Consider the following 57,671-nt stretch of genomic DNA (forward strand, 5'->3'; position numbering starts at 1 on the left):
TTTTATTAGTCACATTATAAACATAGGTTTGTGAATAACTTTCATGAGTGCTTACAGGATTGCTCCCTGTGCCGGTATAGCTTCCACTGCTTGGACTAATATTTGTTTTATTGCCGACAAAAATTACCTTTAGGAAATTTTCAGATTCTATATTTCTCCATACAGGTGTATTTCCGTTTCCATTCGACATTAAAAATTCTCCTTTATTTCCAGAATTTCCTTTCGTTCTTGAATCACCTCCTAAATTCAAATCTTTTACAACCTGTAAGGTACCGTTAACGTGCAGTGTATTTTGTGGAGTAGGAGTTTGAATACCAACTTGGGTATAGTGAATTGCGGACACAAGGAATAATGCCATGCAGAATAGCTTTTTTTTCATCAAATGTTTTTTATTTATTGCAAATATATTTTTTTTAATTAAATTGATATTTTTAATTAATTTTAAACATATTAGGCTATGAGTGCGTATTGTATATGTTGTTGATATTATTTACTTATTTTGCTATTTATATTTATTTTATGCATTTGTATTCATTAAATAAATGCTATAAAAAAATATTTTTTTTAAATGCAAAAAATTTTTATTTGGTGTTATTTAAATCGAAAAAAGCTTCAGAAATTTTTTCTGAAGCTTTTAACTTTATTTAGGATAAATTCTTTTTAGAAAGTCATTCCCACACCACCGGAAATTCTACCACCATCAGAGCCGTAGAAATAATTCAGTCTTGCGGAGAACATTTCTACAACGCTGATCCAGAATCCAACTCCGGCAGATTGATGCCATTTGTTAGAATATTCATTGTCATTCCAAACTCTTCCAATATCGTAACCAACCAAAACTCCCATGTTGGCAGGAACAATAGTATTTCTAATTCTTCCAAAATCCCAACGGATCTCTGAGTTATTGGTAAAATAGGATCTTCCTGAGAACCTGTCGTTTCTGAAAGCTCTCATTCCATTATTTCCTCCGATGGCTGCAGCCTGATAAAATTCAAAATTATTATTGTTGATCCACATTACATTACTTGAATTAGCAAAAATAAAATTTCCTCTTTTATCAAGTCTGTGATCAATGGCTAAAGTTCCTGTTAAGGTTAAAAAGTTTTTATCGAAATTTGAAAGATTGGTTTTCCAGTCAGCATTCACAAAGAATTCTAATCCTAAAGTAGGGAAAGCTTTGTTATCTAAATTTTTAAAACTAAAAGTATAGTTTACTCCTGCAAATTGTTGATTGTTAAAAACTTCGGGTCTTACGTCAGAGGATTGGTCTACAAATCGGTCGCCATTTCTCTGTACTTTATTATTCTCAAAAGTAAGCTGAAATTTATTTTCAAGATTCATCCAGCTTTTCTTAGAAATAGAAGGTGCAAAATTAATTTTTGAAATTCTGGCTCTGTTGTATTCTCTTTCTACATTTTCTTTATCATATTCGTTTTCATTAGACAAACCAAAGAAATTTTCTGAGAATCTTGGAGTCGTAAAAGATGCATCTAAATTAAAATCCCAATCAGAAATTGCCTTCTTGAAAATTCCTTTATATACTAAATTAAATCCACCCGTTGCAGTATAGAAATTAGCCTTTAAACTATGTTTTTGGGTATAAGGATCGCGAATGAAATTATTTACCGTATAATTCGCCAAAATACCGATAATCAAACCGTCATCAGGATTGTAATCAGCATTTGGATACCCTGCTACAAAATTATATTTCGGGTGTTTATAATTGTAGGTATTGACATCATAATCGTCGGAAATATGTTTCGCTCCGGAGCCAGTATAGGTGTTTTTCTGAGATTTAAAATCATAGATTTTCACCTTACTTCCACTGGAAACATTATAGATATCGTGGTTGTAACCTCCAATAAGACGGATATTCATTTTGGGTCTTCCGTCTCCCGAAACTTCGTAAATATCATCATCTTCCAAACCGTAAATCCAAAGTTCTTTTGTTTTAGAATCACTGTAAGTTTTTTCGAATACCAACTCGGGATTTTCTTTGTTTTTGTCTAATTTATATTGTTTTACTTCAACAGAATTTCCGGTTTTGGTAATCACGAATTTATCGGGATTTACAGTTCCTGCTAACGGAACTTTTTCCTGTAGAACATCATAATATCTTGTTGCGTAATCCTGCAGTTTCGTTTTTCTTAATTTTAATTTTCTTTGAATATCAGCAATCGTTTCATCTTTTACTTCCTTTGGAATATTGTTGAAAGCTTCATCAATATCTTTATCAGTAAGATGCTCTTGGATGTATTTTGCCTGTGCGATCCAGTCTTCTTCGGTAGAACCTTTTAAAAATACTAGATCTAATGGATAAGGTTCCATATTGATCCATTTTACATTTTTAATGTCATCTTTAAATGTTTTCATGTGACGAATTGCAGGAACATTCATAATGATTTTGAAAGCTGCGCCATCATATTTACTGAAAGCCTGATCTCTGTCTCTTGGGATTGGTTTATAAATTGTTTTGTCGCCATCCTGATATTCTGCCCATTTCCATTGGTCGGAATGCCTGTCCCAATCGCCAATCAACATATCAAAAATTCTTGCTCGGATGTAAGATTCCTGATCTACAGAATATTTGTAATTTTTAGTGAAACTTTTCAAAACATCATCCGTTGAAAGAATGTCTTTTGCATTATCAAGAGACTGTAAAGTTTTTGGATCTGATGAAAAACGTTCTTCAATCATGTACATTTCGTCGCCATAACTTGTATTATATTCGCCCAGACCTTGTTGTTTTGGTATATAAAACAACCTCGGATTGCTGTGGAAAATATTAAGCTTATCTGCCATATTTCCAACTGAAAATGAAGTAAATGGATGATTAGTAGTATAAAAATCCAACAAGAATTTCTCTGGAAAGGTATTGTTTAGCTCATTTCCGAAGGTACTTTTCTTGAAGGCCATATTATTCAGGAAACGAACGGCGCTTTTCTTAACACCTCTCATTACGAATTCCTGTCCGTCTTTAGATTTTAGTCTCAAACTGTTGGATTGATTTCCACCGCCTTCTCTAAAAGGAGTGTAGCCACCATCCAGCTCAGAAATATTTGCCGTTGAAGCTTCAATAGGCATTCCGTAATAATTTCTGTAATGCTTACCCCAAAGCCAAGTGTAAAATTTTCCTTTTTCGGTTAATTTTTTAGGATAAATTGTAGATGATACTGTTGCCGGAAAAGAGTTAGGATAATTGTTTACAAATACATCAGGCTTTGAAACAACTGAAATATGAGTAAGTTTTTGGAACTTATTATCTTTTGTTGAAAAAAATTCTACATCAGAACTTTGATCTTTTCTCATATTTAAAACAGCAAAACCATTTCCTCCATATGAAAAATCACTTTTTTCAGCGATCGTTGCAGGATCGGTCTTTGAACCGGCTCCGCTAATGATTTGTCTGATATTTCTTTCTTCGTGATACTGTAAATTATGATCATGCCCTGAAACAAAGATCACATTTTCTTTTTCCTGAACAATACTTTTCAATCTGTTGGCAAGGTCTGCATAATGTTGATTATTAATATCTTCTAAACTTGCGCCCGATGAACTTCTCAACACATTGATCAAACTTGCTACCCCCGGAACCGGAACTTTACTTTTTAATGGAAAAAGATGAGATTTTGGAGAAGTATAGCCCGCATGAGTTCCGCTGCTGATGATTGGATGATGAAGCGCAACAATGATTCTCTTGTCCTGATTTTTATTAACTAAATCTTTAAATTCAATGAAAAGATCTTCACGGGTTTTGATATTGCAGTTTTTATTGATCCCTGGATATTGATCCCAGTTTATCAAAGCCCATTCTGTATCAATTACAATTAATTTAATGTCTTTGGTAAGGTTAATATCATCAATCGGACATGAGTTTTTGGGTAAAAAAGATTTTTTATCGTTTAAATAAGATTTAACAAAATCTTCCTGAGCTTTTAATCCGTCCAAACCATGATACCAATCGTGATTTCCCGGGATAACTAATGTTTTTCCTTTGAAATTTTTCGTGATCGAAAGTTGATTTTCCAGTTTTTGTTTGGCCAGAGCATAATCTTTATCCGATTCTTGCGGCATTCCTGAAGGGTAAATATTATCTCCCAAGAAGATTAACATTGATTTTTCGTCTGCAGAATCTAGTTTGTTTTTAAGCAGATTCAACGTATTCTGAGCCTGAATTTCGTCTGCATTGCCTGCGTCTCCGACTAAGAAAATTTTAAAGTCATTTTCAGATTTTATATCAGAATTTTTAACTTCAAATAAGTTTTTACCCTTTTTTACGTTATATGTTGCGCAGGAATAGACAAGTCCTGCGAACAATAATAGTCTAAGGAGATACGAAATTTTTTTTAGATGATTTTTCAAGGATAAATTCATAAATTTACAATAACAAAAATTCAGGAATGAGCATTTTACACAAAGCCAAAGATTATGTTGAAATCTTATTCAAAGATAAGTTATCTTCGGTATATTTTTATCATAATTTTATTCATACCACTTATACGGTAAATAAAGCTGAAGAAATCATGAAAAATACACCTGTATCTGCTGAGGATCAGGAAAAAGTATTATTGGCACTTTGGTTTCATGATACGGGTTACATAGAATGTGCTCAGAATCACGAAGAAAAAGGCGTAGAGATTCTGAAAAATTTTCTACAAAATGAAAATTATACGGAAAATTATATTGAAGATGTTTCTAAACTGATCTTAGCTACCAAAATTAACTATGAACCTCAGAATCTTTTAGAAAAAATAGCTAAAGATGCAGATTGCAGTCATTTTGCAAGTCACGATTATAATGATATTTCTGATGCTCTGAGAAAAGAGTGGGAGCTTACCAATGTAAGATGTTTCTCTAATGACGAATGGAATGCGGGAAATCTGGATATGCTTAAAAACAAGCACCAATATTACACCGATTATGCCAAAGAAAACTGGAATCCTTTGAAAAAGAAAAATATCAAAAAGATCGAGAAAAAATTAGAAAAAGAAGAGGATAAAAAAGATAATTCCGAAAGCAAAAAAGAATCGAAAGAGCCAAAAGAACAAAAACCGGACAGAAGTGTTGATACTTTGTTCAGAGTAACATTGAATAATCACACAAGATTAAGCGATATTGCAGACAGCAAAGCGAATATTTTACTTTCTGTAAATGCAATCATTATCTCGGTTTGTCTTTCTGTTTTGGTTCCGAAATTGGATACTCCAAAAAACTCACATCTTATTATTCCGAGTTTTGTGTTGTTGTTATCTAGCGTTTTGACGATCATTTTTGCCATCTTATCCACAAAACCGAACGTTACCAAGACCAATTTTACCAATCAGGATATTGCCGACAGAAAAGTAAACCTTTTATTCTTCGGAAATTTCCATCAGATGCTGTTTGGAGATTTTCACAATGCAATGAAAGACCTGATCCAGGACAGAGAATATATCTATGATTCTATGGTAAAGGATTTGTATTATTTGGGGAAAGTTTTAGATAGAAAATATAAGCTTTTGTCGATCACATATAAGATTTTTATGGCAGGAATTATTATTTCTGTTCTGTCTTTTGCGTATGCTTTTCTTTCGTTATAATTTTAAATTTAATCTCAAAAAATGATTGTAAGACAGCGTACGAATTGGTTGAAAATGTTGTTCATATGGAAAGGTTCTGTATTGAAGAAAATTATTGTTCAGCTTGTTCTTATTACGTTGTTTTCTTTAGCTGTTTATCTTTTTAAGGGAAAAATTTACGATTATAAAGTTCATCTTAATCCTACGATTTTTACGTTAATTGGGTTGGCTTTAGCCATTTTTATGGGTTTCTGTAATTCCGCAAGCTACGATCGTTATTGGGAGGGCAGAAAACTGTGGGGACTTTTAGTTATTGAAACAAGGTCGCTGACAAGACAGATCTTTTCATTAATCAATGATAATTTGCCCAAAGCTAAAGAGGAAAAACAAAAAATTGTAAAAATGATCTCAGCGTTTTGCTGGTCATTAAATTATCAATTAAGAGATAAATCTGGAACAGAGCATCTTTCGAGATTGCTTTCTCCTGAGCAGGTTAAACAATTGGTAGGCAAAAAATTTATTCCAAGTATTATTTTAGGGTTTATTGCTGATTGGCTGAACGAGCAAAATAAAAAAGGAAATATCGACACGATCGTTTTGACTTCATTAGATCATCAGCTGAATCAGTTTTCCAGTATTTCTGGTGGCTGCGAGAGAATTTATAATACGCCTTTGCCTTTTGCTTACAGCGTTTTACTGCACAGAACTGTTTATTTGTACTGCTTTTGGCTGCCTTTTGGATTGGTCGACAGTCTGGGCTGGATGATGCCTTTGATAGTATTGCTGATCAGTTATACCTTCATTGCTTTAGATGCTATTATTCAGGAAATTGCGGAACCTTTTGGTGAGGAAGAAAATGATCTTGCTTTGAACAGTATCTGCCGAACGATTGAGTTTTCTATTTTCGAACAGGCGGAAATTCCGCAAGGTGAATTGAAGAAACCGGATTCTTATTTTGTAGATTAATTTTCGTGAGTTAATGAGACTCTCAACGCAAGAAGTCCTGTGATCCCTTGTAGATCTTCCACTTTTAAAAATTCTATATCTGACTCAAGAATTCCTTTTTTCTGAAGTTTAGAAATATAATCCAGATATTCTTTCTGATTTTCCATTCCGAAATACACGATCGTTATTTTTCCGGGACAGGTAATTCTTTCCGTTGAATCTTTTACATGAGCTTTATCAAGACGTTTTTTGATGATCTCATAGTAAGAATTGTAGGCTCCATCTACATCAAAACGCTTTTCATCCATTCTGAAACGGATGTCAATTTTTTCGTTATAAACAAAGATCAATGAAGCAATATCTAAAGAAATTGGCAGGTCTTTTTTAAAATTTTGAAAATTCTGTTCCATTTTACAGATGGTTTTCAGTTGCCAATATCTCAGTTGATGAACAACTTTCGACGAATATTGAAGATCGGGAGCTATATTATGGCCTGTAAAAAGATTATGTTCAACACCGTCAGATTTAAATCTTTCATAATAATGCGGGAAAATTTGTTGAGCTTTTACCTGATTTTCATCTAAAACATCCGCTAGTTTTCTGTTGACCAAAGTGATAGAATCATCCAAACTTTTTCTGTTGGCATAAAATAGATCATTTTGAGTAAAAACCTGCATAAAATAATCTTTGATCTTCGTTTTGATTTCTCCGCTTGACTGTACTTCCAGTTTTCCCTGCAAATAAGGATGAATTTCTTCTCTCAATAACCTTTGGAGACGTTGTTCTGTGTCTGCTTTGATTTCGTTGTTTAATTCATTCTCAAAAATATCTAAAGCCAATAAATATTTCTCTGAATCAGAATTAATTAATGAAAAAATATCATGTAGACCATCGATTTGCTGATTAAGATCTTCAAGCATTAAATTAAAACGTTTTTCCGAAGACGAACGAATATCCGAAAAACCAAAAAGTGGTGTAAGATTTTTAAATGAAATCTGTTTTAGAGTGTATATTTTTTTACCCAAAGAAGCGTTAAAATATTTTTCAGCTTCATTTCTGAATTTCCATACAACACTATCGTGGATGGAAGTGTATTCTCGCTGAATGATAGCTTCGATCTGATAATTTTTCTCAAAACTGAATCGGTTGATTGAGAAAAGAATCATATCAGTAAAAAATTCCAATTTTTTGAGCTTTAATCCGTTGAAACTATTAGCATGGGGAGAAGTAAATTCCATAATTGCTAATAATTCGTTATCTTTCATGATAGGAATTACCATGAAACTGTTGATATTATTATCTTTTAGAATGCTAAAAGAAGCTATTCTTTTTACTTCCTCATCCAGCTTATCAACATTTGAAACAACGATTGCTTTAGAATTATGATTTAAATTATCGAACGTATTTTTCCTGGTTTCTTCATCAAATGAATTGATCCAGAAATCTAAAATATGATTGGTGAAAAAGTTTTCATAGATTGGAAGTTTTTCAAGACTCTTATCTTTTTTATTGAAAAGCATTAACCCAAAATTCAGTTCCGGAACATCAAAGTAAGACTTAAAGATTTCAGTTAAATTTTCATCCGGATTCAAATTTTCAGGGTCGATCTGTATCATGCTTGATTTCAGATCTGATAGTGCTACTTCCGATGTACAATCTACAAGTGAAATAATAGTAAAACCTTTTAATAACCAAGATTGCGACGGAAAGTGTTTTTTCCAAAGTTTAAAGTCATCAATATTCTCTAAAAGCATATCAATAACTTCATCTGTCGGGATCGTCGCGTTCTCCGTAGGAAAAAGTTCGGTAAAATCAGAATTCACTGTAATTTTATAATGCTTCATGATTCCCAGTTTATTGGGAATGTCATAATAAAACGGAAAAGTACTTTTTATATCTTTTTTGAAATAACTCTGTAAAATTAGACAGCAGCAGAATACATAAAACTCATCGTCATCGATATTTCTAAGCTCTATTTCAAAATCTTTTCCAGCATCTTTAAGTATATTTTTAAACCTTTCGGTATAATTAAACGTGATATTTGAGAGTGGAATACTTGCGGCTTTTATCTCATTATTCGTTAAACCTGTCGGGAATAAATCTGCCAATAAAAGTCTGATTAGATCTTCATTCTTGTCTAATAATGAAATGTCCTGAAAACCTTCTCTTAGCTCTTGGAAGTTCTTGGTTTTTTCAATTAAAGATTCAGCATAATTGACACGGTATTCTAATCTGTCGTTATATCGGATATGCTCAAGAACATCCAAATATTTTTTGAATGATATAAAAACCTGAAAGGGAGCATCTTTTTTGTAAAGATTTGACAAAGCTGAAATTTAAAGTAAAGTTATGAAAAAAGCACAACTTGAAGGTTGTGCTTTTTATTTTTTATGTTGATTCTTATAATCCGAACTGTCTTGCAAACAGATCCGGGAAGATTCCTAACATAATAATTGAAGCGATAATGAAAACTGCAACGATATTATAAGTTAGGGTAACTTTTTCTGATGTTTTAAATGTTGTTTCTTTAAAGAAGAACATGGCAACAATTAATCTAAGGTAAAAAGCAATTGAAATAGCAGAACCTAAAACGGCTACCAATACTAAGAAAGCTGCTCCGTTCATTGCTTGAGAGAATAATGCAAATTTACCCATGAAACCTGCTGTTAAAGGAACTCCCGCCATTGAAAGCAAAGAGATTGCTGCAACCGTTGCCAATAAAGGTTCAGATTTTGCCAATCCTTTGAAAGCTCCGAAAGAAGTTTCTCTCTTCAATTTTTCTACCCAGATCAAGCACATAAATACTCCTACAGTAGATAATGAATAAGCAAATAAATAGAATGCTAAATTATATGTAGAAAGGCTCGTCATTCCGAAGAACACCAAACCGATGTATCCTGCGTGAGAAACTGATGAATACGCCAGCATTCTCTTTGCATTGGTCTGTGCAAGACCCATTGCGTTCGCTAAGAATAAGGTGATGATTAAGAATACTCCAAATACATTGATCCAGTCATGAGTAACACCTGCAAAACCAATCGTCATCAATCTGAATAATGCGTAGAATCCTGAGATTTTAACAACACTTGCCATGAAAGCAGTAATTAATGATGGTGAACCTGAATAAACATCAGGACTCCACATGTGGAAAGGAGCTAATGCAACTTTAAATGCCATTGCACAAAGCATCAATAGAACTCCTAAAATGAACATTACATTTTTAGGATTCTGTGTTCCGAAATCATGAATTTTATATAAATCGAAAGTTCCTGTACTTCCATAAATAAACGCAATACCAAACAAGAGGAATCCTGTTGCAAATGCACCCATTAGGAAATATTTGATAGAAGCTTCGTTTGATCTTAGATCAGTTTTGTTGGCACCTGCCATTACATATAAAGGAATGGAAAGAATCTCTACTCCTAAGAATAATGTCACCAAGTTTTGGAAACCGAAAAGGGTAATTCCTCCACAAAGAGCAAATAACATCAATGCATACAATTCTGACTGGTGGCTTCTGTGATTGCTGAATGCAAAACCTCCCAGAAAGAATAATAATAAAGTAGTTACAATTGATATTTTGGTGAATAAAGCCGTATTTGCAGTATAGTCATACATGTGTCTGTACTTTTCGAAAAAAGCAAGTTCTGGCATGAAGCTTACATACAATGCGATGATTAATCCAAAAATCCCAATGTATCTTGCGAATTTTCCCTGTTCGAAAACTCCTGAAAATAACGCAACAATTGCCGTTAGGAAAACAATAATTAAAACACTCATAATATAGATTTGAGATTTGAGAACTGAGCATTAGAATAAAAATAGCTTCTAAATTTCATACTCTCTCTTAATTTTTTAATTTTTAAATCTTTAATTTCTTAATTAGCCATAGCTGTGTAGATAAACTTCACTGAGCTACTTACCATTGTAATTACCGGTTGTGGGAACACTCCTAGTAAGATCACAAACACTGCGATACTTGCCAATACAGAAAATTCTACTGCAGATAGATCTTTTGCTGTGCTTAATACGGCATCATTTCCTTCTCCGAACATTGCTTTTCCGTAGAATCTCAATAAGTAAACAGCACAAAGAATTACCGTAAGACCAGCGATCACTGCTGCTAATCCGTTAAAATCATATACCGATTTCAACAAGATAAATTCTCCGATGAATCCGTTCGTTAATGGAACTCCCATTGAACCTAATACAATGATCAAGAATAATACAGCAAACTTAGGAGCCACTTTCGCTAAACCTCCCATTTGTCTGATATCTCTTGATTTAAATCTTTTATATAAAATATCACAACAGTAGAATAAACCAACCACGTTGATACCGTGGGCAAAAGTTTGTACCAAAGCTCCTTCAGCACCTTCGATTGTGAATGATCCTCTTAAAGTAACTACTGCAGAAGCAAAAATACCTGCTACCATCAATCCAACGTGAGAGAAAGAAGAATACGCAATGATTCTCTTCATATCCGTCTGGATGATTGCAATTAATGCTCCGTGAACAATTCCTACGATCGCCAAAATGATTACAATTTGTCCTGAAATTCCGGCAATCGGAATTGGAGTAATTGGTAATAAATAACGAAGAACTCCATACACCGCCATCTTTAGCATAATACCAGATAACAACATCGATCCCTGAGTAGGAGAGTAGGTATAGGTATCAGGCTGCCAAGTATGGAAAGGGAATACCGGTAATTTCACCGCAAAAGCAAAGAAAATAAACCAGAATACCACAGTCTGCTGCGTTTCGTTAAGTGAAGCGTTGTATAGATCTGTTAATGCAAATGATGCAGAATGATTGTAAACATAAATCAATCCTACCAACATGAATAAAGATCCAACGAATGTATAGACAAAGAATTTCGTAGTGAATTCCAATCTTTTATTTTCCTGTCCCCAAAGTCCGGCAATAAACCATATTGGGATCAAAGTAACTTCCCAGAAAATGTAGAATAGTAAACCATCCAACGAGGTGAAAACTCCTACCAATCCGAACTGCATAAGCAAGATCAAACCATAGAAAGAGTTTCTGTAACTCACATTTTCATTAAATGAAGATAAAATGATAATCGGCGTTAAGATGTTGGTCAATAATAAAAGCAACAAGCTCATCCCGTCAATTCCGAAATGAAGAGAGCTTTTAATAAATTGTGACCAAGGATAATTGATCTCGTGCTGTAATACGCTGTCTACCGTAGGATTAAAATCGAAATCCGCTGCGATGTAAAACGTAATAAGCATTTGCACCAATGCAATTCCTAATGCTAAATATTTGCTGGATTTGTCTTTCCAGGCAAAAACCAGTCCCGAACCTACTAGAGGTAATAGTAATAATGTTAATAATAAACCAGACATTATTGTAATATAAAGTTAACAATCAGTATAATTCCCACAGCTAAAGACATGATAAGGATGTATGTCTCAACGTTTCCGTTTTGGATACGTTTCATAGATCTACCGCTGTCTTCAGCGCCTTCGCCCACAAAGTCAACGAAACGATCCAGTATTCCCTTATCAAACATCTTTCCTCCACGTCCTAATCCTTCAACAGTTTTTACAATCAATGCATTGTAAAGTTCGTCTACATATAGTTTTTTAGCAGAAAGCTTTTCCCATCCGGTGTAGTTCTCTTCAGCAAGAGCCATTTTCTTCTTATTTACATAAGTATTTTTCACGATGAACCAAACAGCGAAGAACATTAATATTGTTGCTCCAAGAAGGATCATTTCAGTATTAAATGGAACTCCTGAAAGGGTATTTTCCATTTGTTTGAAACTTTCCTCGGTAAGAACAGGTTTAAGCCATTCCATTAGTTTAGCATAATGACCGTGTCCGATGAAGTGAGGAAGGTTAATTAATCCACCCAATACAGAAAGAATAGCCAATACGATCAATGGTAATGTCATACTTGTCGGGCTTTCGTGTAAATGATGTTTTTGATCTTCTGTACCTCTGAATTCTCCGTGGAAAGTCAGATAATACAGTCTGAACATATAGGTTGCAGTGATTGCTGCTAAAATGAATAACATTACCCAGTAAATAGGGTTTTTAGCATAAGCAGCCACTAAAATTTCGTCTTTAGAAATCATCCCCGATAATAAAGGGAATCCTGAAATTGCCAATGTTCCGATAAGGAATGTAGCGTGAGTAATAGGAATATACTTTTTAAGACCTCCCATGAAACGCATATCCTGCTCGTTGCTCATCGCGTGAATTACAGAACCTGCTCCTAAGAATAACAATGCTTTGAAGAAAGCGTGCGTCATTACGTGGAACATTGCTGTTGTATAAGCTCCTAAACCTAAAGCGATGAACATGAAACCAAGTTGTGAAACTGTAGAATAGGCCAATACTTTTTTGATGTCGTTTTGACGAAGAGCATAGAAACCCGCTAAAGCAGCGGTTAAGAATCCAATTAATAAGATTCCGTCCTGAACGGTTGGTGCTAACGTAAATAAGAAGTTTGATCTTACTACTAAATAAATACCTGCCGTAACCATTGTTGCTGCGTGAATCAATGCTGATACAGGCGTTGGACCTGCCATTGCGTCCGGTAACCAAGTATATAAAGGAACCTGAGCCGACTTACCGGTTGCACCAATAAATAAACTCGCCGTAATAAAGATAATTACAGATCCGTCTAATTCAAATTTTCCAGCGTTTTGAGCTACAGTAAGGTAATCTACTGCATTCGTTTGAGCAGCGATCATAAAGATACCGATCAATAATGCCAAGTCACCAATTCTGTTCATGATGAAAGCTTTTCTTGCCGCTTTACCATATTCTTCGTTGGTATACCAGAATCCGATCAATAAATAAGAACACAATCCTACACCTTCCCATCCGATGAATAAGATCAGGTAGTTGCTTCCCATTACTAATAATAACATTGAGAAGATAAATAGATTTAAATAAGTAAAAAACTTATAGAAACCTTTATCATGACTCATATATCCGATAGAGTACAGGTGAATCAAAGAACCAATTCCTGTGATAACCATAATCATCATTAATGATAATTGATCGATCTGGAAACCGAAATTGATCTGAACTCCATTTACTCTAAACCATTCAAAAGCTTTTACAATTACAGGCTGGCTTTCAGAATCGAAATTCATGAAAAGGCTTACCGCAATACAGAAAGATCCGAAAACGGCAATCGTAGCCAAGCTTCCAACAACTATTTTTGGAAGATTTTTCCCGAATAAACCGTTAATAAGAAAACCTAAAAGTGGTAAAAGTACTATTGCATACACTAAATTTTCCATTCTTATCCTCTTAATTTATTAAATATACTTACATCTACAGAACGGGTATTTCTATATAGCATAGCAATAATTGCCAAACCTACTGCTACTTCCGCAGCAGCCACCACCATAATGAAGAAAACTAAAAGTTGCCCGTCTCCATTCCCTTTGTAGGCTGAAAATGCAGCCAGTAAAAGGTTTGTAGAATTCAGCATAAGCTCAACACAACCCAAAATAACAATAGCGTTTTTTCTCAACAATACTCCTAAAACTCCCAAACAGAACAATACTGAAGAAAGAATTATGAAATACTCTAAAGGGACGCTTTGTATAAATGTATTTACTTCTCCCATAATTTTATAAATCTTTTTTACCGATTAATACCGCACCTACAATACCTGCTAAAATAAGGATCGAAGCAAGCTCAAACGGCAAAACATATTCATTGAACAAAAGTCTACCCAGATTTTTAGTAAGACCAACACCTTTGTCTACATTTTCAACAACGATGTGGTTGTCCTGTACTCCTCTGAATACGCCTAAAACCCCAATTAATAAAAGACCGGCCGTAAAAACTCCAACAAACTTTAAACTATTGCTCTTCTTACTTTCGTCTTCTTTATTAAGGTTAAGCATCATCAGTATATAAAGGAATAACACCATGATCGCTCCGGCATATACTATGATCTGAATAATTGCTAAGAACTGTGCATTCAAAAGAATGTACATTCCGGCAATTGAAAACATTGTGACAATTAATGACAAAATAGCATATAAAGGATTTCTTGCAAACACAAAATAAACTGCACTAGCCACTGCTAAAAACGCCACCAAGAAAAATAAAAACTGATCCATTATTTTACCGCATTTTTTTGTTTCTCGGATTGTCTTGTAGTGATGTCAATCCTTTCATTTATTTTTTCAACCAACTTATCTTTTCCGTAGATGAAAGAGCCTCTGTTGGTTTCCACATCAACCAATCTGTCTGTAAGATAGATCGCAGATTTCGGACAAGCTTCCTCGCACATACCACAAAAGATACATCTTAGCATATTGATTTCATATACTGAAGCATATTTTTCTTCTCTGTAAAGGCCTTTTTCCTCTTTAGTTCTTTCAGCGGAAGTCATGGTAATTGCTTCTGCAGGGCATGCCACGGCACAAAGCCCACAAGCTGTACATCTTTCTCTGCCTTCCTCGTCTCTTTTCAAAACGTGCTGACCTCTCCAGATGGTAGTTCTAGGTTTTTGTACTTCCGGATACGAATAAACTGCGGGTGCACCTTTTACAACGGTTCTTACAGCATGCTTAAATGTAATCCCCATACCTTTGAAAATCGCCGGTAGGTAGATTTTCTCAGCTAGGGTCATTTCTTTGTTAGAAACAACTTTTGATCTGTTAGTAAGTTTCATTTATTTTATTTTTTTTAGGCTGAATTTTTATTCAGCGTTAAAAATATATTCTTATCTATTTCTTAGTTTGCAAATGCTAAAATTACAGCACCCGTAATAATTAAGTTCACTAATGCCATCGGAATTAAAGTTTTCCAACCCAAGTGCATTAATTGGTCATATCTAAATCTTGGAAGCGTCCATCTGATCCACATAAAGATCAAGATTCCGATTACCGTTTTAGTTAAGAATGCTACAACACTCAAGATTCCTGCAGTGTTTTCACCCCAATGCTGAGTTACCCATTCGATTCCCGGATAGTTGTAACCACCGAAGAAAAGAACAACCATGAAAGCATTTGAAATAAACATGTTTACATATTCACCGAACATGTACAATCCTAACTTCATTGATGAATATTCTGTAGAATATCCTGTTACCAATTCAGATTCACATTCAGGTAAATCGAAAGGGTGTCTGTTTGTTTCTGCCAAAGCAGCTACGAAGAAGACAAGGAAGGCAATCGGCTGATAGAAAATATTCCAGTTCATACCGGAAACCCAAGGAATTACTCCCCAAAGTTTTCCTGTAGTCTGACTTTCTGTAATTTCTTTTAAGTCTAAACTTCCTGTCATCATAATGATAGAAAGTAAAGCTAATCCCATCGCTAATTCATAAGAAATCATCTGAGAAGAAGCACGGATAGCACCTAATAATGAATATTTGTTATTCGAAGCCCAACCTCCGATCATAATTCCGTAAACACCAATAGAAGCCATTCCGATGATAAAAAGTACCCCAACATCAATGTTGGCAACCTGTAGATCAAAAGAAGTACCTCCAATATTTAAACTTTTACCCCAAGGAATAACCGCTCCTGTGATCAATGAAATAAACATTACCAAAGCAGGTCCTAATACAAATAGGAATCTTTCTGCATTGGCAGGCGTAAAGTCTTCTTTAAAGAAAAACTTTCCACCATCTGCAAGAGGCTGTAGTAATCCGAAAGGTCCGGCTCTGTTGGGACCTATTCTGTCTTGCATAATAGAGGCAACTTTTCTTTCTGCCCAAGTAGAGTAGGCTGCTATCGTTAATGATAACAAGAAAAGTGCTAGTACAAGTATAAGTTTAAATGTAAGTAAATCCATTTTTATTTTTATAGATGTTAGATAGTAGAAGTTAGAAATTAGATTAAATCTGTTCCTGAAATCTGTAATCTTATTAAAATTTATTTTTCGTCTTTTTCACTGATTTCCTTAGCCATCGGATTGTCTAAAACTCTTAGCTCATCTTTAGGCTTTTCATAATGATTCAGTGAAATAACAGAATGTCTGTCGATATGTCTAGGTCCTTCAATATTCCAGTCGCTTAGGCTTTTTCTTTCGAAACGACATGTATCGCAGATGAATTCTTCAACTTCTCCCCACTGATCTTTTCTTGCAGTAACTCTTAAAACTTCGTCACCTTTCATCCAAACAGTAGCTTTTCCTGAACATTTATCACATTTACAAGTTGCATTCATTGGTTTTGTGAACCAAACTCTGCTTGCAAAACGAGATGTTCTGTCTGTTAATGCTCCAACCGGGCAAACATCAATAATGTTTCCGATGAAGTCGTTATCTAAAGCTTTATTTAAATAAGTAGAAATTTCTGCGTGATCTCCTCTGAAAAGAATTCCATGCTCTCTTGTTTCTGTTAATTGATTTGCTGTCAATACACATCTTGCACAAAGAATACAACGGTTCATATTCAACTTAATATTCGGACCAAGATCGTCTGCTTCGTAAGTATTTCTTTCAAATTCAGTTCTCGTACTTTCAACACCGTGCTCATAGCCAAGATCCTGAAGACTACATTCTCCTGCCTGATCACAAACAGGGCAATCCAACGGGTGATTGACCAATAAAAATTCGGTAACTGCTTTTCTACCTTCCTGAGCTTTATCAGAAGAAAGATTTTTCACTTCCATACCGTCCATTACGTTAGTTCTGCAACTAGCAACTAATTTTGGCATAGGGCGGGGATCTGCTTCCGATCCTTTCGAAACTTCTACTAAGCAAGTTCTACATCTTCCTCCACTGGTTTCCAATTTGCTGTAGTAGCACATTGCAGGAGGTACAGATTTTCCACCGATCTGTCTTGCGGCTTCCAGAATAGAAGTACCAGGCAAAACTTCAGTAGTTTGTCCGTCTATAGTTATTTTGAATTTTTTAACTTCTTCGCTCATATCATATGCTTTAAGCTTTCTGCATTAAGCAATAGGCTTTGTTATTTATTTTTCTTTGTATTAAATGTATATCCGATTCCTGCCAGAACCTGTCCGAAAACAAAATCCTGTTGTGCTTTATCAGGCTTATTATTTAATGTAGTTTTGATATCCCACATATTAACATAACCGGCTTTTCCTTCTACTCTGATCATCCAGTTTTTCCAGAAAACTAAGTTTAAACTGGATCTGATATCAGTTCCCATACCTGCAACGTGAAAACGGTCACTTCTTTCATTTCCGAAAAGCTTTACATTACTTTTAGGAAACATTACTCCGATTCCGGCTCCATAAGACCATACTAAATCTATATTTTTTTTATGAATAAGATTTTTGTATTTCTCAAGACCTAAATTTTCATAATTAAGTCCATCCGTATGTTCAAAAGTAAGAAACTGTGAATCAGATAAATCTACCTGTCCGTTCTGTACCATTCCTGCATACTGAGGATCTGAAATATGTCCTTTAAAATCTACTGTCTGGTTCTGATCCATCACATATTTCATATGATCTATCCCGAGTACCAATGCTAAATTATCTTTAATAAAATATCCCAGCCTAAAATTATATTGTGTAACGGTAAACCAACTTGGATCAAAATAAACAATTCCAAATTTTGTAGGTCTGTCCTGTGCTGATACATTATTCAATTGAAAATCGTATCCGTTTCCTTGAAAATGAATGTCAGAATTACTATAAGCAGCTCTGTTCCAACCATAAAAAACGAAAAACTGACCTTTCTTACTTAATGGATTAGGCTTCTGTTTCTTTTCAACTTTATCAACAGGTGCTACCTCCAGTTTATATTCTTTCTCTAATGTATCTTTTTTAACCTGCGCAAAAGCAAGTCCCGACATCATTAATCCAACAGCTAATAACTTCTTCATTTTAATTTGACTAAGCATTTTTTTCAACGGCAGGAATTGGATCTGCGTAGTTTGCCAGTCCGTAATTTTGTGTCTGAGACAATTCCGGATTTTTCACATGCCATTCAAACTCGTCTCTAAAATGACGAATTGCTGCTGCAACAGGCCAAGCCGCTGCATCACCTAATGGACAGATCGTATTTCCTTCGATTTTTCTCTGAATATCCCAAAGTAGATCGATATCTTCCATTTTTCCTTCTCCTTTTTCAATCTTCTTTAAGATCTTATGCATCCATCCCGTTCCTTCACGGCAAGGTGTACATTGTCCACAACTTTCGTGGTGATAAAATCTCGCCAATGTCATGGTATGTTCTACGATACACTGGTCTTCATCTAAAACGATGAAACCTCCTGAACCCATCATTGTTCCGGTAGCAAATCCACCATCAGCTAATGATTCATAGTTCATATATCTTGGTTCTCCGTTTACGGTTCTTAATAATAAATTAGCAGGAACAATCGGAACTGAGCTTCCTCCAGGGATACAAGCTTTTAACTTTTTCCCATCTTTAATACCACCGCAATATTCATCAGAATAAATGAATTCTTCAACCGTAATGGTCATATCGATTTCATACACTCCTGGTTTGTTGATGTTTCCACAAGCAGAAATTAATTTTGTACCTGTAGATCTTCCAACACCGATTTTAGCGTATTCAGCTCCTGTAATATCAATAATTGGAACGATTGCCGCGATAGATTCAACGTTATTTACAACCGTTGGTCTTTCCCAAAGTCCTTTTACAGCCGGGAATGGCGGTTTTAATCTTGGGTTTCCTCTTTTACCTTCAAGAGATTCAAGCAATGCTGTTTCTTCACCACAGATATAAGCTCCACCACCTCTTTGAACATAAATTTCGCAATCGAAACCAGTTCCCATGATGTTTTTACCTAAAAATCCTGCAGCTTTAGCTTCTTCAATAGCTTCTTCTAAAATATCCGGAATCCAAGAATATTCTCCACGGATGTAGATATAAGAAACATTTGAACCTAAACAGTAAGAAGAAATCAACATTCCTTCGATCAATAAATGAGGAAGAAATTCCATCAAATATCTGTCTTTGAAAGTTCCCGGTTCAGATTCATCGGCATTTACTACCAAGTGTCTTGGAACTCCTTCCGGTTTTGCCAGAAAGCTCCATTTCATCCCTGTTGGGAATCCTGCTCCACCACGTCCACGAAGTCCGGAAGCTTTTACTTCTTCCAAAATCTCGTCCGGTGTCATTTTCAAGGCTTTTTCAGCTGCTCCGTAACCTCCCTGTTTGCGGTAGGTTTCGAAATAGCGAATACCTTCTATATGTGCATCCTTAAGTAAAAGTTTTTTACTCATCGTATATTTATAATTAATCTAAAGCAACTTGCCCCTGTCTGCAAAGATCAAGGATTTCGTCTACTTTTTCTATCGTTAAATTTTCATGAAAGAATTTCCCTAACTGCAGCATTGGTGCATATCCACAAGCACCAAGACATTCAGCCGGCTTTAATGTGAACATTCCGTCTTCTGTAGTTTCTCCGTCCTTAATGTTCAGTTTAGTTCTGATATGGTCTAGGATTTTTTCGCTTCCGCAAACCATACAAGGTCCCGTTCTACAAACTTCCAAGACATATTTTCCAACCGGTTTCATATTGAACATGGTATAAAAAGTAGCTACTTCATATACTTCAATTGGCTTAATACTTAATAATTCAGCAACATAATCCATCACAGGAACGTCTAACCATCCTCCGAATTCTTTCTGTGCTAAGTGCAGAACAGGAAGAAGAGCAGATTTTTGTCTACCTTCAGGATATCTTGCGATAATTTTATGTACCTGTGCTAAACTTTCCGGTTTAAAAGCTATTGTTTCGCTCATTTTTTATCTCTAATTAAAGACTAAAGAACAATGAAAAAAGATTCTAAAGTTCGATATTCTAAATTCGTTTTATATAAGGTGATGAAAGTCTTTTTTCTTTCATCTTTTTTCTAATATCTAAATTATGCGTCTAATTCTCCCGCAATAATATTCATACTACACATCGTAACGATCGCATCTGAAATTACAGAACCTGTGATCATCTCTGGATACGCCTGATAGTAGATAAAACATGGTCTTCTGAAGTGCAGTCTGTAAGGACTTCTTCCACCATCACTCACTAGATAGAATCCTAATTCTCCGTTTCCACCTTCTACAGCGTGATAAACTTCACCTTTAGGAACATCAGTTTCTCCCATTACAATTTTGAAATGGTAAATCAATGCCTCCATTTTGCTGTAAACGTCTGCCTTTTCAGGTAAATAGAAATCAGGAACATCCGCGTGGAATGGTCCTTCAGGAAGGTTATCGTATGCTTGATTGATAATTTTAAGAGATTCCCAGATTTCCTGCTGACGAACCATGAAACGGTCGTAAGTATCACCAGAAGTTCCTACCGGAATGATAAAGTCGAAATCTTCATAAGAAGAATAAGGTTGTGCAACTCTTACGTCATAATCTACACCTGCTGCACGTAAATTCGGACCAGTGAAACCATAGCTTAATGCTCTTTCGGCAGAGATTGCTCCTGCGCCAATGGTTCTGTCCATAAAGATTCGGTTTCTTTCTAATAACTGACCGAACTCTGCAAATCTTGCAGGGAAAGTTTTTAAGAAATCTTTCAGCAACTCATGGAATTTTGGAGTGAAATCTCTTTCAAAACCTCCTATTCTTCCCATATTTGTTGTCATTCTTGCTCCACAGATCTGCTCATACATATCATAAATACGTTCTCTTTCGATGAACATATACGTAAGACCTGTAATTGCTCCTGCATCCATCCCGGTTACACCGTTACAGATAAGGTGATCACCGATTCTTGCTAATTCCATTAAAATTACACGCATATAATCTACACGCTTAGGAACTTTAACGCCAATTAGCTTCTCAACTGTCATGTGCCAACCTAAATTGTTGATTGGTGCAGAACAGTAATTCATACGGTCGGTAAGGGTAGTGATCTGAGCATAATTTCTTCTTTCAGAAATTTTCTCAAACGCTCTGTGGATATATCCCACTGTCTGCTCTGCGTGAAGGATTCTCTCTCCGTCCATCGTTAAGACATTCTGGAAAATCCCGTGAGTAGCAGGGTGGGTAGGTCCTAAATTGAGGGTATATAACTGACCGTCAATTTGCTCCTTACTTTCGTGTTGGTTAAGTATATTAGATAATGAGTTATCTTTCATAATATTTGCTTTTAGCTATTTGCTTTTGGCTATTGGCTAACTGCCATTCGCCAGAAGCTATATTATCTTCCGAACATGCTATCGTTCTTGTCTGTTCTTGTGCCATCCTCAAGACGATATTCCTTCAACATTGGGTGGTATCCAAGATCTTCCATATTTAAAATAGCTCTAAGATCCGGATGTCCTTTAAATTTAATTCCGTAGAAATCAAAAGTTTCTCTTTCCATCCAGTTGGCTCCTGCAAATAATTCTACAAGAGAATCAACTTCAATATTTTCTCTAGACATAAAAATCTTAAGACGGATTCTGAAGTTGGCCATCATATTATGCAAGTGATAAACAACTCCTATTTCTTTCTCCGGAAATTCTGGGTAATGGATTCCACAAATATCTGTAAGGAAATTAAATTCCAGCGATGAATCTCTAAGATAATGAATGATCTTTTTGATATCATCTTTCTTTACTTCAACAGTCAGCATTCCGTAAGGCTCTGAACTTGAAATTACAGACTCCGGAAATTCTCTTGTGATTGCTTCTAGTACAAATTCGTTCGTCATTTCCGTTTAGTTGCTAATGTTGTAAGAGTCTAACAATTTTTGGTATTCAGGCATATCTCTTCTTCTGATGCTTTCGCTTTCTGCCAAAGCCTGAACCTGCATTACACCTTCGATGATCTGCTCCGGTCTTGGCGGGCATCCGGGAACGTAAACGTCAACCGGAATAATTTTATCGATTCCCTGTAAAACAGAGTATGTGTCAAAAATACCACCGCTGGAAGCACAAGCTCCAACAGCAACTACCCATTTTGGCTCAGCCATCTGAGTATACACTTCTTTTAGGACGGGTCCTAATTTTTTAGATATCGTTCCGCAAACCATCAACATATCTGCCTGTCTTGGTGAGAAAGAGTTTCTTTCCATACCAAATCTTGAAGCATCATAAGTAGGGTTCAGGGTAGCCATAAACTCGATACCACAACAAGAGGTTGCAAAGGGTAAAGGCCAAAGAGAGAACTTTCTAGCCATCCCGATTACACTGCTCAGTTTCGTTGCGAAAAAGCCTTCTCCTTCAAATCCTTCGGGAGCAGGTGCATCTGTTCTTATTACTGGTTTGTTATCTGACATTTTGTAGTGATTTTAGATTTTAAATTAGATTCTAAATTGTTGTTAATGTTAACTTTAATTCAAAATCATCATCTAAAATTTTTAATTTTTAATTTAAAATTTTTATTTATCCCAATCTAGCGCACCGCGCTTCCAAACGTAGAAAAAAGCTACGAAGAAGATCGCTACGAATGTAAGTACAGCCAGGAATCCTTCAAAACCGAATTCTCTGAAGTTTACAGCATATGGATAAAAAAATACGATTTCTATATCGAATAGTACGAATAATACCGCAGTCAAGAAATACTTGATCGAAAACGGTGTTCTGGCATTTCCTTCTACAGGAACTCCACATTCCCAGCTCTGGTTTTTAACAGAATTTCCTTTTTTCTGTTGTGGACCAAGAAAGTGTGCACCAAGCAATGAAACTGCTACGAAAGCAACCGCAACACCGGCTTGGATAAGGATTGGAATATAACTTTCAGGTAAATTCATTTTTGCATTATTATCTCAATTTGCAAATTTACAGAATAAACAAGAAAGCATGAAATTAATAACCTTAAAAGTGGGATTAAAATTAGGAAAAGTGGTAATTTAGAATCAATAAAAATAGCCGTTATTTCTTCATTTTTTTGAGGAGAGAGTAGGCCATAAACGAAATGTAGGCAAATAGTATACTTGCATACATTATGTTAACTACAGTATTTGTTCTGTCGTCTTCTATTTTAAAAAACAAATTATAAGCAATAAAACCTGCAATTAAAACGGCAAAAATAATAAGATGTGGCTTCATTATTGGGTGGTAGGGGTTGAGAGCTTTAGAGTCTGATGGTTTTAGAGTTATAGAGCATGTTGAAAATAGGTAAGATTACTCATCACCAATTACTCATTACTTATATTCAAAGAGTACGTTCTTCTTCTTTTGTGGTTTGTAGGGTTGTAATCCTGCCAAAGAACCTGTACACTTTTATTTTCTTCCAATTCAGGGTTGGTTTCGGCGAAATCTATTCCCATACTTGTAAATCTTACAAATATTTCTTTGAAAATAATGGCCGTTACACCACGTCTCTGATATTCAGGGTGAATTCCGATAAGATAAAAATTGGCTCTATCGTTTTTCTTGCTGGCCTGTAAAAAATGCCACCAGCCAAAAGGAAATAATTTACCTTTAGATTTCTGTAAAGCTTTTGAATATGAAGGCATTGTAATGGCGAAAGAAACCAACTCTTGATTTTCATCAACAACGCAAATTACATAGTTTTTATCAATAAAAGGGAAGTATTTTTCTCTGTAGGTCTGGATCTGTTCATCAGAAATCGGAGTATATGTTGAAAGATGTTTATAAGTTTCATCCAACAATTTAAACATCGGTTCCACGTAAGGTAAAATCTCTTCTTTTGATTTGAAATGAAGTACTTTAAGCTTATATTTCTGAGCAATTAAACCACTGAATTTTTCTACTTTTTCAGGTAAAATTTTAGGGAAATTCATTTCGAATTCTACCCATTCTTTTTCTTTTGTAAGTCCAAGTTCTTCAAGGTGTTTAGGGTAATATTCGTGATTGTAAATCCCGATCATTGTTGCCAGTTTGTCGAAGCCCATCGTTAGCATTCCTGCCTTATCAAGATTGGTGAAACCCATTGGCCCTTCAATTTTGTCGATGTTGTTCTCTTTAGCGTAGTCAATTGCTTTTTGAATTAAAGCTGCCGAAACCTCTTTATCATCAATAAAATCAATCCATCCGAAACGGACTTTTTTTACGCCTAATTCTTTCTCTTCCTTATGATTGATAATGACAGCGATTCTTCCCGCTACTTTATTGTTTTTTATTGCCAGATATTGTTTTGATTCTGAGTAGTTTAAAGCCGGGTTTTCTTTTGCGTCCCAAATTTTAAATTCATCCTTAATAAAAGAAGGAACGTAATAAGGATTGTTTTTATAAAGATCCATCGGAAACCTTACAAACTGTTTTAATTCTTTTTGGGTTTTTACTTCAATAACTGCAATTGTAGACATAGTTTAATAGGGCTAATTGTAGAGCAAATATAAATAAATAAAATGTAATACTTTGGCACAGTTTTTACATCTTAAAGGTTAAAATTATACATTAAATCAAATAAAAATGATTGGTTATTACATAATTATTGGTATTTCAATGTTGGTAAGCTGGTACGTTTCATCAAAATTGAAATCCAAGTTTGCATATTATTCTAATGTACACCTTAGAAATGGACTTTCCGGGAAAGAAGTTGCTGAGAAAATGTTGAGAGATAATGGGATTAATGATGTTCAGGTGATTTCGGTTCCCGGACAGTTGACAGATCATTATAATCCTGCTGACAAAACCGTCAATCTTTCAGAAGGTGTTTATATGCAGAGAAATGCCGCGGCTGCAGCTGTTGCTGCTCACGAATGTGGTCACGCTGTGCAACATGCAGTGGGATATTCTATGCTTCAATTGCGTTCAAAATTGGTTCCTGTTGTTAATATTAGTTCTAATTTGATGCAATTTGTGCTTATAGCAGGTATAGGAATTATGGCTGCAACGCGATCAATACAAGATCCAAACGGAAATACAATAGTTTTGGCGATTGGCGTTTTGATGTTTGCCTTTACCACTCTTTTTGCTTTTGTGACGCTTCCTGTGGAATATGATGCGAGCAACAGAGCAATGAAATGGCTGAAAGACACCGGAACCGTAACGGCTGAAGAATATGTTGGTGTTCAGGATAGTTTGAAGTGGGCAGCAAGAACTTATGTTGTAGCAGCGATCGGATCTTTAGCACAACTTCTTTACTGGGCATCTTTATTGATGGGAGGAAGAAGAAATTAATCAATAAATTCAAACGAAATATTCTGCATCTCGGACAATTTGTCTGAGATGCTTTCTTTTTGTGCTATTTTTAATGACGCGGTTAGGATACAGTTTTCATTAGCATCAAAATTTAAAACTTTAGCATCAAATTTAGAAAGCAATGTGAAGATCGTGTTTTGTTGATTAAAACTGAATTGAATTTCTATTTCCGTTTCTAATTCTTTCGTAATAATATTGGCTTCGTCTAAAGTGATTTTTGCACATTCTTTATAAGCTTTTACCAAGCCTGAAACTCCCAATTTGGTTCCACCATAATAACGAACTGAAATCACTAAAACATTTGTAATTTCATGTGCCAATAATTGATTGTAAATAGGTAATCCGGCACTTCCGGATGGTTCTCCGTCGTCATTTGCACGATAATTTTCACCATTTAGCCCCATTCTGAAAGCGTAACAATGATGCGTAGCTTTTGGATGCTCTGATCTTATTTTTTCTAAAGCAGCTTTAAGTTCAGTTTCATTATTTACAGGAAAGGCAAATCCGATGAATTTGCTTCCTTTTTCTTTCAGTAAAGTATTTTCTATGGGTTTTTCTATGGTTTTGTACTCGAACTGCATTATCCTTATTTCTTATAGAATTGTATTACATTATCTCTAAAATTCTCAATTTTATTAGGTTTAAATTCTAATTTTGGAGCATTTGTGCCATTCTCCAATTTCAAATTTTCATTTTTAATCACAATTGCTTCATCCCAAAGATCTGCATTGATGAATTGTTGTAAAGTAAAGCTTCCACCTTCAATAATTACAGATTGAATTTGTTCCTTGTACAAAGCTTTCATTAAATCTGGCAGAAAATTTTCCTTTTCAATTTTAATAAAATGAATATTTCCTTCAATTCCTTCTTGAGTTAAATTAAAAACTAACGTTTTTGCTTCTTCATTATATATTTTAAAATCTTTAGGAACTTTTAAATCAAAATCAATTAAAATTCTTACAGGATTTACACCTTCAACATTCCTTACCGTCAAACTAGGATTGTCATTCAAAGCAGTTTGAGTTCCGACTAAAATTGCATGTTCGTAAGCTCTTAATTGATGAACAAATTGATTCACCAAAGAATTTGAAATAGAGTAGGGCTTGAAATCTTTGTCCATAAATCCGTCCTCTGATTCTGCCCATTTTAGAATAATATAAGGTCTTTGCTTTTCGTGATAGGTGAAAAATCTTTTATTAAGTTCGATACATTCGTTTTCTAAAACTCCAGAAACAGCTTCAATTCCTGCATCCTGAATGATTTTTTTTCCTTTTCCGTTTACTTTATCATGAGAATCCATTGCGCCGATCACTACTTTTTTGAAACCAAGCTCCTTAATTTTTAAGGCACAAGGCGGAGTTTTTCCATAATGAGCACAAGGTTCAAGAGAAACATAAATCGTCGATTCAGGGATGAGATCTTTGTTTTTAACTGAATTAATTGCGTTGATTTCAGCATGATTCTCTCCGGCTTTATGATGATAACCTTCACCGATAATTTCTCCGTTATGAACGATAACACTTCCTACCAACGGATTTGGATAGGTTTTGCCCAACGCTTTTTGAGCTAATTCGATACATCTTTTTATATAAAATTCGTCCTGCATAGTAAAGAAAAAAGCGAAGACAAATTTCTTTGCTCCGCCTTTTTTAGATTTTAAATTATTTTATTCCCCAGCGATAATTTTGTGAAGATTTTGTTTTAAAGTTTCCAAATGAGCTTTCTTTTCATCAATCATAATGAAAGTGTCTTTCAACATTGGGTTCTCTCTTGAAGGCTTGTTGAAGAATGCCAAATTGTTTTCCAATTTCACGATTTCAGCTTCAAGATCAGAAATTTGGCTCTTGATTTTTCTTGCTTTATCGGTTAATTGATTTTCAGATAAACCTTCTTCTTTTAATTCAAGCTCGTTGATCTTATTCAGTTTCAATTTTTCTCTCAACGTTTTGTTGAATTCAGAATTGATCGCAATTTTATCTCTCGGAACCTTTCCAATATTATTCCAGGCAGATTTTATAGCTTCAATTCTTTCGATACTTCCTTCTTCGTCTGAAACGGTCTTTAAATCTTCTAGAATCTCTTTTTTATGTTTGTAATTTTCTTTCCAGTTATCAGTAGAAGCATTGCTTTTCTCTCTGTAATTGTTGAAGAAAGTGTTACATGCATCACGGAATTCATCCCAGATCTTGTTCGTCATGCTCTTTGGAACGTGACCAACTTTTTTCCAGTCTTCCTGCAATTTTTTGAATAACGGAACAGCGATGTCCCACTCTTCATTATTCATATTGTCTTTTGCAGTTTGGATCAATTTTAATTTTTCATCCAGATTGGTCTGCTGAGATCCTTTTAAAGACTTATAATAATTGTTTTTTGTTGTATTAAAAGCTCGAAGTGTTGTTTTAAAATCATTCCAGTTTTGGTTGGATAATTTTCTTGGAACACTTCCTGTTTTTAAAAATTCAGAACGAAGATCTTCAACTCTTTTAATTGAATTCTGCCAATAGCTGTGGTTCGGAGTGTCAGAAGGCTCAGAAAGTTTTTTGATTTCTGTAATGATCTGATTTTTCTTTTCAAAATTTTCATTTTGTTCAGATTCAATCGCTGCAGAAAGTTCAGATTTTCTTTCGTGAATTTTGTTGGAAATTTCTTTAAATTCTTCCCAAGTTTTTTCACGGAATTCTTCTGCAACTGGTTCTGCTTCTTCCTTCCAAAGTTTATGAAGATATTGTAATTCGTTTAATGCTTTCTGAATTACAGGTTCGTTTTCTAGTTCTTTAGCGCGAGCAATAATGTGTTCTCTTTTTTCAAGATTGTGGCTGTATTCCTGTTCCAAAAATTCTTTATTTAAATCTAACATTTGATAAAACTGATTCAAATGGTGGAAATAATTATTATTAAGAATTTTGAACTCAGATTTTGCAACCTGCCCTGCATGTGACCATTCTTCTTTTATCTCACGAATAGATTTGAAAAGATTGGTTCCCGGCTCAGAATTCGTATAAAGGTTTTTAAGTCTTTCGATAATACTCTGACGGTGATCCAGATTTTTTTTCTGCTCTTCTTCCTGTCCTTTTTGGAAGTCGTCATGTTTTTCTCTGAAAATATTAACCAAAGCAGAAAATCTTGCCTGTGAAGGATGCTCGTAACTGAAATTTTCAGCCAGATTTCCTCCTTCTACATATTCATGCTTTTTATCTTCCACTTCATCGTGGATAAAATGACTTGCTTTTTCTTTTAATACATTGAATTTTCTAAAATCTTCACCGGCATTAGGCGTGTTGATGATTTTTTCCATTTCTTTCAAAGCCTCGCTCAATGTGATATCTGCAACAGCATGCTCCTCATGATGTTCTGCATCATCTTCATGTGCATTTTCCTGAGCAGGTACGGTGTTTTCTGATGTTTCTTCTTGAGATACTTCGGTAGAAATTTTATTTTCTTCGTTTTCAGAAAGATTATTTTCTGTTGTCATAGCAAATCTATATTATGTGAATGGAGTTAATATCCTTTAAAATGGACTAAAAACCAATTTGAGTACTAATTTATGTTATTTTTTTTGAAAATTCCAAATTTCCCAAGCTTTTTCTGCTTGCTGTTCAAGCATGTAATATCCATTCACGGTTTTTGCTCCTTTTTCTGAAGCTTTAATGATGAATTGAGTATAGTTCGGATTATAAATAAGATCTATAATTAAATGTTCCTTTGACAGCCCATCAAAAGGGAAGTTTAAACAGTCTTCCACATTCGGGAAAGTGCCTACAGGCGTACACTGTACGATAATTTTGTGATTTTGAACGGTTTCTTTATCCAGGTTATCAAAATTAATTTCCGAATTTCTTGAAATGATTTTTGAAGAAATTCCTTGTTTGTCTAAAGCGTATTTTACAGCTTTTGCGGCGCCACCATTTCCTAAAATTAATGCAGAATCCTGATATGATTTTTTATGAAGAAGCAATGTTTTTTCAAATCCGACAGCATCTGTATTGTAGCCTATTTTTTTACCGTCCTGAATTAAAACACAGTTTACAGCGCCTATTTTTTCCGCTTCATCACTTAATTCGTCCAAATAATCGATGATTTTTTCTTTATAAGGAATCGTTACATTGAAACCCAAAAGATCGGGTGTTGAAAATAAACCTTCAACTTCATTAATTTCATTTAAATCAAAAATAGTATACGAAAAGCCTTTTAGCATCAGCTTTTGAAATTTATCTTCGAAGTATTTTTTGGAAAAAGAATAAGAAATATTTCTTCCTATTAAGCCTAATTTTTTATTGGAATCCATGTATCAAAAATAAAAAAAAGACCGAATAAATCGGCCTTTAGTTTAAAAATATTTTTTCTGTTATTCTACAATGAATTTTGTTGTAGCGATATCAGTTTTAAGAATGTAGTTTCCTTTTGTAAGTCCTTTAAAATTGATCTTATTAGCATTTTTAAAAGGATTTTCGATTGTTTCGATCAATTTTCCTGAAAGGTCATAGATCTGTGCTTTTGTAATTTTGCTTAAGTTTTCACCTTTTACAAAAAGCTCGTTGTTTTTAACAGGGTTAGGGTAGATACTGAATGTTTTTTGTTTTGTAGTTTCAGTTGTTCCTAGTGTAGTGGTATTACAAGTCCAGCTTAAGTCATCAATAGAAACTCTTTTTCCTGTTTCTGAATTTATAATTTTAATAACAATATTACCGGAAATATTTAGATTACTTATAGTAGTTGTTGTATTTGAAGTACTAAAAGGAATAGTCCCAGCATTGTTTCCATTGATCTGTAAAGTTAGGTTTCCTGCAGTATCAGAAAACGGTAATTTTGTAGTAACTGTTAAGCTGTTAATCCCTCCTGAAATAGTAGAGCTTGTAAGGCTTCCGTTTCGGACGTTAATTGCTTTTCCGTTTATAGTTTGGTCTATTCTTGAATCTGTTGCAGACCAAGTAATATTATTGTTTGTCCATGTCTGAGTAGCATACACTGGATTTGAAGTAGCCGGAATAGTTTCAAAATTTTCTGATCCACAACTTGTATTTCCTCCAGACTGTCCAGGAAGGGTAGTTTCAGTTGCTATGTTGCTTTGAGGAGATGGGTTTCCAGAAGCATCTTTAGCGATAATATAGAAATTATATGTTGTAGAAGATGCTAAATTGGCAACAATAGTTGAAGTTAAAGATCCAGAAACAGTAGCTTTTAAAACTCCATTGGCATAAATTTCATAAGTCGCTACTCCGATATTATCTGTAGCAGCAGTCCAGCTTAAAGCAATTGAATTTGAAGTTGGATTGTTTGCAGCCAAGTTGGTAGCAGCTGTTGGAGCCTGAGTATCCACAACAGGAGTTCCCCAGATTTGGGCAACATATTCAGGATGATCAATATATGGGTTTCTGTTTGCCTGATAAATATAGGCTGCGTTGTTTCTTGCAATTTCTGTCGGAGATACAGGATCTAAAGTATTCCATGCAAGTAATTGATTAAGCTCCCATGTCTGAAGTCCCGGGAAAGGGGAGCCTCCAAGCATATTTCCTGAGCTGAAACTCGCAAGTTGAGATTCGTACCTCGTTACAAAATAAAGGATCATTCTTGCAACATCACCTTTGAAAGCATCGATTGGCTCAAATACAATACCAGAATATCCTGGTGAAACAGAAGTTCCTAATTTTGATCCGTTTTGTGATGTGAAAGTTGCAGAACCAACTTTCCCGAAAGGATAATTAGATCTCATTCCGTTCACTTTTCCATCCGTAGCACGAATAAAGTGAATGTCTGATTTCATTGGAAATGCTTCGCTGAATAAACTTTGAGGAACAATATGTTCTCTGTTGTAGCAGTCGCCCTCATTGCTGTAAGTTCCACACTGATCACCGGGACCATAATTAAAATTATATGGATCTGCACCGTTAGGATTTTCAGAATAAATGTCTAAAATTGTTCCATCGTTTTCGTAAGAATAATCTCGGTCGGTGGTTGCATAGCCTGTCCATAAACCGCTATAACCATGATCCTGATGACCATTTGTGATGATTTCTTTTAATTTCGTTTTCAACGCGGGGCCGCTAAGACCGGTCGTTCCATCGTAATATCCCGAAGGAATCTGAGCGAATGCACTTATAAATGCAAAGCTTAATAAAAAAGAGAGTAAAGTACGTTTCATTAGTTAAAATTGGGCGGTAAAGGTACAAAAAAACAAAAAAAATGTTTATTAATTTTTAGTAATATACTCTTTACTGATCTTAGAGAATGCCCAAGAAATAATGAAACCGAATAGGGAAGCGGTAATCGCTACGGTTGCATAATTTTTTCCAACAATTCTTACAGGGAAGGGAAGTGTTTCATTGGCTTTGAAAAACTCGGTATATAGTTGGAAGTAGCAAAGTGCCGTACCCAATATAAGACCAGAAATAACACCTAAAACTACAATAAGAATGCCTGTATAGAAATAAATTCTTCTTAGATGACTTAAAGGAAAACCTAAAGAAATCAGAGATTTTGCCTGTTCTTTTTTATCTAACTGTAAAATAATGATCGCTCCGGCTAGATTGAAAGTTGTAATGAAGATCACCAAAGCAAAAATCAGATAAATGAATAGCTTTTCAGTATTGATCATTTTCCAGAAGGCGGCATTTTCTTCTTCCTTAGTTTTGATTTCGACATCCTTTCCAAGTGAAGATAACAATCTTTGTTTTACCGAATCTGTGTTGTTGGAATTTTTTAATTTAATAACAATTTGATAAGCAGAATGTTTAGGCAAATTAAGTAATTCCTGAGTCAGTTCTATAGGGGAGATTATATAATTGTCTAATTGATCCTTTCCGGGGAAAACTCCGGTAATCAGAATATCTTTTTTATTATAGATGTCTTCTTCCTTATTAATAATACCGGTTCCAGGTTTAGGCATAAAAAGAGTTGCGTAATCTCCGGATGAAGCTATAGGAATAGATAATCTGTTGTCTAGAGAGTTTTCCATTAATACTTCATTCGAATATTCGAAACTTGGATAAGATCCGTAGAAAACATCTTTATTAATAGGATTAACCTTTGTATAAGCAGAATCCACACCTCTTAAATAAGCAATGTCTCCTTTTCCGTTATAGCTAATGTATATTTTTTCTTCAATAACTTTTGAAAAACTGCTGATCTCTTTATCGTTTCTTAATATTTTATCAACTTTATCGAGATTTTTGATGGTTTTTCCTGTACTGCTTTTCAGCGTTAAGTCGGCATGAAGGTTTGAAATAAGATCTTTGTTAAGATCTTCAAGTCCCGAAAAAACGGAGATAATTACAAACATTGCAGTTACAGCAACCGTCATTGCTCCTACCGCCAGCCACGTAATAAACGTAACGGCAGTACTCCCTTTTTTTGATAAAAGGTAGCGTGAAGCTATGTAAAATGCAATGTTTTTCAAAATCTATAAAATAGGATTGTCGCCTTCGCCTCTTAGTTCTTTTTCAAGTTTTTCTACATCATCAAGGGCAGTATCCAAATAGAAATTAAGCTGTGGAATGATTCTCACCTGCTTACCCATTTTCTGGCCGATAAAATTTCTGTACTGAGTTTTGTTTTCCTCAATTTCCTTCATGATAGAAGTTCTGAATTCCTGAGGGAATATGCTTAAATAAATTTTAGCAATACTCAAATCCGGAGTTATTTTTACATCCGAAACGGATACTAAAAAACTTTGCTTGCTTTCTGCAGCCTGTTTGCGGAAAAGTTCTGCGAAATCTTCCTGTATAATCTGTGCTACTTTTCTTTGTCTGTTACTTTCCATAAGTTATGCAAATTTAGTACTTTTGTTTGAATTGCTATTTGAAATTTGATGTCATTATCAAATTTACGACTTAATTATATTTATTTTTATTTATGAAGCTAGAACATATTGGCATTGCAGTGAAATCTTTGGGGTTATCTGATGAACTGTTTACGAAACTTTTAGGTAAGGAATCTTATAAAAAAGAATCTGTAGAAAGGGAAGGTGTAGTTACTTCTTTTTATGAAACCGGTGAAAGTAAAATTGAGCTGTTAGAAGCCAGTAATCCTGAAAGTCCGATCTCAAAATTTATCGATAAAAAGGGAGAAGGCATCCATCATTTGGCTTTTGGCGTCGAAAATATAGTTGAAGAGGTTGAAAGATTAAAAAAAGAGGGATTTATTTTCATCTCAGAAGAACCTAAAGAAGGTGCTGATAATAAATTGGTTGTGTTCCTCCACCCTAAATCCACTAATGGCGTGTTGGTAGAACTTTGCCAAGAAAAGCAATAAAAAGTTTTGTGGTGAAAGAAATTTTACTATTTTTGCAAACACAAAATTTAACCAAATTTTGAGGTCCTATAGCTCAGTTGGTTAGAGCACCTGACTCATAATCAGGTGGTCCCTGGTTCGAGCCCAGGTGGGACCACAATAAACCCCTTGAAAATCAATATTTTCAAGGGGTTATTTTTTTAGGTAAGTGAATAAGGGAAATTTACAGCTATCCAATATTTTAAAAATTAAATTAATTGATTAGAAACGATTCAAAATATTGAATATAAATTTCTGATACAATGTACAAACCGATTAAACAAACGGAAACACTTGTGCAAAGTTAATAACAGGGTTCTTACTTATGCTAAAAGTCACCATATCGAAAGACTTCCAATCTTTATATTGAACCTAATCTAAAAAGAAAATTCTGAAAACTTGACAGAATAAAATAGAATCTGAACTTTGACCATAAAGTTTTTATATTTGTCTCATATTTAGGGAATTTCAATTTCTAATTTAATTATTTAACTGATATTTGATTATTATGAAAAAAGTTTTATTTCTTACTATTATTTTTGCCTTGCTTTTATTTGGTGGAAAAGTAGAAGCACAAACAGATGGAACTCTCGACACTTCCTTTGTCATCGGGACAGGATTTAATAGTTCGCCTGTAACTACTATCATACAGACAGATGGGAAAATTCTAGTGGGAGGTTCGTTTTCCAATTATAATGGTGTCAACCGAAACCGTATTATCCGTTTGAATACTGATGGAAGTGTAGATACTTCTTTTAGTATCGGAACAGGATTTAATGACACTGTTTATACAATTGCATTACAGTCTGACGGCAAAATAGTGGTGGGAGGTAATTTTACATCCTATAATGATATCGCCCAAAACCGTATTGTGCGTCTGAACATAGACGGAAGCATTGATACGTCCTTTGTTATGGGAGATGGATTTAGCACACCTAGTGGTATGTCATTTATTGAGACCATTGCAATACAATCTGATGGAAAAATTTTAGCAGGAGGTCGATTTGCAAAATATAACGGCACCAATCAGCAAAATATTGCACGCCTGAATGCAGATGGAAGTGCTGATGCTTCCTTTTATCCGGTGAACGGCTTAAGATTTGATCATGATGTTAATATCATTGCTTTGCAAGCTGACGGAAAAATCCTGGCAGGTGGTGGTTTTACAAGTATTTATAGTACCAGCCGAAGGTATCTTGCACGTCTGAATACCAATGGAACTCTTGACACTTCGTTTAACGTCGGGACAGGATTTGGTGGCAGTCTTAGCGGCAGTGTCGTTCGGTCGATTGCAGTACAAACTGATGGGAAAATTCTTATGGGAGGCTACTTTACAACCTATAAGGGAATAGTACAAAACCGCATCGTACGTCTGAACACAACCGGAAGTGTTGATACATCTTTTGCCATCGGAACAGGTATTGATAATTTTTTTGTTGAAACAATCGCTTTACAGTCTGATGGGAAAATTCTGTTGGGTGGTGGCTTTACCACCTACAATGGAATCAGTCAAAACAGGATTATACGTCTTGATACTAGTGGGAGTATTGACGCATCCTTTAACATTGGAACAGCATTTAATAATCCTGTTGCATCAATTTCATTACAATCTGACGGGAAAATTTTGGTCGCTGGCTATTTTTCAAGCTATAAGGGACTAGTTCAGAACCAGATCGCTCGTCTGAATGGAACTGGAACAATATTGTCAGTTACAGATGTCAGTAAAAAGAAAATTGCTCTTTATCCGAATCCTGTAAGTGAAATTTTGAATTTTTCAGAAGAAGTTTATAATATCAAAATAACAGACCTTTCAGGAAAAGTGGTAACCCAAATTTTCGGTAGTAAAAAATATGTAAATGTAAAAAATCTTGTAAAAGGTGTTTATTTTATTACAGCAATCACAAAATCTGGAGAAATTGTAACTCATAAAATTGTGAAAGAATAAAAAAATGAGTTGATGTAGAATTTGCAAATAATTATACGATTTTATAATAAAAAATCAAAATTCTTAACTTTGTAGTTTTCAACTTATTTAGAAACTTAAACAATCAAAACCAAAACAATGTCAATAACAAACGAACATGAATTAATAGGAATGCAGAAGGCGAGTGAAGCCGTTGCATATACTTTAAAAGAAATGATTAATTATGCTCAGCCTGGTATGACGACAAAGGATCTTGATGAGTACGGAGCCAAAATACTTTCTGATTTTGGTGCAAAATCTGCTCCTTATCTAACATACGGATTTCCGGGATGGACGTGCATCAGTGTAGATAACGAGTTTTGTCACGGTATTCCTACAGATCAACGGGTTTTGAAAGAAGGAGATTTAATTAATATTGATGTTTCGGCCGAGCTCAATGGTTTTTGGGCTGATAACGGAGGTTCTTTTATCATTGGAAAAGATATTAACCAACATCAGAAATTAGTTGATGCTTCTAAAGATATTTTAGAAAAAGCGATCAATAATATAAAAGGCGGTGTAAAAATAGCCGATATCGGATTTCTAATGGAAACTGAAGCGAAAAAAAGAGGTTTTAAAGTCATTAAAAATCTTGGCGGACACGGCATCGGAAGAAGTTTACACGAAGAACCGAATGAATTATTAAATTATAAAAACCGTTTTGATAATAGAAGATTCAAGAAAAACTCTGTGGTTGCGATTGAAACCTTTATCTCAACATCTTCAAATCTTGCTGTAGAACTGGAAGATGGATGGACAATGGTGGGTAATAAAGGCGGTTATATGGCACAACACGAACATACAATCGTTGTGACCGATGGAAAGCCAATTATTCTAACTCGAATGAATGAGATATTGAATTAATTAATTTTTATATTTTCATATAAAAAATCAAGCACTTACAGAAATGTAGGTGCTTTTGTCTTGTAATAGGGTCAAGTTTAAAGGTAAACACGAATAAACTTAATAATCTTTATTGTCCGAATATAAACTATTGCCATACCTGAAACGCTACAAACAGTCTACAGAGTTACCCGAAATGTTGGTTTATGATTGTTAGAAGTGTGTTAGAGTGTTATTAATTAAGAGTATTATATTAAGATTGCGTGAATCAGCAAAAAATGTATTTTTAGAATTTCTCACCATGCTGTTTTAGGGTTAATAGGTAGATATATTTTAATAAAAATACACTTATTTTCAAATCTGATTTTTCAACACTCCGACAAAACCTTAGAAATTACTTACCGAACTGAATTAAGATTTATCTATTCAGATCATTTAACTATGAGAAATTTGTTACTAATAGTTAAATACAAGAATGTCTTTTTATGATAATATTAAGTCGCCATTTATATTACTAATGAAAATACTTTAATCACTTTTGTACTATAAATGTTTAAATAAAAAATAAAGTAGTTTTCATTACTTAGTGTTGGTTTTATGTTATAAGGTAGAGCTAGTAACTCTACCTTATTATTTAACATCGTAATGTATTATAAAATGTAATCCTTAAACATTAATAATTTACAATATCATGAGGATCTATACCAAAATATTCTTTAAACAAATGAGCAAAGCTAGGAGACTTGCCAAAATTAAGGTCAGATGATAACTCCTTAATATTGTCATATTTTTTCGTTTCTAATAGTTCTTTTGCTAATTTAAGTTTTTCGATTTTATAAAATATTGCGGGACTTAAGCCAAAAAAATCTTTAAAATGCGATTTAAATTTTGTTTGAGACATTCCTGCTTCGGAAGCCAAAAATTCAACTCCCATAAATGGTTCCCAAATATGTTCAATTATATGTTTTTTTGTATTAATAATGGCATCAAGATCAGCTTTGGCATGTTTTAAAGTAAATGAATTATATCGAACCAAATTTTTTAAAAATACACCCAAAAGCTTGTATGCAGAAGCCTGAACAACAAGTTCATAATTAGAGTCACCAAATTTTTTGTTAATGATTTTATTCAAAATAATTTTTGAAGTGCTGTCTACATATCCATAATAATGATGATATTCCTCTATATTTTCCTGAATTCTAGTATTAAAATTTCCTAAATCATAGGGACGTATTAATTCCTCAAAGTATGACTTCCTAATTACAATACGAAATGAATAAGTTCTTGTTCCAATATTCGGTATCACCTTTCTCTCGGCAGTTCCATCTATAAATCCAAAATTATAATTAGATTCATTGCCAACTTCATAATTAGAATTATTTAGTATATGATTGTTACAACCATCACTCAAATCAAATATAAGGTACCAAAAGTCTGAATTAGCAGAAACCTTAATAAATTCAATTTCTTTTTTGGCAACATAATCGATAACAGCTAAAGAAAGATCATCTGATAATAATTTGTAAAAAACGCCACCATCCAAAATATCTTCAGGAGCTAATAAATATTTATTTTCAATAATTCTAAAGTTAAGCTTTTCCACAAAAGGCTTTGTCCAATTGTCGTGAATCGAGTCAATATGTTTTAACTGTATCATTTCTATATATCTAATATTTTAAAATATAGTCTTTTGGAGTAATTCCATAATAACCTCTAAACTGACTTACAAAATGTGATGTGCTTTTATAACCTAAAGCTATTGAGACTTCATTGACTGAATTTCCTGCGATTAACATCTCTTTCCCTTTTTCAAGCTTTTGCATTAAAAAATAAGATTTAGGAGAGGTTCCAATAATTTTTTTAAATATATTTTTATATTTAGTAGGAGACATCGCGGCTTTTTGAGATAAGTTTTCAATACCAGGGAAATCATCTTCTAAAGCATTCTTTAAGTGCTGCTGTGATATTAGAATATTGTTTAATTCTATAGCTGTTACTTTGGCAACAATAGTTTCAGAAATCAAAAGATTCTCTATGTATATATCTAGCAATTCATAAACTGCACCTTTCATAAAAAGACTCCAAAACATATCTTTTTTTATGTGCTGCTCAAGTTCCGCTAAAACAAAACTACTTAAGTAATTCATTCTCTCAAATCTTACAATCGTATTTTTAGAAGTTTCTATTAGTTCTTCCAGTCGTTTTAGATTTCCGGATTTTTTTAATACATAATCTTTTAATAGTTTTTTAGAAATAAAAATATAGAAATTAAATGCTTTGCAATCTTTTTTTATGATAACATCGCAATCCAGAGAGCTATCTAAGGTTGTAAGATTATTTTGATCCGAACCAACTTGAAAAATTTGCTCATCAATAAAGAGTTCAAAATTTGAAGAGGAAATATTGTAGCAAAGCGCTATAAATTCAGAATTATTATTTCTAATTTCAAAAAAAGTATCTTTTTGATAAATAACATCAATTAAAAGACATGATGTATCTTCATCAACTTTAGAAAAATAATATTTTCCTTTAAAATTATCATTATTATTAAGATTGATAGAATTATTTATTATTTCACAATTTAGTGATCTTGAAATACTTTCACATAAATCAATATAATCATTACTATATTTAAAAATAAACTTTTCCATAAGGTAAAACATGATAATATAAATGCAATTTATAGTTTTTTTTACAGCTAAAGCTATAAATCTTCACTTATACATATATAAAATTTGTCTTTATTTTATAATAAAACGACTTTATTAATCTATTCAGACAAGAGAAACTCCGCAACTTTGTACCGTTAAAAATATTCAATAAAAAACACAATTATTGAAAAAATTTATTTAATCCTTCAAAATTAGATAACAGCGACACCTTTATATTCCCTAAGTCGCTGTTTGTCTAATTGAGGATCATCAATGAAAATAACGTAAACATGTTTTATCGAAAAAAGAGACGTCGCTTTTGAGATACAATTCTAAACACACAAAACAAAAAGAAATTTAAGAAATCAAAAAATCTAAGCAATGAAAAAAATTTTTATCACAGTAATTCTGTGCATTGGTTCGATACTATTCGGGCAAATAGGAATAGGAACTGCACAACCTCAGTCTAGCGCTATGCTAGAAGTTTTTTCTACGAGTAAAGGCTTTCTTCCTCCTAGACTAACTATAACACAAAGGGATAGTATCGAAAATAAAATTGGCGGACTTACAATTTACAATACGGATCTAAATTGTATGCAATATTGGAACACAACAAAATGGATAGGAGACTGTTCTCAGAGCCCTGTAGTAGGAATTATTACCAGCATTGATTGTGCTAATGTAACTAACAATGGAACTTTAATCAGTGGAATTGCGGCTTCAGGAGTATCATCTGTAATTCCTTATACAGGGGGAAACGGAGGTGTATATCCTGCTGCTAGCTTCAACTCAACGGGTGTTACCGGACTTATTGCCAGCCTTCCAAGTGGTGTATTAAATACAGGAAACGGAAATTTTGTATTTGATATTACAGGAATCCCATCATCTGCAGGCACTGCAACTTTCACGATAACTGTAGCGGGGCAGAGCTGCAGCTTTACGGTTCCTGTAACGGCTTCTACGGCTATTGTAGGTTCTCTTACTTGTGGTTCTGCGGTATTTTCACCTGCTTCTTTTACCTCTGGAACAAACTATAATGGCACATTAAAAGTACCTTATACTGGAGGTAATGGAGGAAACTATTCTCAGATATCTTTCACCAACAACGGACTTACCTTTACTCTTCCTGCCGGAACATTAGGAAACGGAAATGGGAATCTGGTATACAATGTTACTGGTATACCAATGAGTGCAGGAACTATTAGTATTCCTATCTCATTTGGAGGGCAATCTTGTAATGTCACAGCTACAGTAGCGAAAGGATCTACCGTGATACTACCCGGAAATCCTAAGGGTTGGATGAGACATAACCTTGGAGCTAATACGAGTCTTGATCCCGATGTGCCTGTTCAAGGGATACACGGTAACTATTACCAATGGGGTAGACCTACTGTTGTAGCGAATGCAAGTACTCCTGTCCCACCTATTAGTGGCTGGAATACTGCCATTGCTCCTAACAATTCATGGCAGGACGGGGCTAAAACTGCTAACGATCCATGTCCTTCTGGTTTCCGTATACCTACCTACGAGCAATTTACCAACCTGATAAACAACAATGCCTCAAGCAATGTGGGAGCTTGGAGCATTCCTACTGATCCTACTAACTTTGGAGCTGCAAAGGCATTTGGAAGTGGAAGCAATATACTGACATTGCCTATCGCCGGAATTCGTAGCGAAGCTAATGGCGAACTGTCTGGTCGTGCTAGTAACGGTGTCTATTGGAGTAGTACTCAGATCGGGACTACCTACTCTTACTACCTGAGCCTTCAAATCCATGCTCCTCTTGTAAGCACCTTCATCCGTCCCTACGGTATGAGTATTCGTTGTATCGCAGAATAGCTTTTATTTTAATAATTTTACTACTCACCGGCGGCTATAGTCGCCGGTTTTTATTAATAAAATACACATACAATCTATAAACATAAAACACATGATCTATATAAAAATACTTTTAACAACTATCTTAACGATGGTATGTTTAACGGTAAAAGCACAGAAAATTGAAATGTATTTCCCTCATTTTGCAGGAAAAACATATGATTTTATCATCTTCCAAGGAAGCGGCACAAAAACAGTGATACAGGATACAATTCCTTCTGACGGAAGATTTACTTTAACAGTACCAAAAGAAAATGCTCCTTATACAGGAATGAGCAGATGGCTCATCACTGGAACGCAACAGGGTGGTGGACTTGATATGCTTATCCCTGGCCATGACTTTGCGGTAAGCTGCACTGAAATAATACCGGATAACAAAAATATCATCTATACTGGAAACACAGAAATTCCACAACTTAACGATCTATATACAAAACAACAGGGGATCTTTGCTAAATATGATGCCATGCTTCAGGCCAGAAAAGCATTTGGTGCTGATGATAAGAACTACCCTCTTTTTGATACTGAGTACCAAAAACAGATGAAAGCCTACGAAGCTTTTCAGAATGAGCTGAAGAAAATAAACAATTACCCGGCAAAATTTACCAATATCGTTAATATCACACAGGGAATCGGTACCCAAATCGTTGATTCCAAAGAACAGAAAGCGAAGAATATTGCCCATTATATTGTACAGGACATGGATTGGCAGACCTTATATACTTCAGGACATTGGGCTGGGATTATATCCTCATGGATAGATGTTCATTCCATGATAATTAATGATCCTCAACAGTTTAAAGCAGATTTTTTAACGGTAAGTAGTAAAATTCAAAACCCTAAAAACTATACGGATTTTGTACAGGCTGTTGCCAATGCATTGACAAGAAACGGAAAGGATGAGCTTATTAAAATGATTACTCCTGTCGTAGTGAAGTCAGGAAAAGTTTTATCATACGAAAGAGCATCGGCTGTCTATTTGTCAGGAATAGAAGGTACGCAGGCCAAAGATCTTATCCTTACAGAAGGATCAAGCAAAGAGAACTCCAAAATTCTTAAAAGCACTGATTTTGCGGGAAAAGATTACACCAAAACCCTGCTTCTTTTTTATCACTCAGGATGCGGAAACTGCGAAACACTTCTGGTAGAGCTTAAAAAAAACTATGAAAAGCTAAAGAGTGAGAATATACATATTATTGCCTTATCATCAGATACAGACCTTTCAGTTTTTAAAAATAAAGCCAAGGATTTCCCATGGAAAGATTCATACGCTGATGGTGAAGGAGCAAACGGAGAAAACTTTAAAAACTACGGGGTTACGGGAACACCAACTTTATTCCTTATTGACAACCAAGGAAAAATAATACTGCGTACAGCATCATTGGATAATGTACTATCTAAATTAAATTAAGCACTGAATTGGAATTATTTTTTATTAATATACAATTATTATAGTGTTGGAGAATTAAAAAAAGTACTGGTTAAAAAAGAAAATTGGGCTTGATTCTGAAGATAATCTTAACATCTGAATACAAAGACTATAAATTTTTGATGTAAAATTACTTAGAAATAATTTTTACTGTATACTACAAATCTACTTCTTATTTGATTTTAAGTTATTAATTATTAATGTTATAAAGGTTTTAATTAAATTATTTCCAACCTTTTTGATCCAGGCAGCATCTTTATAGATAGAGACATTCGTTAACCTCAAACTTTATAATAAGATGAAGAATATATGCCTGACACTTTTGCTGTTTTTCCCAATGCTATATTGGGCGCAAATACCAATAATTGAAACACCTGATAAAAAAGGAGGATTTGAGAATAATAATAAGGTTATTCTTCAGAAGCTCAAGATTGATACCAAAATTACGGGTGGAATTTCCACCAACGTTATCACAATGGTTTTTAAAAACAACTCGAACCGATTAATGGAAGGTCGACTGACTTTCCCGCTTCCGGAAGGAGTAAATGTAAGCGGATATGCTTTGGATATCAATGGAAAACTGCTAAATGCCGTTCCCGTAGAAAAAGAAAAAGCAAAGGAAGTTTTTGAAACCATTCAGAAAAGAAATGTGGACCCCGGAATTTTAGAAAAAGTGGAAGGTAACAATTTCCGTACAAGAATTTATCCTATCAATGCAAATGGAGGAGAAAGAACTATTCAGATCTCGTATAATTATGAACTTAAAAAACAGGGAAGTAATTACCAATATTTTTTACCGCTTAATTATTCCACTCAAATTCCTGAGTTTAACATAAAAACGAGCGTTTTTCAGAATACGGTTTCTCCGCAACTGGAAGAAAAGCCTGATGGAAGTTTTAATTTTGTTAAAAACGGAAATGTTTGGGTGGCCGAAACTCACAAAATCAATTATAAACCAACTCAAAATCTGAAAATTAATTTTCCTCAAACTGATGGAAATCAGAATGTATTGATTCAGAAAGCTTCGGGTAATTCATCATATTTTCTTGCTGATTTAGGTGTTGATCCCAAAGAAAAAGCAAAGAAATTGCCTAATAAACTAGCAATCATTTGGGATAATTCTTTAAGCGGATCAAAACGAGATCATACTAAAGAATTTACTTTATTGGAAGAGTATTTTAAAGTAAATAAAAATCTTTCCGTGAAAATTTATTTCCTTAATAATTCATTTGATGAAGGAAAAAGTTTTAAAATAAACGAAGGAAACTGGAACGAATTAAAATCATATTTATCTCAAGTCACCTACGACGGCGGAACCGATTTCGGACAATTGAAATCAGTAAAAGAAGATGAGGTTTTGTTTTTCACAGATGGTTTGTCTTCTTTTGGAGATCTAAAACTGACGATTAATAATCCTGTTTACACAATTTCTTCTTCCAATAATGCGAATTTTAATCAATTAAAATTTATCAGTAATAAAACAGGAGGTGAATTTTTAAATTTAAGTGAAAATGATCCTAAAAAAGAAGTCCGTAAACTGTTGTATCAGTCTTTAAAATTCATTGGAATTGAAAATAATTCTTCATTGACGGAAGTTTACCCTTCATTGGCACAAACTATTTCGCAGGATTTTGTATTGACAGGTATTGTAAAAGGAAATCAAGCAACAGTAAAAGTTTTATTTGGTTATGGAAATGAAGTAGCAGAAGCAAAAACGATTTCTTTAGATGTGAATAAACAATCCGTAACAGATTGGGAGATCTCACAATTTTGGGCTCAGAAAAAGCTGAACGAACTGGAAATTTTTGAGAAAGAAAATAAAAATGAGATCAAAAATATCAGTCGGCAATTTGGTTTGGTGAGCAACAACATGAGTTTAATGGTGTTGGAAAATGTACAGGATTATGTTCGATATGAAATAAATCCGCCATCTGAACTGCGAGAAGAATACAATCGAATCGTAAAAAACAATCAGGCTCAAAAAGATATTCGCGTCAATGATTTAATGGCAAAAGCGGAAGTAATGACCGAAAATCTTAAAAAATGGTGGAATACGGATTTTGAAAAGAAACCAAAAGTTTATCCAAAGCCAACTGAAACCATTGAAAATAGAAGCAATACTCAAAATATTAGAGATTCTATTCGATCTGAAAATAGCATCGAAGAAGTTGTGGTGATGGGATATTCAAAAAGGGTAACTCGAAGTATGGCAACTTCAAGCTCCGTTAGCGTAAGTTCAGAACCTGTTTCCAATAATGCATTGCCAGCAAGTTTGCAAGGCAGAGTTCAAGGAATAACTATAAGAGGAGCTGGTTCTGTGCGTGGAGATCTAAGGAGTAAAGAAATAGCTGAAACAATCATTCAAAAAGGAAAAATTACAACGATAGATGTAAAATCCGACGCTGCCTACATGAAGTTTTTTGAGTCGGCTAAAAATTCAGAAGATATCTACCATACGTATCTTGATCATAGAAAAGATTACGCTGAAACGCCACAATATTATTTTGATGTAGCTCAGTTGTTTTTCAAAATCAATGATAAGAAAACAGGGTTAAAAGTATTGAGTTCTATCGCTGATTTGGATATTGAAAATGAAGAATTATACAAATTATTAGCTTACAAATTAAAGCAGGCTGAGGTATACGATAAAGAACTTTGGATCAGTAAAAAAGTATTGGAATGGCGACCATTCGATCCTCAAAGTTACAGAGATTATGCGCTGGCTTTGGAAGATAGCAAAGACTATCAGGGCGCTTTAGACAATTTATATAAAATTTTAAATCAGTCATACACTCGTGAAATGGCCACTCGTGATAACGGAATTGAAGAAACCATCATCATGGAGATCAATGAACTGATCAGCAATCACAGAAATGAGTTAGATCTTAAAAATATCAATCCTAAGATCATTGCAGATCTGCCTATGAATATCCGTGTGGTGATCAACTGGAACAAAGACAATACAGACATCGATCTTTGGGTAACAGATCCTAACAGTGAAGGTTGCATATATTCTCATAAATCAACGGAGATTGGCGGAAGATTGAGTGATGATTTTACGGGAGGTTTCGGACCGGAGCAGTTTTTACTGAAAAAAGCCATCAAAGGAAAATATAAAATTAAAACTAATTTCTTTAATGAAAATCAAGTAAGTATTGCGGGGGCAACAGCAATTATGGCCGAAGTTTTCATCAATTACGCTTCCGGAAAGCAGGAAAGAAAAATAGTGGTTTTCCAAAATAAAAATGAGGCTGATACCAGTAATCGTGACGGCGTTTTGATCGGAGAATTTGAATTTTAGATATAGGATGTAATATGTTAATATGAATGTTTAGTGTGGCAAGAGTCGGTTTTTATCGGCTCTTGCTTTTTTATTGCTGAATTAGCATTAAAAATGATTATTTTTAAGTTGATAAAAATACTACCGATGAAATCAATATTTATTTTTTTTCTTATCGTTTTTGGGATTCAGTTAAAAGCTCAGAAAGTTTTTTCAACAGAATATTCCAGTCAGGCAGATGTAAAAGTTTTTGTGGTTGAATATGAAAGTCAGGCCGATCTTAAAGTCTACAAAGTACAGTATGATAGCCAGGCAGGCGACAACAACGGAAAATGGTTTTTCACCCAATATGCAAGCCAGTCCAAAAAGAAAATATTCTTTGTTGATTATGAAAGCCAGGCTGATCTTAAAATCTTTTTTGTACAATACGACAGCCAGGCGGGATGGCGAAATGACAGTAAAAAATATTTATTGTACTAACATACCTATCTGAAAAAAATATTTGCACTACAAATCTACTTCTTTATTGTTTTTAACGTGTTGGTTTTCAAATTTTTAAACCTGTGAAGTAGATGTGTAGTAGGGTTATTTTGATATTTCTGCTGTACATTTGCAGTAGAAAATTCAACAAAAAATATTTCTATTGAGGATACGAAGATTTGTTGAAAATAAAATTTACATAGATGATGATTAAGTAAATATTTTCCCCCTCACATTGTTCCCAAAACAGTTGGTACTACTTTTTAGATGAAAAAAAATTATTAGAAAGAGGGGGAATATATTTTGATCACAAAAAAATATAAGTATGGTTTTCCATATACTTAGTGTTGTGTTAAGCTTTTACATTTTGTAAAAGCTTTTTTCATTTAAATCTGAAATTCCATAAAAAAACCTGCTCCTAAGAGCAGGTTTTTCCCTTCATTATTAAAAAATTAACTTAACCATTCATTAAGGTTCCAAATGGGTTACCTTCGTGTGGATAATATCATAAAATACAGTAGGATCACTCGCATTCGGAGTAATTCTGTAGGTGAATTTGTCGCTGTTTAATTCAAGAATTTCTACATCACGCGTAAAAATAACCGCTCCGCTGGTTGGATCTTTTGCCACAATAGTTCTTGTTTTTCCGTCTGCAGAAATAGACCAGTCGCCCTGATTTCTCAGTACATTATTCAATCCATAAATAGCATAAGTTCCACCCGCTCTGAAGTAAGCATATCCTACATATCCTGCTACATTAGCGTCTGTTAAGCTCATAGCATTTCCATCTTTATCTTTTGCTCCTGTAGTTTCCCAAGCTGTAGAAGCTAAAGTTCTCTGACCATTACTTGGCTCAGCATGACCTGTTTTTGTGTGGATAATGTCATAATAAACAGACGGATCACTCGTATTTGTGTGAATTCTATAAGTAAAAACATTTTTGTTCAGCTCAAGAATCTCTACATCACGTGTAAAGATCGTTGTTCCGTCAGGACGAAGAGCAGTAATTGTTCTTGTCTTTCCGTCCGCAGTTACAGACCATGTTCCCATTGATCTCAATGCATTAGTTAAACTGTAGATAGCAAATTTTCCATCACCATTAAAATAAGCGAAACCAACAAATCCGGCTACTGCTGGATTGTCTAATGCCACAGATTGTCCATTTTTGTCTTTAGCGCCAGTAGTTTCCCATGGAGTAGAAGATAAAACTTGTGAGGGAGTCGGTTGTTCCTCAACAATAACCTGATCATCATCATTTGAACAAGATACTGTGGTCGCAGTCAAGATGAAAGCAGTGAACAGATAACATAATTTTTTTAGTGTAATCATAATTTATATTTTTAAATCCTTGCAAACATATCCGTTATTAAAATCAAAAGATTGTACGAAATATCTCTTTTGTTGTAAAAAATATCACTTATAGTTAATGTTTTCTTAAATTGAAGATATTCAAATGTAAAAAACTTAAAATTGATGATAATAAGTATTTAGAGAAAAGCTTTTATGAATATTTCTTGTCTAGCTATTTATTTAAGTTAAATTTCAAAATTTCATATCATTAATGAGTCTTTTTTATGCAGAACTGAAATAATTTTCTATTTTTGGTGAAACAACTCAATATGTTTTTAAATAAAATTTTTCTTTTTGGATCAATATGCGCAATCGGTTGCATTGGTGCAAATTCTTTATATGCTCAAAACTCAATTCAGGTTAAAAATACATTGGAGTTTTCTAGAAATGAGATAGTTTCAATTTCTTTAGCTCAATTAAAATCATTTTTAAATAAAAACAAAGAGTCTGATCTTAGAATAAAAGACAGCAACAATAAATATCTTCCTATTCAGTGGATTGATTACGATGGAGACGGGAAAAATGATGAATTACTTTTTCAGGCAAATATTGATGCAAAAAAAACAAATTCTTATACAATCGTAGCTGACGGAAAAACTCCGATTCCTGAAACCAAAGTTTCTACATATTCAAGGCTGGTTCCGGAACGAGCAGACGATTATACTTGGGAAAATGACAAAATTGCTTTCAGAGTGTATGGTCCGAAAGGTCAGCAGGAAGCTTTGCAGGGAGTTAAAGGAAGCACACTTTCCAGTGGCGTTGATATTTGGCTGAAAAGAACAGATCAACCCATTATCAATAAATGGTACAAAGGCTATTTGACTGATCCTATGTTTTATCACAAAGACACAAGAGGTGAAGGTTACGATCCTTATCAGGTTGGAGACAGCCGGGGAACAGGCGGAATCGGGATTTGGGTAAATGACAAACTTCAGATCTCTCAAAATTTTGTAACTTCTAAAACCATTACGGAAGGTCCTTTGAGAACGGTTTTCGAATTAACTTACAATCCGTGGAGTGAATTTGGGGTTAAGGAAACAAAAAGAATTTCATTAGATATCGGCTCCAATTTCTCAAAGTTTGAATCTACTTTTGAATCTGAAAACCAAGTTCCAAATTACACAATCGGAATTACTTTGCATAAAAATGAAGGTAAAACAAAATTAAACGACAAAAACGGGTGGTATCTTCATTGGGAGAAAATTGATGATGCTTTTGTAGGAGAAGGTATTGTAGTAGATCCCAAAATTGTTGAAAAATCTGTTGCCTTTACATCTGAAATTCCGGATCAGAGTAATTTGTTGGTTGTAACAAAACCTTACAAAAAATTGGTGTATTATGCAGGATTTGCGTGGCAGAAAAGCAAGCAGATCCAAACGCAGAAAGATTGGGAGAATATCTTACAAAGACAATCTCAGATCATAGCGAATCCCTTGATTATAAAAATTAAATAATAAAATACAATGATGAAATTTAAAATTTCTGTAATAGCAGCTTCTTTCATTACTGCTACGTTCTCAGCTCAGATAAAAGATACGTTAGCTGAAAAAATGTTGGTTTACCAGCTTCCGAACGGTGGTTGGGGAAAACAGCTTGATGATAAATCTGTGGTGGATTATTATTTACCCATCGATAAGAATCTTTTAAGTAAAATAAAAGCTACAGGAAACGATCATGCAACGATTGATAACAACGCAACTTCCAGAGAGATCAACGGGTTGATAAAAGCTTATCAAACCACAAAAAATCAGGAGTATCTAAAATCTGCCGAAAAGGGAATTAAATATCTTCTTTCCATGCAGTATGAGAATGGTGGTTTTCCTCAATATTATCCGAATTCCGGGCTGTACAGAAAACAGGTTACTTACAACGACAATGCGATGATCAATGCTTTGACGGTTTTATACAATGTTGCGGAAGGTAAAAATGATTTTGATGTTGTTGATTCAAGTTTAAAAGAAAAAGCAAAATCTGCTGTAGAAAAAGGAATTCAATGTATTTTGAAAACTCAGGTTTTACAGAAAGGAATTCCATCTATCTGGGCAGATCAATACAACGAAATTACCCTGCAGCCCGATAAAGCCAGAGCTTTTGAACCTATTTCTTTAGCAACTGGAGAGTCAGTAAATATTGTAAAGTTTTTAATGATGCAAACGGCAACTCCTGAAATTCAGAATTCAATTAAATCAGCTATAAAATGGTTTAAAGACAACAAAATTGAAGGCTACAGCTACAACGTTGCCAAACAAAACGGAAAAGCGGTAAGAACTTTAGCGGAAGATAAAAACTCCGTCATTTGGGCAAGATTTTATGATATTAATAACAATAAACCACTTTTCGGAGATCGCGACGGAAGCGTAAAATATAACTATAATGATGTTTCTGAAGAAAGAAGAAACGGCTACAGCTGGTTTGGTGATGCGCCAGATAAATTGATCAATAAAGAGTTTCCGAAATGGGTGCAGAAGAATAACGTGATGCCTTAGGATTAGGGTTTGAGAATGAGAGTGAGAGTGTTTGAGAGTGGGAGAGTTGTAGATCTTTTGGTGTCATTGCGAGGAGCGGAGCGACGAAGCAATCTTAATAAATAGCATTAAACATCATACTTAACCGTAAAGTTTGTCATCCTGACAGGATCAGAATCTCAATAGCTAAATTAACATCTCAAAAGATAATGAAATGAGATTGCTTCGTCGCTTCGCTCCTCGCAATGACGGAGAGCGCTTGGTGGCTGAGGTTCTCGAAGTCACCATTCCTAATACCCTAGCCCCGATTGAGTGAAAATCCTTTTTTTGAAAAAAAGATTGCAGTACTTCGACTCAGCTCAGCATAAACTTCAAGCGGGAAAAAGCTCCTAAATAAAAGGAAAAAATGACTGTAAATAGAAAATGACTGAGTACTACGCTCAGTCATTTTCGTTTCTAATTCTAATTTTTATTTATAACGTATTGCAAATATTGCCTCCTAAAGTTGCGCCTGCATTGGCTGTAACGTCCGCTTTTACCGCAGAAACCGATAAAGCCGGAATTGTATATGGCGGGGTAAATGCTGTTCCGCTTCCTGCTGTATTTCCTGTTACATTCGTGAATGTATTTCCAGTAGCAGTTACCGCTGTGAATCCGCTCATTAAATTGATAGGTTCTTTCACGTTTTCAAAAACATTTCTGTCGACGAAAATGTTGGCCTGAACTCCTGCTGCGATACATTTGTTACTTGCAGAGCTGTTAAAATAACTGTTGATGATATGTATTTTTCCAAATCTCACTCTTGGCATACGCTCTTTACATCCCGGTGCCCACCAGCAACGAACGAAAGTTACGTTTAACTTTCCTGCATCAGCAGTTGCGCCATCGCTTGATCCGATCAAATTCGAGAATCTGTGATCATCTGTTCCTCCTGAACCACCAAGTTTTGGAGCTTTCAGATAATGGAATTTCGTGTAAGAAACTGTAACAAAGTCTGATTTATTTTTAATATCAAAATTTCCGTCAACACCATCTCTGAACTCACAATGGTCGATCCACACATTTCTGCAATCATCTAAAATTGCATTGTCCCAACCGTCTGTGTCATAAGCTCCCGGCCCTTCAAAAATTAAATTTCTAACAACGATATTATTACATCTTTTAATATTGATAATTCCTGAACCGCTTGCCGTCTGGTCTGTAGAAACCAATTTTGCACCGCTTGCTCCATAAATTGTTTTTCCGGTCTGATCCTGAAGAGATAAACGTGTTGTAATGGTGATGGTTCCAGTCACTTTAATGACTTTTACCGCCGTGTTTTCGATCGCTGCTTTTAACTGCGCATAAGTCGTCACGGTAGTTTCTGCTGCAGTTCCGCCTCCTGTAGTTCCGCCATTTTGGGAAGCCCATCCCGGAGCAACGCAACTTGCGAGAGGAACAATGGCATTGGTTTCCAATGAACCTATATTAATAGCGTTTGGAATTTCCTGCAATTCACTTTTAACATCTTCCTGCCCGCAGCCTGTTAATGCAAAAGCTGAGCTTAGAGCTGCCATAAAGAAGGCAACTTTGATTTTTGTTTTCATAGTTTATAATTTTTTATGATTTGGTGTGGTGTAAAATTATTAAATATTTAATTAATCGTTTTATATTTTAACATATAAATATTTATATAATTATAATGTTATTTATTTTATTTATTCAATCGGTTGCGCTTTGTTGTTTAGTTATTTGTAGATGCGTAGTTTAAATTATAAATAAAATTCCCGCAGATTTCAAAGGTTTTACAGAAAAAGATCTGTGTAATCCGTGACATCTGCGGGAGAATTATTTTATTGTTTTCCGGTATCTACTTAACTTCAAAAGTATAAATGTTACCTTTTTCAGTATTAAAATCAAAAACCTGTGTTTCAGGAACGGGAAAACCTTTTAATTCTGCTTTTTCAGAAACTAAAGGTGCCTTAATTGAATTTATCTGATAATATTCATTAGGATTTTCTCCTGTTGATTTTTTTAATTGAGTCTTAGATTTTAAATTGATATTTTTCGCAATTCTGATTCTGCAATTTCCTCCTAAAGTAGATTTGACAGTTAATTTTTTCAATTGAGAATTTTCCCATTCGATATCGATTTCAAAGCCACCTCTGGCTTTTAAACCTTTAATATTTCCATTCGGTAAAGCATCTGGAAGTGCCGGTAAAATGTAAAGATAACCGTCATAACTTTGGAGCAACATCTCAGCAATTCCCGATGTACAGCCAAAATTTCCATCAATCTGAAAAGGCGGATGCGCGTCCAAAAGATTAGGATACGTTCCTCCCGATTGTCCTTTTGTTTCCATCGGAGCAGGCGTTAATTGATCTGAAATTAATTTAAAAGCCCTGTTTCCATCCAATAATCTTGCCCACCAATTGACTTTCCAGCCCATCGACCAGCCTGTTGATTTATCGCCACGATACGTCATGGAATTTTTTGCAGCTTCCGTCAGATCAGGGTTTCTGAAAGGTGAAATTTGTCCTGAAGGAAAAAGTCCGTACAAATGCGAAATATGCCTGTGTTTATCATCGATTCTGTCCATATCTTTCAACCATTCCTGCAATTGAGCATGTTGCCCGATTTGCATGGGCGGAAGTTTATTTAAGGCAGTTTCCACTTCATCCGAAAGGTTTTTATCTTCATTAAGAACTTTCGAAGCATTAATAAAATTATTAAAAACATCAAAAACCAATTGATTATCCATCGTTGTTCCTGCAGTAATTCCGACGCTTTTCATGTAAGTATTTTCCGGCGACATGGAAGGGGAAACAACCAAATATTTTTTCGAAGGATCTTGTTGAAGAACATCCAGATAAAATAAAGCTGAACCTTTTAAAGCAGAATAATATTTTCTCAAAAATTCTTTGTCACCGGTGTATAAATAATGATTCCAAAGATGTTGTGTGAGCCACGCTCCGCCCATCGGCCACATTCCGTAGAAACCACCGTCTACAATACCAGTGATTCTCCACAAATCTGTATTGTGATGCATATTCCAGCCTCTTGCGTGATACATTTCTTTGGCAGATTCCTGTCCGGTTACCGATAAATCCTGAATCATGTCGAATAAAGGCTCGTGCATTTCACTCAGATTCGTGTTTTCGGCGGGCCAGTAATTCATTTCTGTATTGATATTGACGGTATATTTACTATCCCAAGCCGGATTTAACTGATAATTCCAGATTCCCTGAAGATTTGCAGGCTGAGTTCCCTGTTGCGAAGAGGAAATCAAAAGATAACGACCAAACTGGAAATACAAAGCCACCAAATCAGGATCTTGTGAACTCCCAAATTCTTTTATTCTAACGTCGGTTGTTTTCTTTGCCTGTTCGGTTGTTCCTAAATCAAGACTGACGCGTTTGAAATATTTCTGATATTTTTGAATGTGAGCTTTTAATTCAACTTCATATTTTTTGTTTAAAGCTGATTGTAAATATTCCGAAACTCTCGTATCTGGATTTCCTGAAATATCGTTATATTTTTTAAAATTCGTTGCAATCGAAACATAAATAACCACTTCATCCGTTCCTGAAATATTGAGTTGATCTTGAGTTGAGGTTAATTTTCCACCTTTTAAAACAGGAACAACAACCGTTTTGAAATTGATTTTCCCGATTTTATTGTCAACAGAACCACTTGTTCCGGTAATCATCAATTGATTTTTCTCCGTAAAAATTGATTTTTTTAAATGTGGAGTAGAAGCGTTGATGGAAAAGTTTAAGCTTCCTTTTTTGCTTGAAGATAATTTAATTATGATAACATTATCAACAAAAGAAGAGAAGATTTCTCGCTTGAAAGTTACGCCATTTACTTCGTAAGAAACTGTGCTTAAAGCTTTTTCAATGTCTAAAGTTCTGGTATAATTTTTAAAATTTTCATGACCTTTAAAATCAAGAAACAAATCGCCCATCGTTTGATAGGGCATTCCGTAATTCAAATCTTTTGGAGCAGCTCTTGGATACGTTGTATTGGAGAGTTTTTGAGCTTGTTCAAATTGACCTTCATTCAACAGTTTCCTGATTTTTTGGATGCTGTCAAATGTATTTTTTGGAACATTATTTCCAGGTTCGCCGGCCCAGATTGTTTCTTCATTAAGTTGAAGATGCTCCTGCGAAGTTCCGCCAAAAACCATTGCTCCCAATCTTCCGTTTCCGATAGGTAGAGCTTCGTTCCAGTTTTCTGCAGGTTTGTTGTAGGTGAGTTTTAAATTCTGTTGTGCTTGAACAGAAATTGAAATCACCGTTCCAAAAGCCAATAAAAAGATTTTATGTTGAATGATTTTTAGCATTTTTATATTTTGTTAAAATAATTTTATTTTTTTTATTGGAAAACGCAAAGGCGCAAAAGTTTTAATTATAATAATGCTTTAAGGCGCAAGGATTTTATCTTCAATAAAATTTTACACTGAATATTTTTTAAAAAAAGTAGGATTTTATTAGCCTTTGTGATTATCTAACAATATTTAATTACTAATTATCAATTACTTATTACCTATCGTTTTAAGCCAGTCTGCGCACAGTTTTTTCCAGTTGTCGGTCAGTTCAGATTTGTTGGTAATGCCGATTTTATGTTCGCCTTCCGGGAAAATAAACATTGCACCTTTTACTTTATTTTTTGTCATTTCCTGATAATAGAGAATGCTGTTCATCACAGGAACTGTTTTATCGTTTTGAGCATGAAATAATATGGTGGGTGGAGTTTTTTCCGTCACTCTATTTTGCATAGAATATTCCTTGATTTTTTCCGAAGAGGCATTTTCGCCGAGTAAACTGTTACGGCTTCCAATATGGGCAAATTCTCCCAAATCGATGACCGGAGAAACAAGAATAGCAAAATTTGGAATGGTAGAAAAACTTCCCCAATCACCTTTTAATTCTGTATAATCTGTAGGAATATTACTCACCGTTGCAGCCAGATGTCCACCAGCTGAAGTGCCAATAACTCCAATCTGTTCCGGTGAAATACCATATTGCTCAGCATTTTTTCTAAGATATTTTATCGCTGCCTGAACATCCTGTAATGGAGCGATTTCTTTTTGCTTTAAATCTGGAGAAGTCGGTAATCTGTAATTTAAAACGAAAGCAGAAATTCCTTGTGTATTAAACCATTTTGCAATTTGATAACCACCCAAATCGTAAGTCAGTTTATAATATCCACCACCGGGAATGACGATGACGGCCATCTGTTTTCTTTCTTCTTTTGGAGGTAAAAACGCAAAGAGTTCGGTTTCCTTTATTTGTATAATTCTTCCGTCTTTTTCTTCGGTTTTTAACTGTAATCCTTTGGAATTTGGCATCTGACCTTTTGGCCAAACCATGATTTTTTCCTGAGCAGAGAATTGAGTGAAGAATAAAATTAATAATATAAAAACAGAGTTTTTCATGGCTTTTTAATTTGTGATAATTGTGAAGTGTATTTTTCTAAACCTCATAGGTTTTTAAAACCTATGAGGTTTGTTTTTTCAAATTAATCTTTAAGAAAATCCTCTCTAAACGGGGTAAACGAATCAATCAACTGACCTGCTTCCAGACATTTTACGCCATGAAAAATATTAGGCTGCGCAAAAAATCCGTCCCCTTGTTGTAGAATTTTAACCTCACCGTCAACAGTTACTTCAAATTTTCCCGAAGCAACATATGTGATCTGCGAATGAAAATGCTGATGCAAAGCTCCAATCGCATCTTTTTCAAACTTTACAATCACCATCATCACTTGAGAATTGTACCCAACGAATTGTCGTGATACTCCACCTCCTAAATCTTCCCATTCGGAATTACCGTCAAAGAAAGGTTCTTTTTTGAACTTCATTTTGTATGTTTTTTATTTATTTTACTAATTTTTTTGCTCTCAATTTGTCATACTGAATGAAAAGTAGTGTAATGAAGAATCTCTATTAAAAAGTTTAGATTCTTCCTTCGTCAGAATGACAAACTGACTGGTTAATTATTGAGATAAAAAACTATTTAATATATTTCTCCAATCCAATTTTCAAACTCTTCAAATTCTTCACTGCCAATTTTGCAACAGATTCTGCTCCAAGTGTTGATAAATGCGTGTCATCGTCTTTTCCTTTCGGATAGTATGGATCTTCGCCTTCTTTATAATGCAAATGAAGCTTTTTTGAATTTTCAGGACCGTAAGAAACTTCAAGTTGTTCTGTTAATAACTGCAAATCTACGAAAGGAACTTTCAGATCATTCGCAACCATTCTTACGACCAACGGGTATTCTTTATGAGTATCAATTAGAACTCCATTTTCATTGAAATTTCTTCTTACTATGGAAGTCATCAGAATTGGTGTTGCGCCTTTTGCTCTGGTTTCATTCACATATCTTTCAAGATTGGCTCTGTACTGAGTATAAGGATTGGTAAATTTTGTAGAATCTTTCAGCTTCTGATCATTATGCCCAAACTGGATAATCACGAAATCTCCTTTTTTAAGCTGCTTTTCAACTTTATCCCATCTTCCTTCTGTTCTGAAGCTTTTTGAACTTCTGCCGTTCATCGCATGATTCTGAATCTCAATTCCTGTTAAAAATTGTGGTAAAACCTGTCCCCAACCGTGTTCCGGATTTTTGTCAGGATTTTCCTTGTTGGCCATCGTAGAATCACCGATGAGGAATAGGGTTTGCTTTTGTGCGAATGTCAGTACTGACAGAAATAAAAATAGTGCAGTAAGCTTTTTCATTTTAAATAAATTTTTAATTAATATTCTTTTGTCTTGAAACAAAAGAATCAAAAGTTCAAGACTTGGAAAATTCTGCTAAAAATTACTTCTGTTCTCTAAAAATTCTAAACTCGCACGAATTTGATTTGTGCTTCAATTCAATATTTGCTTCGCGCTCAAACAGTAGAATTTTTTTAAGGTTCACAGAACTAATTTTCTTAACGCTCCATTTTCCCATGTCGATTTGGCTGTGGTTATCATTACTCATTACCAATTGCTTATTATTTATGTTCAGGATTCCAACCATCAAAAATCTTTTCTAACGTATAATTTTTCAAGTCTTTTTTTGTCAATTGATGCGACCAGTTTACACGATTTGTTGCGTTTCCGCCGTCGCCTTTGCTTCTGAATTCTGCATAATATGCCGTTTTATCTTTATCAGGAAACATTTTATCGTCTTTCCAAGGATTCCAGCCTTCGGGAAGAATGTGTTTTCCCATTTCTGTATTGATGAAAACGGTTTTGGCGTAAGCCCTCCACGGTCTTCCCAAATAAACTTTTGTGATACCTTCTTTAGCAATTAATTGACAATCAAAAAAAACAAAGCCGTACTTTCTGTCGGCTTCTGTTGCGGCTGCAGTGATGTAAGAATCTGCTAAACTTTTAATGGTACAATTTTTAAAAACAACCGTTGCCTGTCCGAAAATAAAGTCTGTTGTTCCTTCGATATAACAGTTTTCAAAATATTGTCTGCTGTGATTGGTTGCGGAATAAATTGTGTCCTGACAACCCAGAATTTTTGAATTTTTAATGATAAAACGGTCACCTTCAACATGAAGAGAAACTGCCTGCCCTTCG

The 57,671-nt window shown here is 34.5% G+C and carries 47 protein-coding genes and 1 tRNA gene (2 of these 48 running past the window's edge); 13 read left to right on the forward strand and 35 right to left on the reverse strand.

Annotation, left to right across the window (positions count from 1 at the left end; genetic code table 11):
* Positions 1 to 379 carry the 5' portion of a hypothetical protein gene (locus tag EG348_RS10175; protein WP_123983000.1) on the reverse strand. Its footprint begins 341 nt before the window's first position, so 379 of the gene's 720 nt are visible here — the first part of the coding sequence; its start codon is at positions 377 to 379; its stop codon lies off the left edge, out of view.
* 281 nt (positions 380 to 660) lie between these two features.
* The gene (locus EG348_RS10180) at positions 661 to 4,362 is read right to left on the reverse strand and encodes a metallophosphoesterase (protein ID WP_228414858.1); all 3,702 of its coding nucleotides are present in this window, start codon (positions 4,360 to 4,362) and stop codon (positions 661 to 663) included.
* A 38-nt stretch (positions 4,363 to 4,400) separates the two neighbouring features.
* On the opposite strand from EG348_RS10180, the gene EG348_RS10185 reads away from it, so the two are divergent.
* Both EG348_RS10185 and EG348_RS10190 read left to right on the forward strand, forming a co-directional pair.
* Entirely contained in the window at positions 4,401 to 5,579 is a 1,179-nt protein-coding gene (locus EG348_RS10185; protein WP_123983004.1) for a Pycsar system effector family protein, read from the forward strand.
* Positions 5,580 to 5,600: 21 nt separating this feature from the next.
* Positions 5,601 to 6,524 (forward strand): bestrophin family protein, encoded by a 924-nt coding sequence (locus EG348_RS10190; RefSeq protein ID WP_123983006.1) that lies wholly within the window; start codon positions 5,601 to 5,603, stop codon positions 6,522 to 6,524.
* Here the strand turns inward: EG348_RS10190 and EG348_RS10195 are convergent.
* The 17 genes from EG348_RS10195 to EG348_RS10275 form a co-directional block, all read right to left on the reverse strand.
* Positions 6,521 to 8,830 carry a GAF domain-containing protein gene (locus tag EG348_RS10195; RefSeq protein WP_123983008.1) on the reverse strand — a complete coding sequence of 770 codons (2,310 nt, stop codon included), beginning with the start codon at positions 8,828 to 8,830 and terminating at the stop codon, positions 6,521 to 6,523. The genes EG348_RS10190 and EG348_RS10195 overlap by 4 nt on opposite strands.
* Before the next feature lie 73 nt (positions 8,831 to 8,903).
* Complete coding sequence (locus EG348_RS10200; RefSeq protein WP_123983010.1) at positions 8,904 to 10,283, reverse strand: NADH-quinone oxidoreductase subunit N; 1,380 nt, start codon at positions 10,281 to 10,283, stop codon at positions 8,904 to 8,906.
* Positions 10,284 to 10,381: 98 nt separating this feature from the next.
* Entirely contained in the window at positions 10,382 to 11,875 is a 1,494-nt protein-coding gene (locus tag EG348_RS10205; protein ID WP_123983012.1) for a NuoM family protein, read from the reverse strand.
* A complete protein-coding gene (gene nuoL / locus EG348_RS10210) occupies positions 11,875 to 13,788 on the reverse strand; it encodes an NADH-quinone oxidoreductase subunit L (protein WP_123983014.1) in 1,914 nt (637 codons plus the stop codon). The genes EG348_RS10205 and nuoL overlap by 1 nt, the downstream gene beginning before the upstream one ends.
* Before the next feature lie 2 nt (positions 13,789 to 13,790).
* The gene (gene nuoK / locus EG348_RS10215) at positions 13,791 to 14,120 is read right to left on the reverse strand and encodes an NADH-quinone oxidoreductase subunit NuoK (protein WP_123983016.1); all 330 of its coding nucleotides are present in this window, start codon (positions 14,118 to 14,120) and stop codon (positions 13,791 to 13,793) included.
* Positions 14,121 to 14,124: 4 nt separating this feature from the next.
* Entirely contained in the window at positions 14,125 to 14,622 is a 498-nt protein-coding gene (locus EG348_RS10220; RefSeq protein ID WP_123983018.1) for an NADH-quinone oxidoreductase subunit J, read from the reverse strand.
* Positions 14,622 to 15,179, reverse strand: a complete 558-nt coding sequence (locus EG348_RS10225; protein ID WP_123983020.1) for a NuoI/complex I 23 kDa subunit family protein — start codon at positions 15,177 to 15,179, stop codon at positions 14,622 to 14,624. Before EG348_RS10225 ends, EG348_RS10220 begins: the two co-directional genes overlap by 1 nt.
* 62 nt (positions 15,180 to 15,241) lie before the next feature.
* Positions 15,242 to 16,306: an NADH-quinone oxidoreductase subunit NuoH gene (gene nuoH, locus EG348_RS10230; RefSeq protein ID WP_123983022.1), complete on the reverse strand. Its 1,065-nt coding sequence runs from the start codon at positions 16,304 to 16,306 to the stop codon at positions 15,242 to 15,244.
* Between the two features lie 80 nt (positions 16,307 to 16,386).
* Positions 16,387 to 17,385 carry a 2Fe-2S iron-sulfur cluster-binding protein gene (locus EG348_RS10235; RefSeq protein ID WP_123983024.1) on the reverse strand — a complete coding sequence of 333 codons (999 nt, stop codon included), beginning with the start codon at positions 17,383 to 17,385 and terminating at the stop codon, positions 16,387 to 16,389.
* A 41-nt stretch (positions 17,386 to 17,426) separates the two neighbouring features.
* Positions 17,427 to 18,311, reverse strand: a complete 885-nt coding sequence (locus tag EG348_RS10240; protein ID WP_123983026.1) for a hypothetical protein — start codon at positions 18,309 to 18,311, stop codon at positions 17,427 to 17,429.
* Positions 18,312 to 18,321: 10 nt separating this feature from the next.
* A complete protein-coding gene (gene nuoF, locus EG348_RS10245) occupies positions 18,322 to 19,680 on the reverse strand; it encodes an NADH-quinone oxidoreductase subunit NuoF (RefSeq protein WP_123983028.1) in 1,359 nt (452 codons plus the stop codon).
* Between the two features lie 13 nt (positions 19,681 to 19,693).
* Entirely contained in the window at positions 19,694 to 20,203 is a 510-nt protein-coding gene (gene nuoE, locus EG348_RS10250) for a complex I 24 kDa subunit family protein (RefSeq protein ID WP_123983030.1), read from the reverse strand.
* A 122-nt stretch (positions 20,204 to 20,325) separates the two neighbouring features.
* The gene (locus EG348_RS10255) at positions 20,326 to 21,549 is read right to left on the reverse strand and encodes an NADH-quinone oxidoreductase subunit D (RefSeq protein ID WP_123983032.1); all 1,224 of its coding nucleotides are present in this window, start codon (positions 21,547 to 21,549) and stop codon (positions 20,326 to 20,328) included.
* 62 nt (positions 21,550 to 21,611) lie between these two features.
* Positions 21,612 to 22,106 carry an NADH-quinone oxidoreductase subunit C gene (locus EG348_RS10260; RefSeq protein WP_123983034.1) on the reverse strand — a complete coding sequence of 165 codons (495 nt, stop codon included), beginning with the start codon at positions 22,104 to 22,106 and terminating at the stop codon, positions 21,612 to 21,614.
* A 6-nt stretch (positions 22,107 to 22,112) separates the two neighbouring features.
* A complete protein-coding gene (locus tag EG348_RS10265; protein WP_047397471.1) occupies positions 22,113 to 22,673 on the reverse strand; it encodes an NADH-quinone oxidoreductase subunit B in 561 nt (186 codons plus the stop codon).
* A 102-nt stretch (positions 22,674 to 22,775) separates the two neighbouring features.
* The gene (locus tag EG348_RS10270; protein ID WP_123983035.1) at positions 22,776 to 23,147 is read right to left on the reverse strand and encodes an NADH-quinone oxidoreductase subunit A; all 372 of its coding nucleotides are present in this window, start codon (positions 23,145 to 23,147) and stop codon (positions 22,776 to 22,778) included.
* 387 nt (positions 23,148 to 23,534) lie between these two features.
* Positions 23,535 to 24,668, reverse strand: coding sequence for a GTP cyclohydrolase (locus EG348_RS10275; RefSeq protein WP_123983036.1), 1,134 nt, complete (start codon positions 24,666 to 24,668; stop codon positions 23,535 to 23,537).
* Positions 24,669 to 24,774: 106 nt separating this feature from the next.
* Between EG348_RS10275 and EG348_RS10280 the strand changes: the two genes are divergently transcribed.
* A complete protein-coding gene (locus EG348_RS10280; protein WP_185145504.1) occupies positions 24,775 to 25,485 on the forward strand; it encodes a zinc metallopeptidase in 711 nt (236 codons plus the stop codon).
* Here EG348_RS10280 and EG348_RS10285 read toward each other — a convergent pair.
* The 7 genes from EG348_RS10285 to rbfA all read right to left on the reverse strand — a co-directional run bounded on the left by EG348_RS10285 (position 25,482) and on the right by rbfA (position 33,262).
* Positions 25,482 to 26,087 carry an IMPACT family protein gene (locus EG348_RS10285; protein WP_123983037.1) on the reverse strand — a complete coding sequence of 202 codons (606 nt, stop codon included), beginning with the start codon at positions 26,085 to 26,087 and terminating at the stop codon, positions 25,482 to 25,484. The genes EG348_RS10280 and EG348_RS10285 overlap by 4 nt on opposite strands.
* A 5-nt stretch (positions 26,088 to 26,092) precedes the next feature.
* Positions 26,093 to 27,112: a bifunctional diaminohydroxyphosphoribosylaminopyrimidine deaminase/5-amino-6-(5-phosphoribosylamino)uracil reductase RibD gene (gene ribD / locus EG348_RS10290; protein ID WP_123983038.1), complete on the reverse strand. Its 1,020-nt coding sequence runs from the start codon at positions 27,110 to 27,112 to the stop codon at positions 26,093 to 26,095.
* A gap of 60 nt (positions 27,113 to 27,172) precedes the next feature.
* A complete protein-coding gene (locus tag EG348_RS10295) occupies positions 27,173 to 28,978 on the reverse strand; it encodes a DUF349 domain-containing protein (RefSeq protein ID WP_123983039.1) in 1,806 nt (601 codons plus the stop codon).
* 75 nt (positions 28,979 to 29,053) lie between these two features.
* Positions 29,054 to 29,791, reverse strand: coding sequence for a shikimate dehydrogenase family protein (locus tag EG348_RS10300; RefSeq protein WP_123983040.1), 738 nt, complete (start codon positions 29,789 to 29,791; stop codon positions 29,054 to 29,056).
* Positions 29,792 to 29,851: 60 nt separating this feature from the next.
* Positions 29,852 to 31,645: an endonuclease gene (locus tag EG348_RS10305; protein ID WP_123983041.1), complete on the reverse strand. Its 1,794-nt coding sequence runs from the start codon at positions 31,643 to 31,645 to the stop codon at positions 29,852 to 29,854.
* A 48-nt stretch (positions 31,646 to 31,693) separates the two neighbouring features.
* Positions 31,694 to 32,899, reverse strand: coding sequence for an ABC transporter permease (locus EG348_RS10310; protein WP_123983042.1), 1,206 nt, complete (start codon positions 32,897 to 32,899; stop codon positions 31,694 to 31,696).
* A gap of 3 nt (positions 32,900 to 32,902) precedes the next feature.
* The gene (gene rbfA, locus EG348_RS10315) at positions 32,903 to 33,262 is read right to left on the reverse strand and encodes a 30S ribosome-binding factor RbfA (protein ID WP_123983043.1); all 360 of its coding nucleotides are present in this window, start codon (positions 33,260 to 33,262) and stop codon (positions 32,903 to 32,905) included.
* Positions 33,263 to 33,354: 92 nt separating this feature from the next.
* On the opposite strand from rbfA, the gene mce reads away from it, so the two are divergent.
* The 4 genes from mce (at position 33,355) to map (ending at position 36,598) form a co-directional block, all read left to right on the forward strand.
* Positions 33,355 to 33,753, forward strand: coding sequence for a methylmalonyl-CoA epimerase (gene mce / locus EG348_RS10320; protein ID WP_123983044.1), 399 nt, complete (start codon positions 33,355 to 33,357; stop codon positions 33,751 to 33,753).
* A gap of 62 nt (positions 33,754 to 33,815) precedes the next feature.
* A tRNA-Ile gene (locus tag EG348_RS10325) sits at positions 33,816 to 33,889 on the forward strand.
* A 390-nt stretch (positions 33,890 to 34,279) separates the two neighbouring features.
* Positions 34,280 to 35,716 (forward strand): T9SS type A sorting domain-containing protein, encoded by a 1,437-nt coding sequence (locus EG348_RS10330; protein WP_123983045.1) that lies wholly within the window; start codon positions 34,280 to 34,282, stop codon positions 35,714 to 35,716.
* A 117-nt stretch (positions 35,717 to 35,833) separates the two neighbouring features.
* Positions 35,834 to 36,598 (forward strand): type I methionyl aminopeptidase, encoded by a 765-nt coding sequence (gene map / locus EG348_RS10335; protein WP_123983046.1) that lies wholly within the window; start codon positions 35,834 to 35,836, stop codon positions 36,596 to 36,598.
* A gap of 652 nt (positions 36,599 to 37,250) precedes the next feature.
* Here the strand turns inward: map and EG348_RS10340 are convergent.
* Both EG348_RS10340 and EG348_RS10345 read right to left on the reverse strand, forming a co-directional pair.
* Positions 37,251 to 38,234, reverse strand: coding sequence for a helix-turn-helix domain-containing protein (locus EG348_RS10340; protein WP_123983047.1), 984 nt, complete (start codon positions 38,232 to 38,234; stop codon positions 37,251 to 37,253).
* A 10-nt stretch (positions 38,235 to 38,244) separates the two neighbouring features.
* Positions 38,245 to 39,228: a helix-turn-helix domain-containing protein gene (locus EG348_RS10345; protein WP_164463279.1), complete on the reverse strand. Its 984-nt coding sequence runs from the start codon at positions 39,226 to 39,228 to the stop codon at positions 38,245 to 38,247.
* A gap of 381 nt (positions 39,229 to 39,609) precedes the next feature.
* Here EG348_RS10345 and EG348_RS10350 point away from each other — a divergent pair, with 381 nt between their 5' ends.
* From EG348_RS10350 to EG348_RS10365, 4 genes are all read left to right on the forward strand, one after another.
* Positions 39,610 to 41,067 carry an FISUMP domain-containing protein gene (locus tag EG348_RS10350; protein WP_123983049.1) on the forward strand — a complete coding sequence of 486 codons (1,458 nt, stop codon included), beginning with the start codon at positions 39,610 to 39,612 and terminating at the stop codon, positions 41,065 to 41,067.
* A gap of 91 nt (positions 41,068 to 41,158) precedes the next feature.
* The gene (locus tag EG348_RS21685) at positions 41,159 to 42,517 is read left to right on the forward strand and encodes a peroxiredoxin family protein (RefSeq protein ID WP_164463280.1); all 1,359 of its coding nucleotides are present in this window, start codon (positions 41,159 to 41,161) and stop codon (positions 42,515 to 42,517) included.
* A gap of 316 nt (positions 42,518 to 42,833) precedes the next feature.
* Positions 42,834 to 45,836 carry a VIT domain-containing protein gene (locus EG348_RS10360; RefSeq protein ID WP_123983050.1) on the forward strand — a complete coding sequence of 1,001 codons (3,003 nt, stop codon included), beginning with the start codon at positions 42,834 to 42,836 and terminating at the stop codon, positions 45,834 to 45,836.
* A 126-nt stretch (positions 45,837 to 45,962) separates the two neighbouring features.
* Positions 45,963 to 46,295 (forward strand): DUF6150 family protein, encoded by a 333-nt coding sequence (locus EG348_RS10365; protein ID WP_123983051.1) that lies wholly within the window; start codon positions 45,963 to 45,965, stop codon positions 46,293 to 46,295.
* A 468-nt stretch (positions 46,296 to 46,763) separates the two neighbouring features.
* Here the strand turns inward: EG348_RS10365 and EG348_RS21845 are convergent, their stop codons facing one another.
* A complete protein-coding gene (locus EG348_RS21845) occupies positions 46,764 to 47,624 on the reverse strand; it encodes a DUF4822 domain-containing protein (RefSeq protein WP_228414859.1) in 861 nt (286 codons plus the stop codon).
* Between the two features lie 290 nt (positions 47,625 to 47,914).
* Here EG348_RS21845 and EG348_RS10375 point away from each other — a divergent pair, with 290 nt between their 5' ends.
* Both EG348_RS10375 and pelA read left to right on the forward strand, forming a co-directional pair.
* Positions 47,915 to 49,099: a DUF4861 domain-containing protein gene (locus tag EG348_RS10375; protein WP_123983052.1), complete on the forward strand. Its 1,185-nt coding sequence runs from the start codon at positions 47,915 to 47,917 to the stop codon at positions 49,097 to 49,099.
* Between the two features lie 9 nt (positions 49,100 to 49,108).
* Positions 49,109 to 50,131: a pectate lyase gene (gene pelA, locus EG348_RS10380; protein ID WP_228414860.1), complete on the forward strand. Its 1,023-nt coding sequence runs from the start codon at positions 49,109 to 49,111 to the stop codon at positions 50,129 to 50,131.
* A gap of 452 nt (positions 50,132 to 50,583) precedes the next feature.
* On the opposite strand, the gene EG348_RS10385 is transcribed toward pelA, so the two are convergent.
* From EG348_RS10385 to EG348_RS10410, 6 genes are all read right to left on the reverse strand, one after another.
* On the reverse strand, positions 50,584 to 51,696 hold the full coding sequence (locus tag EG348_RS10385) for a polysaccharide lyase family 1 protein (protein WP_123983053.1): 1,113 nt from the start codon (positions 51,694 to 51,696) through the stop codon (positions 50,584 to 50,586).
* Positions 51,697 to 51,959: 263 nt separating this feature from the next.
* Positions 51,960 to 54,434: a glycosyl hydrolase family 95 catalytic domain-containing protein gene (locus tag EG348_RS10390; RefSeq protein WP_123983054.1), complete on the reverse strand. Its 2,475-nt coding sequence runs from the start codon at positions 54,432 to 54,434 to the stop codon at positions 51,960 to 51,962.
* Between the two features lie 192 nt (positions 54,435 to 54,626).
* Positions 54,627 to 55,529, reverse strand: coding sequence for an alpha/beta hydrolase (locus EG348_RS10395; protein ID WP_123983055.1), 903 nt, complete (start codon positions 55,527 to 55,529; stop codon positions 54,627 to 54,629).
* Between the two features lie 83 nt (positions 55,530 to 55,612).
* Positions 55,613 to 55,954, reverse strand: coding sequence for a cupin domain-containing protein (locus EG348_RS10400; protein ID WP_123983056.1), 342 nt, complete (start codon positions 55,952 to 55,954; stop codon positions 55,613 to 55,615).
* A gap of 151 nt (positions 55,955 to 56,105) precedes the next feature.
* Positions 56,106 to 56,834, reverse strand: coding sequence for a rhamnogalacturonan acetylesterase (locus tag EG348_RS10405; RefSeq protein WP_123983057.1), 729 nt, complete (start codon positions 56,832 to 56,834; stop codon positions 56,106 to 56,108).
* A 260-nt stretch (positions 56,835 to 57,094) separates the two neighbouring features.
* Positions 57,095 to 57,671 carry the 3' portion of a pectinesterase family protein gene (locus tag EG348_RS10410; RefSeq protein WP_123983058.1) on the reverse strand. It continues 395 nt past the right edge of the window, so 577 of the gene's 972 nt are visible here — the last part of the coding sequence; its start codon lies beyond the right edge, outside the window; it ends in the stop codon at positions 57,095 to 57,097.

The organism is Chryseobacterium sp. G0201 (genome assembly GCF_003815655.1).
Taxonomy (GTDB): domain Bacteria; phylum Bacteroidota; class Bacteroidia; order Flavobacteriales; family Weeksellaceae; genus Chryseobacterium.

Excerpts from the sequence above, each read along its gene's own strand:
- EG348_RS10185 (WP_123983004.1), top strand. The coding sequence starts at position 4,401 with ATGAGCATTTTACACAAAGCCAAAGATTATGTTGAAATCTTATTCAAA.
- EG348_RS10190 (WP_123983006.1), top strand. The coding sequence starts at position 5,601 with ATGATTGTAAGACAGCGTACGAATTGGTTGAAAATGTTGTTCATATGG.
- EG348_RS10200 (WP_123983010.1), bottom strand. The coding sequence starts at position 10,283 with ATGAGTGTTTTAATTATTGTTTTCCTAACGGCAATTGTTGCGTTATTT.
- EG348_RS10205 (WP_123983012.1), bottom strand. The coding sequence starts at position 11,875 with ATGTCTGGTTTATTATTAACATTATTACTATTACCTCTAGTAGGTTCG.
- nuoL (WP_123983014.1), bottom strand. The coding sequence starts at position 13,788 with ATGGAAAATTTAGTGTATGCAATAGTACTTTTACCACTTTTAGGTTTT.
- nuoK (WP_123983016.1), bottom strand. The coding sequence starts at position 14,120 with ATGGGAGAAGTAAATACATTTATACAAAGCGTCCCTTTAGAGTATTTC.
- EG348_RS10220 (WP_123983018.1), bottom strand. The coding sequence starts at position 14,622 with ATGGATCAGTTTTTATTTTTCTTGGTGGCGTTTTTAGCAGTGGCTAGT.
- EG348_RS10225 (WP_123983020.1), bottom strand. The coding sequence starts at position 15,179 with ATGAAACTTACTAACAGATCAAAAGTTGTTTCTAACAAAGAAATGACC.
- nuoH (WP_123983022.1), bottom strand. The coding sequence starts at position 16,306 with ATGGATTTACTTACATTTAAACTTATACTTGTACTAGCACTTTTCTTG.
- EG348_RS10235 (WP_123983024.1), bottom strand. The coding sequence starts at position 17,385 with ATGAGCGAAGAAGTTAAAAAATTCAAAATAACTATAGACGGACAAACT.
- EG348_RS10240 (WP_123983026.1), bottom strand. The coding sequence starts at position 18,311 with ATGAAGAAGTTATTAGCTGTTGGATTAATGATGTCGGGACTTGCTTTT.
- nuoF (WP_123983028.1), bottom strand. The coding sequence starts at position 19,680 with ATGAGTAAAAAACTTTTACTTAAGGATGCACATATAGAAGGTATTCGC.
- nuoE (WP_123983030.1), bottom strand. The coding sequence starts at position 20,203 with ATGAGCGAAACAATAGCTTTTAAACCGGAAAGTTTAGCACAGGTACAT.
- EG348_RS10255 (WP_123983032.1), bottom strand. The coding sequence starts at position 21,549 with ATGAAAGATAACTCATTATCTAATATACTTAACCAACACGAAAGTAAG.
- EG348_RS10260 (WP_123983034.1), bottom strand. The coding sequence starts at position 22,106 with ATGACGAACGAATTTGTACTAGAAGCAATCACAAGAGAATTTCCGGAG.
- EG348_RS10265 (WP_047397471.1), bottom strand. The coding sequence starts at position 22,673 with ATGTCAGATAACAAACCAGTAATAAGAACAGATGCACCTGCTCCCGAA.
- EG348_RS10270 (WP_123983035.1), bottom strand. The coding sequence starts at position 23,147 with ATGAATTTACCTGAAAGTTATATTCCAATCCTTATCCAAGCCGGTGTT.
- EG348_RS10275 (WP_123983036.1), bottom strand. The coding sequence starts at position 24,668 with ATGTCTACAATTGCAGTTATTGAAGTAAAAACCCAAAAAGAATTAAAA.
- EG348_RS10280 (WP_185145504.1), top strand. The coding sequence starts at position 24,775 with ATGATTGGTTATTACATAATTATTGGTATTTCAATGTTGGTAAGCTGG.
- EG348_RS10285 (WP_123983037.1), bottom strand. The coding sequence starts at position 26,087 with ATGCAGTTCGAGTACAAAACCATAGAAAAACCCATAGAAAATACTTTA.
- ribD (WP_123983038.1), bottom strand. The coding sequence starts at position 27,112 with ATGCAGGACGAATTTTATATAAAAAGATGTATCGAATTAGCTCAAAAA.
- EG348_RS10295 (WP_123983039.1), bottom strand. The coding sequence starts at position 28,978 with ATGACAACAGAAAATAATCTTTCTGAAAACGAAGAAAATAAAATTTCT.
- EG348_RS10300 (WP_123983040.1), bottom strand. The coding sequence starts at position 29,791 with ATGGATTCCAATAAAAAATTAGGCTTAATAGGAAGAAATATTTCTTAT.
- EG348_RS10305 (WP_123983041.1), bottom strand. The coding sequence starts at position 31,645 with ATGAAACGTACTTTACTCTCTTTTTTATTAAGCTTTGCATTTATAAGT.
- rbfA (WP_123983043.1), bottom strand. The coding sequence starts at position 33,262 with ATGGAAAGTAACAGACAAAGAAAAGTAGCACAGATTATACAGGAAGAT.
- mce (WP_123983044.1), top strand. The coding sequence starts at position 33,355 with ATGAAGCTAGAACATATTGGCATTGCAGTGAAATCTTTGGGGTTATCT.
- EG348_RS10330 (WP_123983045.1), top strand. The coding sequence starts at position 34,280 with ATGAAAAAAGTTTTATTTCTTACTATTATTTTTGCCTTGCTTTTATTT.
- map (WP_123983046.1), top strand. The coding sequence starts at position 35,834 with ATGTCAATAACAAACGAACATGAATTAATAGGAATGCAGAAGGCGAGT.
- EG348_RS10340 (WP_123983047.1), bottom strand. The coding sequence starts at position 38,234 with ATGATACAGTTAAAACATATTGACTCGATTCACGACAATTGGACAAAG.
- EG348_RS10345 (WP_164463279.1), bottom strand. The coding sequence starts at position 39,228 with ATGGAAAAGTTTATTTTTAAATATAGTAATGATTATATTGATTTATGT.
- EG348_RS10350 (WP_123983049.1), top strand. The coding sequence starts at position 39,610 with ATGAAAAAAATTTTTATCACAGTAATTCTGTGCATTGGTTCGATACTA.
- EG348_RS21685 (WP_164463280.1), top strand. The coding sequence starts at position 41,159 with ATGATCTATATAAAAATACTTTTAACAACTATCTTAACGATGGTATGT.
- EG348_RS10360 (WP_123983050.1), top strand. The coding sequence starts at position 42,834 with ATGAAGAATATATGCCTGACACTTTTGCTGTTTTTCCCAATGCTATAT.
- EG348_RS10365 (WP_123983051.1), top strand. The coding sequence starts at position 45,963 with ATGAAATCAATATTTATTTTTTTTCTTATCGTTTTTGGGATTCAGTTA.
- EG348_RS21845 (WP_228414859.1), bottom strand. The coding sequence starts at position 47,624 with ATGATTACACTAAAAAAATTATGTTATCTGTTCACTGCTTTCATCTTG.
- EG348_RS10375 (WP_123983052.1), top strand. The coding sequence starts at position 47,915 with ATGTTTTTAAATAAAATTTTTCTTTTTGGATCAATATGCGCAATCGGT.
- pelA (WP_228414860.1), top strand. The coding sequence starts at position 49,109 with ATGATGAAATTTAAAATTTCTGTAATAGCAGCTTCTTTCATTACTGCT.
- EG348_RS10385 (WP_123983053.1), bottom strand. The coding sequence starts at position 51,696 with ATGAAAACAAAAATCAAAGTTGCCTTCTTTATGGCAGCTCTAAGCTCA.
- EG348_RS10390 (WP_123983054.1), bottom strand. The coding sequence starts at position 54,434 with ATGCTAAAAATCATTCAACATAAAATCTTTTTATTGGCTTTTGGAACG.
- EG348_RS10395 (WP_123983055.1), bottom strand. The coding sequence starts at position 55,529 with ATGAAAAACTCTGTTTTTATATTATTAATTTTATTCTTCACTCAATTC.
- EG348_RS10400 (WP_123983056.1), bottom strand. The coding sequence starts at position 55,954 with ATGAAGTTCAAAAAAGAACCTTTCTTTGACGGTAATTCCGAATGGGAA.
- EG348_RS10405 (WP_123983057.1), bottom strand. The coding sequence starts at position 56,834 with ATGAAAAAGCTTACTGCACTATTTTTATTTCTGTCAGTACTGACATTC.